Annotated in this window: 38 protein-coding genes (1 of these 38 running past the window's edge); 34 read left to right on the top strand and 4 right to left on the bottom strand. The window is 42.2% G+C overall.

Annotated elements, in window-relative coordinates; genetic code table 11:
* The first annotated feature begins 562 nt into the window (after window positions 1–562).
* The 4 genes from ACFFGT_RS02180 to ACFFGT_RS02165 all read left to right on the top strand — a co-directional run bounded on the left by ACFFGT_RS02180 (window position 563) and on the right by ACFFGT_RS02165 (window position 7,178).
* Window positions 563–1,147, top strand: a complete 585-nt coding sequence (locus ACFFGT_RS02180; protein WP_377020857.1) for an RNA polymerase sigma factor — start codon at window positions 563–565, stop codon at window positions 1,145–1,147.
* 64 nt (window positions 1,148–1,211) lie between these two features.
* On the top strand, window positions 1,212–2,315 hold the full coding sequence (locus tag ACFFGT_RS02175) for a FecR family protein (protein WP_377020856.1): 1,104 nt from the start codon (window positions 1,212–1,214) through the stop codon (window positions 2,313–2,315).
* A gap of 96 nt (window positions 2,316–2,411) precedes the next feature.
* Window positions 2,412–5,735: a TonB-dependent receptor gene (locus tag ACFFGT_RS02170; RefSeq protein ID WP_377020855.1), complete on the top strand. Its 3,324-nt coding sequence runs from the start codon at window positions 2,412–2,414 to the stop codon at window positions 5,733–5,735.
* A 552-nt stretch (window positions 5,736–6,287) separates the two neighbouring features.
* On the top strand, window positions 6,288–7,178 hold the full coding sequence (locus tag ACFFGT_RS02165; RefSeq protein ID WP_377020854.1) for an AraC family transcriptional regulator: 891 nt from the start codon (window positions 6,288–6,290) through the stop codon (window positions 7,176–7,178).
* Between the two features lie 46 nt (window positions 7,179–7,224).
* Here ACFFGT_RS02165 and ACFFGT_RS02160 read toward each other — a convergent pair whose 3' ends face one another.
* Window positions 7,225–8,088, bottom strand: a complete 864-nt coding sequence (locus ACFFGT_RS02160; RefSeq protein WP_377020853.1) for a helix-turn-helix domain-containing protein — start codon at window positions 8,086–8,088, stop codon at window positions 7,225–7,227.
* A gap of 55 nt (window positions 8,089–8,143) precedes the next feature.
* On the opposite strand from ACFFGT_RS02160, the gene ACFFGT_RS02155 reads away from it, so the two are divergent.
* From ACFFGT_RS02155 to ACFFGT_RS02115, 9 genes are all read left to right on the top strand, one after another.
* Window positions 8,144–9,127: a sugar phosphate isomerase/epimerase family protein gene (locus ACFFGT_RS02155; protein ID WP_377020852.1), complete on the top strand. Its 984-nt coding sequence runs from the start codon at window positions 8,144–8,146 to the stop codon at window positions 9,125–9,127.
* A gap of 375 nt (window positions 9,128–9,502) precedes the next feature.
* Entirely contained in the window at window positions 9,503–11,218 is a 1,716-nt protein-coding gene (locus tag ACFFGT_RS02150; RefSeq protein ID WP_377020851.1) for an IlvD/Edd family dehydratase, read from the top strand.
* Between the two features lie 49 nt (window positions 11,219–11,267).
* Window positions 11,268–12,029, top strand: a complete 762-nt coding sequence (locus ACFFGT_RS02145; RefSeq protein WP_377020850.1) for an SDR family NAD(P)-dependent oxidoreductase — start codon at window positions 11,268–11,270, stop codon at window positions 12,027–12,029.
* 47 nt (window positions 12,030–12,076) lie between these two features.
* On the top strand, window positions 12,077–12,850 hold the full coding sequence (locus ACFFGT_RS02140) for an SDR family NAD(P)-dependent oxidoreductase (RefSeq protein ID WP_377020849.1): 774 nt from the start codon (window positions 12,077–12,079) through the stop codon (window positions 12,848–12,850).
* Between the two features lie 9 nt (window positions 12,851–12,859).
* Complete coding sequence (locus ACFFGT_RS02135; RefSeq protein WP_377020848.1) at window positions 12,860–13,729, top strand: SMP-30/gluconolactonase/LRE family protein; 870 nt, start codon at window positions 12,860–12,862, stop codon at window positions 13,727–13,729.
* A gap of 6 nt (window positions 13,730–13,735) precedes the next feature.
* Entirely contained in the window at window positions 13,736–14,581 is an 846-nt protein-coding gene (locus ACFFGT_RS02130; protein ID WP_377020847.1) for a fumarylacetoacetate hydrolase family protein, read from the top strand.
* A gap of 139 nt (window positions 14,582–14,720) precedes the next feature.
* Window positions 14,721–16,844, top strand: coding sequence for an outer membrane protein assembly factor BamB family protein (locus ACFFGT_RS02125; protein WP_377020846.1), 2,124 nt, complete (start codon window positions 14,721–14,723; stop codon window positions 16,842–16,844).
* 79 nt (window positions 16,845–16,923) lie between these two features.
* On the top strand, window positions 16,924–17,769 hold the full coding sequence (locus ACFFGT_RS02120) for a sugar phosphate isomerase/epimerase family protein (protein ID WP_377020845.1): 846 nt from the start codon (window positions 16,924–16,926) through the stop codon (window positions 17,767–17,769).
* 93 nt (window positions 17,770–17,862) lie between these two features.
* Entirely contained in the window at window positions 17,863–20,700 is a 2,838-nt protein-coding gene (locus tag ACFFGT_RS02115; protein ID WP_377020844.1) for an FAD-binding and (Fe-S)-binding domain-containing protein, read from the top strand.
* 43 nt (window positions 20,701–20,743) lie between these two features.
* Here ACFFGT_RS02115 and ACFFGT_RS02110 read toward each other — a convergent pair whose 3' ends face one another.
* Window positions 20,744–21,640, bottom strand: coding sequence for an AraC family transcriptional regulator (locus ACFFGT_RS02110; protein ID WP_377020843.1), 897 nt, complete (start codon window positions 21,638–21,640; stop codon window positions 20,744–20,746).
* Between the two features lie 335 nt (window positions 21,641–21,975).
* On the opposite strand from ACFFGT_RS02110, the gene ACFFGT_RS02105 reads away from it, so the two are divergent.
* The 7 genes from ACFFGT_RS02105 (at window position 21,976) to ACFFGT_RS02075 (ending at window position 36,330) form a co-directional block, all read left to right on the top strand.
* Window positions 21,976–23,127: a Gfo/Idh/MocA family protein gene (locus ACFFGT_RS02105; RefSeq protein ID WP_377020842.1), complete on the top strand. Its 1,152-nt coding sequence runs from the start codon at window positions 21,976–21,978 to the stop codon at window positions 23,125–23,127.
* Between the two features lie 7 nt (window positions 23,128–23,134).
* Window positions 23,135–24,187: a sugar phosphate isomerase/epimerase family protein gene (locus ACFFGT_RS02100; protein WP_377020841.1), complete on the top strand. Its 1,053-nt coding sequence runs from the start codon at window positions 23,135–23,137 to the stop codon at window positions 24,185–24,187.
* A gap of 186 nt (window positions 24,188–24,373) precedes the next feature.
* Window positions 24,374–27,469, top strand: a complete 3,096-nt coding sequence (locus tag ACFFGT_RS02095; protein WP_377020840.1) for a SusC/RagA family TonB-linked outer membrane protein — start codon at window positions 24,374–24,376, stop codon at window positions 27,467–27,469.
* Window positions 27,470–27,474: 5 nt separating this feature from the next.
* The gene (locus ACFFGT_RS02090; RefSeq protein WP_377020839.1) at window positions 27,475–29,151 is read left to right on the top strand and encodes a RagB/SusD family nutrient uptake outer membrane protein; all 1,677 of its coding nucleotides are present in this window, start codon (window positions 27,475–27,477) and stop codon (window positions 29,149–29,151) included.
* Window positions 29,152–29,285: 134 nt separating this feature from the next.
* Window positions 29,286–32,618, top strand: coding sequence for a VCBS repeat-containing protein (locus ACFFGT_RS02085; protein ID WP_377020838.1), 3,333 nt, complete (start codon window positions 29,286–29,288; stop codon window positions 32,616–32,618).
* Window positions 32,615–33,946, top strand: a complete 1,332-nt coding sequence (locus ACFFGT_RS02080) for a vanadium-dependent haloperoxidase (protein WP_377020837.1) — start codon at window positions 32,615–32,617, stop codon at window positions 33,944–33,946. The genes ACFFGT_RS02085 and ACFFGT_RS02080 overlap by 4 nt, the downstream gene beginning before the upstream one ends.
* 29 nt (window positions 33,947–33,975) lie before the next feature.
* Complete coding sequence (locus tag ACFFGT_RS02075) at window positions 33,976–36,330, top strand: glycoside hydrolase family 95 protein (protein WP_377020836.1); 2,355 nt, start codon at window positions 33,976–33,978, stop codon at window positions 36,328–36,330.
* Between the two features lie 434 nt (window positions 36,331–36,764).
* Here the strand turns inward: ACFFGT_RS02075 and ACFFGT_RS02070 are convergent, their stop codons facing one another.
* Window positions 36,765–37,202 carry a winged helix-turn-helix transcriptional regulator gene (locus ACFFGT_RS02070; RefSeq protein WP_377020835.1) on the bottom strand — a complete coding sequence of 146 codons (438 nt, stop codon included), beginning with the start codon at window positions 37,200–37,202 and terminating at the stop codon, window positions 36,765–36,767.
* 88 nt (window positions 37,203–37,290) lie between these two features.
* On the opposite strand from ACFFGT_RS02070, the gene ACFFGT_RS02065 reads away from it, so the two are divergent.
* The 14 genes from ACFFGT_RS02065 to ACFFGT_RS02000 all read left to right on the top strand — a co-directional run bounded on the left by ACFFGT_RS02065 (window position 37,291) and on the right by ACFFGT_RS02000 (window position 52,406).
* Window positions 37,291–38,298, top strand: a complete 1,008-nt coding sequence (locus ACFFGT_RS02065; RefSeq protein WP_377020834.1) for a zinc-dependent alcohol dehydrogenase family protein — start codon at window positions 37,291–37,293, stop codon at window positions 38,296–38,298.
* Window positions 38,299–38,571: 273 nt separating this feature from the next.
* Window positions 38,572–39,771: an acyl-CoA dehydrogenase family protein gene (locus ACFFGT_RS02060; protein WP_377020833.1), complete on the top strand. Its 1,200-nt coding sequence runs from the start codon at window positions 38,572–38,574 to the stop codon at window positions 39,769–39,771.
* A gap of 84 nt (window positions 39,772–39,855) precedes the next feature.
* On the top strand, window positions 39,856–40,902 hold the full coding sequence (locus ACFFGT_RS02055) for an enoyl-CoA hydratase/isomerase family protein (RefSeq protein WP_377020832.1): 1,047 nt from the start codon (window positions 39,856–39,858) through the stop codon (window positions 40,900–40,902).
* 23 nt (window positions 40,903–40,925) lie between these two features.
* Complete coding sequence (locus tag ACFFGT_RS02050; RefSeq protein WP_377020831.1) at window positions 40,926–42,149, top strand: CaiB/BaiF CoA transferase family protein; 1,224 nt, start codon at window positions 40,926–40,928, stop codon at window positions 42,147–42,149.
* A 62-nt stretch (window positions 42,150–42,211) separates the two neighbouring features.
* On the top strand, window positions 42,212–43,006 hold the full coding sequence (locus ACFFGT_RS02045; RefSeq protein WP_377020830.1) for an enoyl-CoA hydratase-related protein: 795 nt from the start codon (window positions 42,212–42,214) through the stop codon (window positions 43,004–43,006).
* A 30-nt stretch (window positions 43,007–43,036) separates the two neighbouring features.
* Complete coding sequence (locus tag ACFFGT_RS02040) at window positions 43,037–44,002, top strand: 3-hydroxyacyl-CoA dehydrogenase NAD-binding domain-containing protein (RefSeq protein WP_377020829.1); 966 nt, start codon at window positions 43,037–43,039, stop codon at window positions 44,000–44,002.
* A gap of 50 nt (window positions 44,003–44,052) precedes the next feature.
* Entirely contained in the window at window positions 44,053–44,967 is a 915-nt protein-coding gene (locus ACFFGT_RS02035) for a YncE family protein (RefSeq protein WP_377020828.1), read from the top strand.
* A 426-nt stretch (window positions 44,968–45,393) separates the two neighbouring features.
* The gene (locus ACFFGT_RS02030; RefSeq protein ID WP_377020827.1) at window positions 45,394–45,852 is read left to right on the top strand and encodes a nuclear transport factor 2 family protein; all 459 of its coding nucleotides are present in this window, start codon (window positions 45,394–45,396) and stop codon (window positions 45,850–45,852) included.
* Window positions 45,853–45,864: 12 nt separating this feature from the next.
* A complete protein-coding gene (locus tag ACFFGT_RS02025; protein WP_377020826.1) occupies window positions 45,865–46,341 on the top strand; it encodes a hypothetical protein in 477 nt (158 codons plus the stop codon).
* Window positions 46,342–46,374: 33 nt separating this feature from the next.
* Window positions 46,375–47,643 (top strand): NAD(P)/FAD-dependent oxidoreductase, encoded by a 1,269-nt coding sequence (locus ACFFGT_RS02020; RefSeq protein WP_377020825.1) that lies wholly within the window; start codon window positions 46,375–46,377, stop codon window positions 47,641–47,643.
* Window positions 47,644–47,938: 295 nt separating this feature from the next.
* Entirely contained in the window at window positions 47,939–49,261 is a 1,323-nt protein-coding gene (locus tag ACFFGT_RS02015; RefSeq protein WP_377020824.1) for a TolC family protein, read from the top strand.
* Window positions 49,262–49,274: 13 nt separating this feature from the next.
* Window positions 49,275–50,339 carry an HlyD family secretion protein gene (locus ACFFGT_RS02010; RefSeq protein WP_377020823.1) on the top strand — a complete coding sequence of 355 codons (1,065 nt, stop codon included), beginning with the start codon at window positions 49,275–49,277 and terminating at the stop codon, window positions 50,337–50,339.
* Window positions 50,340–50,350: 11 nt separating this feature from the next.
* Window positions 50,351–51,883: an MFS transporter gene (locus tag ACFFGT_RS02005; protein ID WP_377020822.1), complete on the top strand. Its 1,533-nt coding sequence runs from the start codon at window positions 50,351–50,353 to the stop codon at window positions 51,881–51,883.
* 43 nt (window positions 51,884–51,926) lie between these two features.
* Window positions 51,927–52,406 carry a hypothetical protein gene (locus ACFFGT_RS02000; protein WP_377020821.1) on the top strand — a complete coding sequence of 160 codons (480 nt, stop codon included), beginning with the start codon at window positions 51,927–51,929 and terminating at the stop codon, window positions 52,404–52,406.
* Window positions 52,407–52,448: 42 nt separating this feature from the next.
* Here the strand turns inward: ACFFGT_RS02000 and ACFFGT_RS01995 are convergent, their stop codons facing one another.
* A protein-coding gene (locus ACFFGT_RS01995; protein ID WP_377020820.1) for a sigma 54-interacting transcriptional regulator crosses the window boundary here: on the bottom strand, window positions 52,449–57,671 show its 3' portion. The gene runs 630 nt beyond the window's last position; 5,223 of the gene's 5,853 nt are visible here — the last part of the coding sequence; its start codon lies off the right edge, out of view; the stop codon is at window positions 52,449–52,451.

The following is a 57,671-nucleotide window of genomic DNA, read 5'->3' as shown; positions in this document are numbered from 1 at the left end:
GCCGGATGTTAGATCCTGCGCCGGTTAGTATATACAAATTTTATCTCAACGGTCTATATTGCCTGTTAAAGGAAGATATTACTATTCAACAACCTTTATAAATAAATTAAAGAGCGTAGAGAAGTTGATAATAATTTCGTTGAAACAGGGGACCCGGCATAAGACCTGATTGTGAAGTATAGTCATGGGCGCTGTTTTCATTAGCAAATGACAAGTAATTGATGATGAAAATTGTGGTCAATATGGTAACTCTACACGAGTGTTTTCTGAACGATTTTTCCCGCTTTTTATCCCTTGGCAGCACATGGACATTTCAAGACAGTGGTTTGATCGCTTACAGGCCAACCTTGGTTAGTCGCAAAGATTAGTACACATGGTTGCTTAATTTTGATAATTTCTAAAACGGCAATTTATCCAAACGATAACTAAGGACTATCAATAATATCAGATTGATCTCTAATTTAAGTAAATTAGCAGATTATTTTGATATGCGATTTTAAACCTGATATTTAGTATTTATTTTAAGTTTGAATTGATCGTTTGTTGCACCATATAATGGATTATGACCCTTGTGAAAAAGATTTCTGACCGGGAGTTGATTGAGCTATTCAGACAAGGGGACCACGATGCCTATACGGAAATATATAGCCGCTATAGCGGCGTGCTATATTTGCATGCCTACAATAAATTACGCAACAGGGAAGAGGTTAAAGACATTATTCAGGAGTTATTTACAACACTATGGATAAATCGTGAAAGTATTTCACTGGAAATAAATCTTGCCGGATATCTATACCAGGCTATCCAAAACCGGGTCCTTAAATTATATGCTTATAAAAAAGTCCGGTCCGTTTACATAGATAAGATTCAGGAGGTTCATGAAGCAGGCAATCAAATTACAGATCATTTGATCAGAACCAAACAGCTGGCAGAAATGATTGAACAGGAAGTTAATACTTTGCCCGAAAAAATGAGAGAGGTTTTTTTATTGAGCAGAAAAAATTATATGAGTCATAAAATGATTTCTCAATATTTAGGTATTGCTGAAACAACTGTAAAGGCCCATATTCATCATGCTTTAAAAATTCTTAGGGGAAAGCTTACTCCAATGGTTCTTATGATGCTTTTAGCCAGGTATTTATTATAGAAATCAATAGTCCGTGGATCTATCAGGTTTGTGCTGTTAGTACGGCTTTTTTAATTCTGTCATTATGGAAGAAAAAGGAATTCGGGTTTTATTGATCAAATATGCTGAGGGAAAATGTACCGAAGAAGAAAAGGCATTAGTAGAATCCGCTTATTTATTTGAAAATGCCAGGCATACGGATGAACTGTCTAAAGAGGATATTTCCGGTGATTTGGCAGCAATATTCAATGAATTGCCACGGGAAAGCCAAAAGCGGCAGATGTGGCCCAAACTTGTGGCCGCCGCCTGCATAATCCTGGCTTTGAGTGCTATGTTCTATGTATTTAAAAAATCAGGTACTGAAATAAAGAAACCTGCTAATTATACAAATGCCATATTACCGGGTAAAAATACAGCAGCTTTAACCCTGGCGAGTGGGGAAATAATTCAGCTTTCAGGAGCAAAAAAAGGAATTGTTATTCAGGCAACTCAAATAGCCTATGAAGATGGTACCCCTGTCAGAGGTAATATAGGAAGTGGATATGAGACAATCAGCACCCCGAACGGGGGGCAATATCAAATAGTTTTATCAGATGGCAGCCGAATAATGATCAACGCAGCAACATCACTCAAATTTCTGCCAAACTTCCATGGTTTAGCTACCAGGACCGTTGAATTAAAAGGCGAGGCCTATTTTGAAGTTACCAGGGATAAATTGCATCCGTTTTTGGTAACAGGAGGAGATCAAACGGTTGAAGTGTTGGGCACGCATTTTAACATAACCAACTACTCAGATGGGCACGGGATCAAAACAACTTTACTTGAAGGCGCTGTTAAAGTGTCTTCTCTGAAAACCGGGGTAACAAGGCAATTAAATCCGGGGCAACAGGCATCTTTTTCCGGAAACGGGATTAATGTAAAAGATGTTGATGTTGATGACGCAGTAGCATGGAAAAACGGATATTTTATGTTCAACTATGAAACGTTGGAAGAAGTGATGATCAAAATATCCCGATGGTATGATATCGAGGTACGATACGAGGATCCTGCAATAAAAAGCATTGTCTTTTTTGGTACGATAAGCAAATTTGAGAGTATTTCAAAAGTATTAAATATGTTGGAAAGAACCAAAAAGGTGAAATTTCTGATTGATGGAAGAGTTATTAAAATTAAAAGCTACACTAATTAAAGGATATTGTAAAACCGGATTGCTAATATAAAGCGTATAAATTAATGTTGATTTTTGGGCGGTACAAGTCGCCTCTCTCGGAAATTAGTCCTGATTATGAAACTAACCGCATTTCTATTAGCTCTGCTCCTGATGCTTGTTGGTACTTATTCATTTGGACAGACCATATCTTTTAAGGGAAATGAGGTGACGCTTGATAAGTTATTTCGTCAAATCCGGAAACAAACAGGTTACGATTTGCTTATTTCGACTACTAAAATCAAAAATGCCCAAAAAGTTAATGTCGACTTTAAAAATACATCGTTGCGCGATGTTTTAGATGCAGCATTAAAAGGTACCGGTCTAACTTATTCTATAGAGGGAAAAACGATTGTTATAGCCGAAAAAGAAATCCATCCGCCTGATCTTACAAAGAAACAGGAGTTGGCTATTGATGTGCGTGGGGAACTTGTTGATTCAATGTATAAGGCACTTCCTGGCGCCAGCATAAAAATTAAAGGTAGTAGTAAAGCTACCGTTACCGATCAGAATGGTGAATTCTTTTTGCCTGGCGTTAACGGGAATGCCGTCCTGGTAATTTCCGATGTAGGATATAAAGTTCAGGAAGTTCCGTTAAACAAGAAATCCTTTTTGAAAATAAAGCTCCTGGCAGATGAAAGTTTGAGCTTACGCGAAATAGTTGTTGTTGGTTATGGAACTCAACGGAAAGAGACACTGACAGGATCGGTAGAATCGGTTAAAGGAATTGAGCTTGCCAAAACGCCGCAACCAAATCTTTCCAATTCTTTTGCAGGCAGGGTCCCTGGAATCATTGCCTCGAATTCATCCGGGGAACCCGGGTATGATGGATCTTCCATCTTAATACGAGGGAAGAGTACTATAGGCGACAACAGCCCCCTGGTAGTTATTGACGGAGTGGCGAACAGGTTGGGTGGGTTAGAAAGAATAGATCCGCAGGATATAGAAAGTGTGTCAGTCCTTAAAGATGCCTCAGCAGCAATTTATGGTGCACAGGCGGCAAATGGAGTTATTATAGTTACTACAAAAAAGGGCAGGATAAATAAGCCAGAATTGAAGTATTCATTTAGCCAGGGGGCCGTAATGCCTACTTTTTTGCCGAAAATGGCTGATGCAGCCACGTTTGCCAGCATTCAAAATGAAATTTTATATTATCAGAACCCTGCCTTAGGATTGAACCAGCGATATTCAACCGCAGAACTTGAAAAGTTCAGGAATGGTGCTGACCCATTAAATTACCCCAATGTAAACTGGCTCAAATCTGTATTGAAAGATTATTCAATACAGAATAAACATAACCTTTCCCTGAGGGGAGGGGCTGAATCTGCCGATTATTATGTGTCATTAGGCAAAACTTATCAGAACGCCATATACAAAAATGGAACAACGAGGTATGATCAGTTCAATGTTTTGGCTAATATTGGTGTTAAGGTGAATGAACGTCTGAAACTCGCGATTGGATTATCGGGAAGGAAAGAAGATCGGCTTACCCCACAAGGAATTGGTGCGAGGGACATATTTCAATCTTTATACCTGACCTATCCGATTACACCTGTTTATTACCCCAATGGTTTGGTCTCATCAGGTAATAGCGACGGCAGGAACCCGGCAGTTATGGTAAATGGTAATATCGTTGGAGATTACAATAGTTCAGCCTCCTATTATAATGGTACACTAACCGGAAGTTACCAGTTACCGGTTCAGGGATTGTCTTTGGATGGGTTCTTTGCTGTAGATCAGCAATTTAATAATGGAAAAGGTTTTTCAAAACCATATATTACTTATCAGTACAATAAGAACACAAATGCCTACAATGAGATTAAGGCAGGCCCGGACAAGCCGAATTTAAGCCAGGCAGAAGAAAATATCTCTTTAATTACCGCCAATGTTAAGCTGAATTATAAAATTCAGATCGGGGAGCATAATTTTGCTGCTTTTGTAGCTTATGAACAAAGTGAATTGAATGATGCTTTCTTTTCTGCTTCACGGTCAAATTTTCTTTCTACAGATCTTCCTGAGCTAAGCCAGGGGGGGGCGTTACCGACAGACTATGGAAATAGCGGGTCAAGTTTCCGAACGGCCCGGCAAAATATTTTTGGAAGGGCAAATTATAGCTATAAGAAAAAATATCTTGCAGAGCTGCAATTGCGTTATGATGGGTCGAGCATTTTTCCGGCTGGACACAGATTTGGCCTGTTTCCCGGTATCTCACTGGGCTGGCGGCTTTCTGAAGAACCGGCTATAAAGCACTTATCCTTTATTGATAACTTAAAACTGAGGTTTTCTTACGGTCAATTAGGAAATGATAAGGTTGCCGCCTATCAGTATTTAGATCAGTTTGTATTGCAAAATGACGTTTTTGCAACGGGAAACCCTGCAAGTAATGCCTCCGGCATCGGAATCAATAAACTGGCCAACCCCAATATTACATGGGAAGTTGTTAAAAAATATAACGTTGGTTTAGATGGGGCCCTGTTCAGGAATTTTGCATTTGTATTCAATTTTTTCCTGGAAAAAAGATCCAATATCCTTACTCAGCGTAATGCCAGTATCCCTGCTTTAAGCGGCATAAGCAGCGATCAGATACCCGACGAGAATATCGGAGCTGTTGAAAACAAAGGGTTTGAAGCTGAATTAAGTTATTCCGAAAAAATTGGTGAATTTTCAATAAGCATAGGCGGTAATATTACTTATGCAAAAAACAAAGTGCTTTTTTTAGATGAGGCGCCGAATACATTGTCTTATCAGCGCACTACGGGCTCGCCAATTGGAGCTTTGCTGCTCTATCAGGCTGCCGGTATTTTTAAAACGCAGGCAGAGATTGACAATTATCCGCACTTGCCCGGTACAATACCCGGCGACCTGAAATTCGCCGACTACAACAAAGACGGGAAAATTAACGCTTCTGACAGAGTGCGGAATGCTCTTTCTGATGTACCCCAGATCGTTTACGGTATAAATGCCGGACTTGGCTGGAAACAATTCGATTTTACTTTTATGTTTGCCGGCCAGGCACGGGCTACGCAATATCTCTTGCCCGATGCCGGTACAATTGGAAATTTTCCAAGTTCCTGGGCCGATAACAGGTGGAGGCCCGACAATACTAACGGGACCTACCCAAGGGTAACAGATAGGTCGAGTACGACCTATGCATCATACCAGAATACCTTTTGGTTGAGAAACACCTCATTTTTAAGGCTTAAAAATGCACAGGTCGGTTATAATCTCCCGCGAAGTATTGTTTCAAAGGTTAATTTGAGTGCCGTAAGGATTTATGCGAGCGGATTTAACCTGCTCACATTTACCCCGCTCAAGGACTACGACCCCGAAGGGACTGATGGTAACGGATACTTCTATCCGCAACAAAAAATCTATAGTCTTGGGATTAACGTAACTTTTTGATATTCATTTCTTAAAGGCTGTTTAAAAATGCAAAATATTCATTGCCGTTGGTTTTAACCAACGGTAAAAAAGCTGAAAAGTCTTGGCTTTAGCCCAATTATGCAAGCGGATTTGGGCTGAAGCCCTCTTATAGCTACTCATTATTCCGTTGGTTAAAACCAACGGCAATGAAGTTTTATCTACCTGTAAACGATACTCATCAAATTTAAACAGCTTCTTACAAATGATTCGTAATGTTTACAGGCATTGGATTCCTCAAACATGGGTAAGAGGATATCGTTTTCCTTGCCTTTAATAAGGTAGCCAGAGACACCACTTTTAATAGCCCTGATCGCCTCGCAGATCATTGTTTTTATTGAGCAATTTAATCGCTTATTCCTTTTAATAGCTGTGTTTGTCGGTAAAAGGAAAATCTCACCATAGTGATCAATTTTTTTATTTTTTTCTTACTCCCAACGGCTTCCTGAAAGGTCTTTACAGTGATTTGGCTGCATCAGTACCAATTATATTTTGCATCCAGCGCCCTTTTTTTGATTTAAACAGCCTAATGTGATGAGATTATTGAAAATGGAGTCGACTCCTTTGATAGACGATCTGATGAAGCTTGAGTTAAGGAGCCAGCCTTTTTTATCGTCTCCTTTTCATTCGCGGCCCTCTTTCCATGCACATCCCGAATTGGAGCTGGTGTTTGTTATTGAAGGGTTCGGAAAACGTATTATAGGTAACAGTGTTGAGCCTTTTGAGGCGGGCGATATGGTCTTTATCGGTTCAAAAGTACCGCATGTATGGTTAAGCGACCCGGTTTTTTACGAGAAGGATTCCTGTTTACAATCAAAAGTAATTGTTACCTATTTTAACCCCCGGGTTTTCATTCAAATATTTGATTCGGTTAAAGCGTTTGGCCCAATACGGGAGATGATTCGCCAGTCTTCAAAAGGTATCAGGATATTTGGCAAGACCAGAGACCTGATTGCAGATCAATTGAGCGAACTTTCAAATTCAGAAGGGTTTAAAAAAGTTGAGGGGGTTATTCATATGATGAACCTGATCTCTACCTCAGCGGAAAAAAGTTTTATTGCAAACGAGGAATTGGATCAATACGACGAATTTTATCCGGACCGGCTAAATAACGTGATTAAATTTATAAAGGATAACCTGCACCGGCAAATTTCCTTGCAACAGGTTGCAGATATTGCCTGCATGACCGAGCCAAGTTTTTGCCGGTTTTTTAAAAAGAAAGTTAAGAAAAACTTTTCCCAGTTTATAAGTGAGCTTAGGATCGCTCACGCGAAAGAGTTATTAATCCAAACAGATAAGCCTGTAAACGATATTGCTTACCTCTGCGGCTTCCGGACCAGCTCTCATTTTTGTTATGTATTTAAGGAACAATCTGGCCAAAGTCCGGTTCAATATAAGCTTTCAATGAATAGCTGTTCCCGGTAAATGAGGCAAAACTATCTCAGCGTTAGATCTTATCAATTTAATAGTTTCAGGAAAACTCTTTCCGGTAGGTATATGGAGTTTTGCCTGTAACAGCTTTGAATTGCCTGTTAAAATAAGATAGATTGGCGAACCCGCATTCGAAACAAACTTTGGAGATACTCATGTCTTCTTCCGCCAGCAGGTGCATGGCATGGGTAACGCGTACGTGGGTAACAAACTGCGAAAGGGTTTTATTGGTGCGGCGTTTAAAATACCTGCAAAAAGCCGACTCATTCATAAATGCAAGCGATGCCGCTTTTTGATTAGTGATCTGTTCTTTGAAATTTTCCAGAACATACCTGTAAACGTCGTCTAACTTGTGCTCTTTTTTTTGAGTGATCAACGAGTTTTCAAAAATGTCGGTGCTGATTGTGATTGTTTCATCATCTTTTAAAGTGGCTACGGCATCCAATATTCCAAGTAAATTAATCAAGCCCTTTAAGCCGAAGCTTTTTGGGGCATCAAGCATCATTTTTTTCAACTGATCATTGGGAGGTGTTACTTTAATTCCGAGGTGGGCGGTTTTAAGCAAGGCTTTTACGGGCAGAAATTCGGGTTGGAGGTAGAAGTTCCCGCCCAAAAAATCATCGCCAAACTGAATGACAATAGAATGGGCGAGCTCTCCTGATTTTAAGAAAGATTTATCATTTATAAAATAATGAGGAAAACCTATTCCAAAAAGATATAGGTCACCTTCCGTAAAATTCAGTATGCTGTCCCCTCCATAAAATTTTCCGTGTCCTTTAACAATGTAAGTAAATTCATACCCCTGATGAAAATGAAACGGCGCTGCAAATTGTGCCGCAATTTCTTCTTTAACGATATAACTTGAATTTTTTGGTTTGCTAAGCTCACGTAAGATCTTCTTCATTTGTTTTTTGTGACAACAATTGGTGTAAATGTAAATATTGTATCAGAAATAGCAAATGATGTGTTTTTTTAGATTTATGTCCCCTGTTATATTTGAACAATCAATTATTGCTGTAATTATATTAATAATGAGTAGATTATCTATATTTATTTTATCTTCGTTTATTTTTATTGGCCTTTCAGTTCAGGCAGAAAACAGGATTGTACCAGGATCCAATGTGTCTGAATCTAATACAAATCCTTCAAAACAAGCAAAAAAGGTACATCGTGAAAATGGACGCCCTAACTGGAAGTTAGGGATTGCTTTATACGCCTTTCATACTTTTTCCTTTCCGAAGCAATTGGAGCTTGCTGACAGTGCAGGTATTAAATATGTAGAAGGGTTTTCGTTTGCAGGAGCAGGTCCGGAGTTAAGGGATTCAATGATTATGCAGCTTTCACCGGCCGGAGCAGATAAGATAAAAAAATACCTTGTTGATAAAAAAATCAGGATGACTTCCATTTTTCTTACCGGAGGCAATAATGCAGCAGAATGGGAAAAGCAATTTCAAATGGCAAAGCGGTTAAACGTTGAATATGTTACCGCCGAACCGGATGTTAAAATGTGGAATATGGTGGATAGCCTTGCGGGTGTTTATAAATTAAAAGTGGCCATCCATAATCACTGGAAGGGAGTTAGTGCATATTGGAGTCCTGATTCCGTTTTGGCCGCCATAAAAAATCACCCTAATTTTGGAGCATGTCCGGATTTGGGACATTGGCCGAAAAGCGGTATCGACGTGGTAGAAGGTTTGAAAAAGTTACAAGGGCATATCATTGGGATACATCTGAAGGATATTGCCATGAAAAATCATCCTGAGCTTAAAGATGTTCCCATCGGTACGGGTATCATCGATTTCCCGGCCGTATTCAGAGAATTAAAACGTCAAAATTATAAAGGTTACCTGATGATTGAACGTGATGCTGAAGAAAAGCCGAGCAACCTGGTATCAGTTATTGGTGAAATAAGATATTATCATAAAGAGGTAAGCAAGTTATAATGAGATCGGACTCCGTATTTTGAAAGTTCATCCAGGCGTGTCCGAAATAATGTGGTAACTGCATGTAATTAATTTGCTTTGTGCCTGATGTGTAAATATTGTATCAGAAGTAGCAAATCAAGTGTTTTTTTGCATGCATACCTGTCACTAATTTTGAAAGCCAATCATTAAACAGGAGAAGTTCGGACAGAAGAATACTTTATTAAACTTTGTCGGGTATTAATATAAAGTTTGGTTACGGAACCTTTTTCTGCATGATGTGTATTAATAAAAAGTTATAATCCCGCGATATTTTCAAAGGCTATATTTCATCTCAAGATAAACCTGGAAAGCGTTATTGAAACCTATCAATAAAACGCATTCCGATTTTAAATTATGGAAAATAAAAAATTAAGAAGCAGTGACTGGTTTGGACGCCGGGGCAAGGACGGGTTTATATACAGGGCCTGGATGAAAAACCAGGGCATACCTGAATATGAATTTAATAACAAACCTATCATTGGAATTTGCAACACCTGGAGTGAGCTAACCCCATGTAATGCACATTTCAGGGACCTTGCGGAATCTGTTAAAAAAGGCGTTTTGGAAGCCGGCGGGTTTCCGGTTGAGTTTCCGGTAATGTCGTTGGGCGAAACGTTGATGAAACCAACGGCCATGCTTTTCCGGAACCTTGCAAGCATGGACGTGGAAGAAAGCATCAGGGCCAACCCTTTGGATGGTGTTGTATTGTTGTGCGGTTGTGATAAAACAACGCCTTCTCTGGTAATGGGTGCCTGCAGCGTAAATATTCCGACAATTGTGGTATCCGGTGGGGCTATGCTGACCGGGCGACACAAAGGCAATAGTATTGGTACAAGCGATATCTGGCGTTTTTTCTCAGATCTGCGGGGCGAGATTATCGAAGAAGATGAACTTTTAAGTATTGAAGCATCTATGTGCAGGAGCCAGGGCCACTGTGCTGTAATGGGTACTGCTTCATCTATGGCTTGTATGGTTGAATCCCTCGGTCTTTCATTACCCAACAATGCGGCGATCCCTGCCGCCGACTCCAGGCGGAAAGTGCTTGCGCAGCTTTCCGGTCTCAGGATTGTAGATATGGTAAAAGAAGACCTTAAGCCGTCTGATATACTTACAAGGCATGCATTTGAAAACGCAATCAGGGTGAATGCCGCTATTGGTGGTTCAACCAATTTCGTTATACATCTTTTAGCCATTGCAGGGCGCATTGGTGTTCCTTTGAAATTAAATGATTTTGACAGTTTGTCATCGGAGATCCCGCTTATCGCAAATTTACAGCCATCAGGAAAGTATTTCATGGAGGATCTTTATTACGCCGGAGGTCTGCAGGTGGTAATTAAACATCTCGATCATTTATTGCATAGAGAATGTATTACGGTTAATGGCAAAACTATTCAGCAAAACTATGCAAATGCAGTATGCTATAATTCAGATGTCATTACAACAACTGAAAATCCGTTTAATAATTTAACCGGGCTCGCTGTTCTTTCAGGTAACCTGTGCGAAAACGGCGCGGTGATCAAGCCTTCTGCCGCGAGTGCCCACTTAATGCAGCATACTGGTAAAGCCGTTGTATTTGAAAGTATTGAAGATTATCATGCCCGGATAGACAGCGATGATTTAGAAGTTGACGAATCGTCTGTTCTGGTTTTGAAAAATGTTGGCCCTAAAGGATATCCGGGAATGCCTGAAGTTGGCAACATGAGCCTGCCCAAGAAATTAATTCAAAAAGGGGTAAAAGATATGATACGCATATCTGACGGCAGGATGAGTGGTACAGGGTTCGGAACAGTTGTTCTTCATGTGTCGCCCGAAGCCGCAACGGGTAATAATTTTGCCGTTATCAGAACCGGAGATCTGATAACACTCGATGTTCCAAACCGATCAATTAATGCAGCGCTTTCTGATCAGGAATTTGCAGACCGGAAATCTCAGTTTATCCCGCCTGGGACATCCGTCGGGAGAGGTTATGTAAATCTATATGTCAATCATGTTCAACAAGCTGATTTAGGAGCGGATCTGGATTTTTTGAGGGGCAAATCGGGAAGTGAGATAATGCGCGACTCGCATTGATTATAGGCTGGATTTTAAACGTATTGAACAGAAAGAATTATATTTTAATATGTCATTCAAAAATAAAGTAGCGATTGTTACCGGGGCAGGTCAGGGAATTGGATTTGAAATATGTAAGGAGCTTGCATCGGAGGGCTCAAAAATAATCTTAAATGACCTTGATCCTGAGTTAACAAACTCAGCGGTGGCCGAAATTAATAAACTGAACGAAGGCAGTTGCACCGGGATGGCAGGCGACTCGGGTGATATAGCCTTTATCAGGAAAATGGTTGCCTTTGCCATTGAGAAATTCGGCAGGGTTGACATTGTTATAGCTAATGCAGGTATTACTTTGTTTGGAGATTTCTTTACCTATCCGCCGGAGTCATTTTTTAAGATTATGCAGGTCAATCTTGCCGGATCATTTTTTCTGGCACAGGCAGCGGCTGTTCAAATGAGGCTCCAGCAATCTGGAGGGTCTATCTTGTTTACGTCCTCAGTAACAGGTCATCAGGCGCATAAAAACCTGGCGGCTTACGGAATGAGCAAGGCCGCTTTGGAAATGCTGGCAAAAAACCTTGTAATTGAACTTTCTCAGTACCGGATCAATGTAAATACCATTGCTCCGGGCGCCACTTTAACAGAGCGTACATTGGAGGATCCGGATTACCAGAATACCTGGTCACGGATTACCCCCATGGGCAGGCCTGCGTCAGTATCGGATATTGCCGGTGCCGCTTTATTCCTGGTTTCTGATAAAGCGAAACACATTACAGGTCAAAACCTGATTATTGACGGCGGCTGGACTTCTGTAAGCGTTTCGCCTGAATAGTCAGGGACGAAATAGTTATATAATAATTAACAAATAGGAATTGAAAGATGCTTGATTTAACAAAAAAAATAGCCCTGATAACCGGCGGCGGAAGTGGAATCGGAAAGGCGGTAGCATTTCTGTTTGCCAAACAGGGTGCGGTAGTTTACATTCTGGATATGGACGAGGCCGGTGGAAATAAAACAGCCAAAGATATTCAGATTAATGGGGGCCATGCTGTTTTTTTTAAATGCGATGTAACCAGGCAATCGGAAGTCAGCAATGTCGTGAATCAAATTTACAGTCATTTCGGTTCAATCGACATCCTTGTTAATAATGCAGGGATCGCACATATTGGCAAAGCTCACATGACATGCGAAGAAAACTTCGATAAAGTTATGGCTGTAAATGTCAAAGGGGTTTATAACTGCCTTTATGCTGTACTGCCATTGATGAAAATCAAGGGAGGGGTTATTTGTAATCTTGCTTCAGTTGCTTCATCGGTAGGTTTAGCCGACAGGTTTGCTTATACTACTTCAAAAGCTGCTGTGGTGGGAATGACCTTGTCTGTTGCCAAGGACTATTTGCAGGATAAGATTCGCTGCAACTGCGTATCACCGGGAAGGGTGCACACACCGTTTGTAGATGGTTATTTAGCAAAAACATATCCCGGAAAGGAACAGGAAATGTTTGAGAAGCTGTCGAAAACACAGCCGATCGGCAGAATGGGGCAACCCGAAGAGATCGCAAACCTGATTCTTTACCTCTGCTCGGATGAAGCTGCTTTTATAACCGGAAGCGATTACCCGATTGACGGCGGTTTTATAAAATTGAACAGTTAAAAAATGCTGATGGTAAAGCTTGCATCAGAACAAAAGTGCCTGCTGGGGGAAGGCCCGGTTTGGGATGCCAGAAATCAGGTAATCTGTTGGATTGATATTTTGAAAGGAAAGGTTTACGAGCTTGATCCGGTAACCGGTTTCCTGAAAACGATTACAACCAATCGGGTTTTAGGGGCTATCTCTGTATGTGAAGATGGTCACTTTGTGGGTGCCTTCCAGGATGGATTTGGCTTTATAGACAGGGAAACCGGCCTTGTTAATATTGCGTCAGATCCTGAACGTCACTTACCCGGGAACAGGTTTAACGATGGGAAATGTGATCCATCAGGGCGGTTTTGGGCGGGGACGATGTCTTTAACAGAAGCACCATCTGCCGGTACTGTTTATATGGTGGGGCAGGGGCTGTCCATGTCACGAAAAATTGAAGGTACAACAATCTCAAACGGGATGGCATGGAGCCCTGATCAGCGTGTTTTCTATTTCATCGATTCGACGACTCGCAGGGTAGTAAGCTATAATTATGATCACTCCGGTGCGATCTCCGATAAGAGGACTGTGATTGAGTTTAGCCAGAGGGATGGTTTTCCTGACGGAATGACGATAGACAGAGAAGGCATGTTGTGGATAGCCCATTGGGACGGCTGGCAGGTTAGCCGCTGGGACCCCGAAACAGGGAAAAAGCTTCTTTCAGTTTCTTTGCCGGTATCGAAGGTTACCTCCTGCACTTTTGGCGGAGAAAACCTGCAGGATTTGTATATCACAACTGCACGTAAAGACCTTTCCGCAGAGGAATTAAACAAACAGCCGCTGGCGGGTTCATTATTTGTATGGAAAAACAGCGGATATAAAGGGATGCCCGCATTTGAATATAAAAAATAGTTATTTATGAAACTTATCCGTTTTGGTGAAATAGGCCGGGAAAGGCCGGGAGTGTTAATTGGTGAGGATCACAGGATAGATTTGTCATCAGCTTTTACAGATTGGAATCGTGAATTCTTTCAGGAATCCGGACTCGAATCTTTAAGGAGTTTAAATCTCGCCGGCTTTCCGCAAATTGCTGCGAATGAACGTTGGGCAGCTTGTGTTGCCAGGCCGGGAAAAGTGCTTTGCATCGGGTTAAATTATTCCGACCATGCTGCAGAATCCGGGATGCCTTTGCCAAATGAACCCATTGTTTTTCAAAAAGCTGCAAATACGGTTGTTGGGCCATATGATCATATTCTTATTCCAAGAAATAGTGTAAAAACAGATTGGGAAGTAGAACTGGGCATAGTTATCGGAAAGGATGCGCGATATCTCGAATCAATTGATGAGGCGAAGGAATATATCGCAGGTTATTGCATTGCACATGATGTTTCTGAACGGGAGTTTCAACTCGAGAGAGGAGGGCAGTGGACAAAGGGGAAATCATGTGATAATTTTAATCCCTTAGGCCCTTTTTTGCTTACTGAGGACGAAATTCAGAATGTACATGATCTGAAAATGTCGCTTAGTGTAAACGGTGTCGAAAAGCAAAATGGGAACAGCAGTTTTATGGTATTCAATTGTTATTACCTGGTTCATTATTTATCACAGTTTATGACATTGGAAGCAGGGGATTTAATCTGCACAGGTACGCCTCCCGGCGTTGGTTTAGGTATGAAGCCCCCTGAGTACCTCAAATCAGGTGATATTGTAGAGTTATCTATCGAAGGATTGGGCAGGCAAAGGCAGGTATGTAAAAATGCCTGAGAAATTATAAAGAGCAGTTAAAAATTTTCTTATAGGACATTTCAATACTAACAATGCCTCTCTGAACAAATGTGCAGGCGCAATATTCATTAAAATGGTTATTAAAAGAACTAAATTACTATTCACGGTGATTTCCTCCGTGATAATTCTGACCTCCGCCGGCTATATCGCACAAAAGAAGTACGGAGATTGGAAAATTTATGGCGGCAGCGGAGACAATATCAAGTATTCGGATCTTAAGCAGGTGGATACTACAAATGTTAACCAGTTAAAAGTAGCCTGGGTGTATCATTCCGAAAATCAGGATCAATCTAAATATGGACCGATGGAATGTAATCCGATCATCGTCAATAATACCTTATTTGGCGTTTCACCGCGGTTAAAGCTTTTTGCGGTTGATGCTGCGACCGGTAAAGAAAAATGGCATTTTGATCCTGCTGATACCAGTGATAATAAAACATGGGCCCGAAACAGTGTAAATATGAACAGGGGAGTAGCATATTGGTCGGATGGAGATGACAGGAGAATAATATATACCGTTGGCCCGATAGCATTTGCGGTTAACGCGGAAACAGGAAAACTGATTCCTGGCTTTGGGATTGATGGCGGCGTGGATCTTAGAAAAGGGCTTGGAAGAGATGAGAAAGGTGTGTCTATTTCACCTACTTCTCCTGTTGTTATCTATAAAGATTTGTTCATCACCAGCGGTTTGGTTAGCGAAACAACTCCCGGCCACATCCGGGGTTTTGATGTAAGGACGGGCAAGCAGAAATGGATCTTCCATACCATTCCTTATCCGGGAGAAGCAGGATACACCACCTGGGATGATAAAACAGCATACAAGCGCATGGGCTCAACTAATGCATGGTCGGGATTTAGCCTTGATAGTAAGCGGGGCCTTATATTTGCAGGCGTGGGCAGCCCTACTAATGACTTTTATGGAGGAGATCGCTGGGGAAAGGGCTTGTTTGGAAATTGTCTGCTGGCGCTGGACGCGGCTACAGGAAAACTGAAATGGCATTTTCAAACTGTGCATCATGATGTTTGGGATATGGATATATCCAGTGCCCCGGTTCTTGTCAGCATTCCGAGAAATGGAAAGAAAATAGACGCCGTTGTACAAACAACCAAAACCGGTTTCGTTTTTGTTTTTGATCGTGTAACCGGAAAACCTCTTTTCCCGATAATTGAGAAACCGGTACCAACAAATAATGCAGCCTTAGGAGAAAAACTGAACCCGACACAACCATTCCCTGTATTACCGAAGCCTTTTGTACGACAACTCATGACCGAAAAGGATTTGAACACGGTAGTTGGCGATTCATCCTACCAGGATATCAAAAAACGCTTTAAAACATACCGTTCACAGGGGATTTTTACGCCGCCAACGGAAAAGGGAACTATCATTTTACCGGGATATGACGGTGGGGGCGAATGGGGTGGCCCGGCTGTTGATCCGGAAACTAATATCCTTTATGTCAATGCAAATGAGATGGCCTGGGTATTAAACCTGGTAAAAGAGAAATCAGATAACAAAAAATCGATGTCCAATCTTCAGGCCGGAGTAGTGCTGTACCACAAAAATTGCATGGGATGTCATGGGCCTGAACGTTTGGGTTCCGGCGATTACCCTTCTCTCATTGGCGTAGAGAAGAAATATAAATTCGCCCAGTTCAGCGAGCTTTTATCTACCGGACGAAGGATGATGCCTGGATTTGCACAACTAAGTAAAGCCGAAAAAACGGCTATAGGTTCATTTGTTTTGAATTTGAAATCTGAACAGGAGAACCCATATACCGGAACAGCAATTAAAAACACTAATAAATCGCGGCCATCATATAGCTTTACTGGTTACAATAAGTTTCTTACTAAAGAAGGCTATCCTGCGCTAAGTCCGCCCTGGGGTACTATAAGCGCAATTGATCTCAATACCGGAAAATATCAATGGCAGGTGCCATTCGGAGAATTTGAAGAGTTGAAAAAGAAGGGAATACCAACAACCGGACGCGAAAATTACGGAGGGCCTGTGGTAACAGCGGGCGGATTGATCTTTATCGGGGCATCGGCGGATGGTAAATTCAGGGCGATAAATAAGAAAACAGGTAAAACTATATGGGAAACAGATCTCCCTGCTCCCGGAGTAGCGACGCCTGCTGTTTACGAGGTTGATGGTAAGCAATATATTGTAATTGCCTGCGGTGGTTCAAAATGGGGCGGCAAATCAAGTGATGCTTATGTTGCCTTTACGTTGCCCGGCAAATAAATTTCAATAAACAGGAATAACAAACAGCCTAACTACATTCCCTCGCAGTTGGGCTGTTGAAAGCTATTAAATTATCATTATGAAAAGAAATATCAAATTTATTCAATTGTTAATGCTGTTTAGCGTAGCTATTATGGCTTTCAGATATAAGCCGGTTGTAAATAGCCCGGTAAAGCAATTTTCGGCTGCAGGTTTTAAAATGGGGGTTGCATTGTATTCATTTAACCAGCATTCATTTAAAAAATCGCTGGAGATGGCGGATAGTTGTGGGGTAAAATATGTAGAAGGGTTTTCTTTTCACAAATTGGGAGAGGGCTTTGGAGATATAACAATGGACGGACTTGACAAAAGCAAGATCGCTTTAATGAAGTCGATGCTTCGCGACAGGCATCTGGTGATGGCATCCATGTATGCGGGAGGGGCTGATAATGTTGAAGGCTGGAAGAAATATTTTGAACTGGCCCATGAGCTCAACCTGCAATACCTGGTGTGCGAGCCCGGACGAAAACAATGGGACATGATAGATAGCTTAGCTGGTGTTTATCATATCAAGATCGCTATCCATGATCATGTGAAACCAAGCCCTTACTGGCATCCTGATTCGGTACTGGCCATTGCTAAAGGCCATCCTAATATTGGTGCTTGTGCCGATATCGGACATTGGACAAACAGCGGGCTTGATCCGGTTAAATGCCTTAAGATTTTAGAAGGCCATATTATAGGTTTGCATCTAAAAGACGTTGACAAGGCGCATAACGACGTGATTCCGGGTAACGGAATTATTGATTTTGCAGGGATAGTAAAGGAACTAAAACGCCAGCGTTTTAAAGGATATATAGAAGTGGAGTGCGAGCACAACATGGAAAACAATACGAAAGATGTAAAAGCTGCCGTAGATTATGTTAATAGGATAGCTTCAAAATAACCGGGCAAATAACAGATGATATTGAGTAGTTGCCCGAATTTCACTCCTGCTGTTTTAAGCGGTATTAACCTTTAGCTGTACGTAATCCTAAAAATGAAAAATAACGACTTTTTAACATCGTTAATTGAATTGCTTAGCAAAGACAGGGTAAAATCCAGGCTTATTGACCGGATTGCATATGCTTCAGATGCGGGATTTTATTACTTGCTGCCTGAAGTAGTGGTACAGCCGGTTGACGAGACAGAAATCCTGAAGCTTTTTATGTTTTCCCACGAACGGGGTATTCCAATGGTTTTCAGGGCGGGTGGTACAAGCCTCTCCGGGCAGTCTGTAACTGATGGTATTTTGGTGGATTTGAGCCATTGGACCGGTCATCATGTAGAAAATGCCGGGAGCTCAATCCGTGTTCAGCCGGCAATTACCGGGGCTATGGCAAACGCTCATCTCCAAAAGTTCCGCCGTAAAATCGGACCGGACCCGTCAAGCATCAGCGCCGCCATGATGGGAGGAATAATATCCAATAATGCCAGCGGTATGTGTTGTGGGGTTAAACATAATTCTTATCATACAACCAGGCATATTAGGTTTGTATTGAGTTCCGGAAGGGCGTTTTCGACCGAAAACCCTGAAGATTATGATCGTTTTGAGATCGAATGTCCGAATCTGGCACATGAATTATTTCAAATCAGGGAGCAAATAAATACAGACCATACATTGCATGACCTGATCAGAAATAAATATCAAACAAAAAACACGGTAGGATATTCCTTAAATGCTTTTATTGATTATAACCATCCACTGGATATTTTTGCTCACTTACTTGTTGGAGGTGAGGGGACCCTGGCTTTTATTTCGGAAGCAGTTTTGGAAACAGTACCTGACAAGCTTTACAAGTCAACCGCTTTATTGTACTTCGGTGATATTTATGCGGCATGCCAGTTAATCGTCCCGCTGACCCTGGCAGGTGCGGAAATGGTAGAATTAATGGATCGCGCATCGCTTCGTTCCGTTGAGAACATGGAAGGGATTGATCCATATATCAGGACACTGCCTGAAAATGCAGCAGCCTTGCTGGTTGAATTTCAGGATGATGATTTAGAACGCCTGAATGATTCTGTAACCAGATTTCTCGCGTCATCAACAATTCAATACTTTTTGAAAGAGCCGGTTTTTAGTACTGATTACAAGCAAAGGGAGTTTTTGTGGAAAGTCCGCAAAGGATTATTCCCGGCAGTTGGCGCAGTCAGGGCGCAAGGTACCACTGTTATTCTCGAGGATATTGTTTTTCCTGTGGCTTTACTTGGTAATGCGATACTTGATCTGCAGGACCTGTTTAAAAAGTATCAGTATGAAAATGGGATCATTTTTGGACATGCAAAGGATGGCAACATTCACTTTGTGATTAGCCAGTCATTTGAAGGTGAAGCTGAAATACAACGATATGATCGGTTTTTGCGCGAAGTTGTTATCCTTGTGGTTGATAAGTACAACGGTTCATTAAAAGCAGAACACGGTACCGGCCGCAATATGGCCCCTTTTGTCCAAACGGAGTGGGGAAAAGATGCATACGAAATTATGAAGCGCATCAAAGTTGCCGCCGATCCATTCAACCTCCTAAACCCGGGGGTGATCATAAATGAAGATGAAAGTGCACATACCAGGAACCTTAAGTTGCTTCCTGTAGTTGAAGAAGAAGTAGATAAATGTATTGAGTGCGGCTTTTGCGAGCATAAATGCCCGAGTAAGGCTTTAACACTAACGCCAAGACAGAGGATCGTGGTTAGACGGGCAATGGCCCAATTAAAAAACGCTAATAGAAAAAGCGAGTACCAGACCCTGGTCAAAGATTTTAAATATGATGGTATGGAAACCTGTGCTGTTGATGGGTTGTGCAGCGGAGCATGTCCGGTTGATATAAATACAGGAGAATTGGTGAAGCGCTTAAGGAGAGAAAGTCATTCTTCGACTGCTAATTTTATTGCAGTAGTTTTGGCGAAGAATTTTCGGGCAGTCGAATGGTCCGCAAGGTTAGCTTTAAAGCTGGGGCATTATTTTAACAAGGCCGGAGGACGGAAAACGATGTTGAAAATGACAACTGGCATACGTCGCATTTTTTCTGAATTCCCGTTGTGGACAGACCAAATTATGCCCCCGCCTGATCTTGATGTTTTGAAGAATCCGGTTGTGAAATACAGTTCTGATCTTAAAACGGTTGTATATTTTCCAACCTGTATCTCCAGGTTACTCGGATCGTCGCCTAAAGGCAGTAAAAATATAATGGAGACATTTTTAAGTGTTTCAAAAAAAGCAGGCATCCAGGTTGTAATCAGTGATAAAGTTTTTGGGAGCTGTTGCGGCCAGATCTTCTCATCAAAGGGGTATAAACCTGCCTTTAATTTTACGGCAAATCTAATTGTAGAACGCTTGTGGGATAGTTCAGATAACGGCAAAAACCTGATAGTGACGGATGTTAGTTCCTGTACTTTTACGTTGCATCAGCTTCGTTCTTCGCTGTCTCTGCCTAATCAACAAAAATACGATCAATTGAAAATCGTTGACAGCATTGACTATTTGCATGATTTAGTTTTACCCGCTTTATATCCATTTAAAAAAAAGGAAAAAATTGTATTACATAGTGTTTGTACCTTACAAAAGTTGAAAACCCAGGGGCAGTTTTTAAAAATCGCCGAAACATTTGCCGGGCAGGTTATTGTTCCGTTGCATACAGGTTGTTGTGGAATGGCAGGGGACCGGGGATTTTTGTTTCCCGAACTTACCGCATCAGCCACTTTTTCTGAAGCTAAAGAGGTAAAACAGCACGAATATGATGGATATTATTCTTCAGCCAGAACATGCGAAATGGCCATGTCACATGCTGTAAATAAAAACTATGAATCCATTCTGTATTTGGTCGACGAGTGTTCAATATGATCTGCTGCGAAGAAATCAAACCATCTCCTTTTGTTAATTGACATTAGTACGGTGATTTGTTAGGGTGCATAAATGCTTTGTATTTAAACGGACTTTCTCCAACATGTTCTTTGAATATCCGGCAGAAATGAGAATCGGAATTATAGCCGCAGAGATGGGCTATATCACTAATCGGTTGGTCGGTTTGGGTCAATAATTCTTTAGCCAGGGAAATTCTTAAATCATTCAAATATTGTGAATAGTTTTTTCTGGTCCTCTTTTTGAAAAATCGGCAGAAGCTTTGCTCTGTCATGCCGGCTATTTCGGCTACCTGGGTTAGCGTAATTTGTTTTTGAAGATTCCCTTTGATAAAATTAATGACTTCAATCAACTTATCAGGCCTCAAATTATCCCTGTTATCGGATTCATCATCATCAATAATGTATTTGTCTGATGAAACAGATATAAGGTTCATGATTCCAAGCAGCCCAACTACCTTCTCATAACCGGTTTTGCCTGATAGTTCGATCAGTTTATCGGCAATAATATCCCTTGTCCCGCCAAATATCCTGATACCCTTTGATGACTGCTGAATCATCTCACGGATGCTTTGAAATTCCTTCACTGAGTCAAATACATTGATCAAGGTTTTTGGATTAAAGTATACCACAATTACCCGGGATTGGAGTTGGGAATTTTCTTCGTAAAATGCGGCATCGCTTAACCATACGTGTGAAAGATTGGGCCCTACAAATACCATATCCCCGGATTCGAAAGGTTCCAGTTTATTACCGATGATTCTTTTTCCAAATCCTTCGATTATAAAGACCAGTTCCATTTCCGGATGTGAATGAAAAGTGGGCTGAGAATGAAAGGGAGACCATAAGAATGGCTGATCTCTTAAATCAACATATACGACATCATCTATAAATGGAGTTATTTCAGTTCGTAATAGTCTCATAACTAATTCAAAAATACACTCTTAGGTTGTTATAATTTGTATTAAAGATAACAGGTTTTCCTGTGCACACAAAATATAAACATTTTTTTCGCTTTTACCGGGAATAAACCAGGTAAGGGTAAAATATATCAAAAATGGGTTAATAGGCCGCAATTCACTTATTCAAACGGCAGATACATTTGTTGATACAGTTTGAATAATATTTTGAAGTCCTGCACAAAAAATTAACACCTGTAACTGTGACAGTTAACAATTTAAACCGTGTTTCTTAAAGAAACAGATCAGTCAAAAATTTAAAGGTTGCTAACCACAACTTTTTAAACGAATGAGTTAAAATGAGATTAAGATTAGGAATGATTGGCGGGGGACAGGGAACGTTCATTGGTGCCGTGCACCGTATAGCTGCGCGTATTGATTGGGAATACGAATTGGTTTGCGGTGCTTTTAGCAGTGATGCTAAAAGCTCGCAGGCCAGCGGTTTGTTACTGGGGCTACCTGCCAATCGCGTTTATAACTCATATACCGAACTCATTGAACAGGAAAAACAATTACCTGAACACGAGCGTGTGCAGGTGATCAGTATTGTAACACCCAATCATCTGCACTTCGCTCCGGCAAAGATGGCGCTGGAGAACGGCTTTCATGTAATTTTAGATAAACCCATGACCTTTTCACTGGCCGAAGCCAAAGTGCTGGATAGGGTAGTGAGAACAACGGGTAAATTATTTTGTCTTACCCATACCTATACCGATTATCCTATGATAAAGGAGGCCCGGCAACTGATCAATGCCGGTAAATTAGGTACCATCCGCAAAGTATACGTAGATTATCCGCAGGGCTGGCTCAGCACTTTTCTGGAAGGTGATGGCAATAAGCAAGCTTCTTGGCGTACCGATCCGGGCAAAAGTGGCATTGCCGGTGCCATGGGTGATATAGGCACACATGCATTTAACCTGGCCGAATATGTGACAGGTTTAGAGGTTACCCAAATTTGTGCTGATATCAATATTGTGGTTCAGGACCGTAAACTGGATGACGACGGTGCCGCGTTGCTCAAATTCAACAATGGGGCAAGCGGCGTATTGACGGCCTCTCAAATAGCCGCCGGCGAGGAAAATAATCTTAAAATACGTGTTTATGGTGAAACGGGTGGTTTGGAATGGCAACAAAACGATGCTAATTCCCTAAGGATAATGTATATCGATAAGCCTGTTGAAGTTTGGCGTGCTGGTGCCGGTTACACCAGTTTATTTGCGCTGCAAAATACACGCACTCCCCCCGGTCACCCTGAAGGGTATTTAGAAGCCTTCGCCAACCTGTACCGCAACTTTGCATTAACAATAAAAGCCGGTTTGGAAGGTAAAGCAGCTTTGCCGGAAGCATTGGATTATCCAGGTATAAAAGAGGGGGTAAGGGGCATGGCGTTTATTGAAAATGTAATCGCCTCGGGAAAATCAGATAAAAAGTGGACAGAATTTTCTATTTAAAAACATAATGACAAGCATTAAAGGACCAGCCATATTTTTAGCCCAGTTTATGGGTGATACTGCACCATTTAACAGCCTCGAATCTATCTGTAAATGGGCCGCCGGGCTTGGCTACAAAGGTGTTCAGCTGCCAACTAATGATGCCCGTTTTATTGATCTGCAAAAGGCTGCAGAAAGTAAAACCTATGCCGATGAGATCAAAGGAATTGTTAATGCTGCCGGATTGGAGATAACCGAACTATCAACTCACCTGCAGGGTCAGCTGGTAGCTGTAAACCCGGTTTATGACTCACTTTTTGATGCTTTCGCACCAGAGGCATGCCGTAATAATCCGGCCGAAAGGCAAAAATGGGCTGTTCAGCAAGTGAAATATGCGGCAGCAGCATCGAAAAATTTAGGACTTGCCGCTTCTGTAACTTTTAGTGGCGCTTTGCTTTGGCCAATGATGTACCCATGGCCGCAACGGCCCGCTGGCATAGTAGGCACGGGCTTCGATGAGCTGGCTAAACGCTGGAAACCGATACTGGATGTTTACGAGGAAAACGGTATTGATCTTTGCTATGAGATCCACCCGGGAGAAGACCTCCATGATGGCATCACTTATGAAATCTTTCTCGAAAAAGTGAACAATCATAAACGTGCAAACCTGCTGTTTGATCCTTCGCACTTTGTATTGCAGTGCCTTGACTATTTAGAATATATCGACATCTATCATGAACGTATCAAAATGTTCCATGTAAAGGATGCTGAATTTAATCCAACAGGCAGGCAGGGTGTTTACGGCGGTTACCAAAATTGGGCCAACCGGGCCGGACGTTTCCGCTCACCGGGAGATGGGCAGGTTGATTTTAAACAGATCTTCAGCAAACTCACCCAATATGATTATAAGGGCTGGGCAGTATTAGAATGGGAATGCGCGCTTAAACATCCGGAAGATGGAGCAAGAGAAGGGGCCTCATTTATCAAAGATCATATCATCAGGGTTACCGAACGTGCTTTTGATGATTTTGCTTCATCAGGTAGTGATGAGCCTTTTAACAGGCAGCTGTTAGGTATCTGACAATAAACAATCGAGGTTTTACACCCTGTTATTGCGGGCTGTTTATATAATCTTCCCTAAACCTAATTAATTAACTGATTATTAGACCTAATTGAAACTGTATGAGTAAATAATTCTTCGACCACCAATAAATTTTTACCAATTATAAAACAGGCCCTGCCTGATTGCATACCACTTAAATTATATATGATGAAATTTTCAACTCTCTTGAAAATGGTGCGCTTACTTGTTCTGATCAACATGGTTGTGTTGCTTGGGAATAAAGTATATGCCCAAAATACAGCTGCAGGAAAAGAGGTTTCCGGCATGGTAACAGATGAAGAAGGGCTGCCAATGCCCGGGGTTTCCGTACTGATTAAAGGAACCGCTAACGGAACCGCAACAAGTACGAAAGGTTCTTTTAAAATTTCGGTTCCGGATAACAATGCGGTCCTGATATTTTCATTTTTAGGTTACGAATCAAAAACAGTTACAGTTGGGGGCGCCTCCACAGTAAATGTCCGGCTGTTTCCGGATAAAAAAACACGGGACTTAAACGAAGTTGTAGTTGTAGGTTATGGAACTCAGAAAAAGGAATCGCTGACCGGGGCTGTTGCCTCAGTAAAAGGTGCCGACCTGGTTAAAAGTCCGGAACCGAACCTTTCAAATTCCTTTGCCGGGAGGGTACCCGGGGTAATAGGGCTGAACAGTTCAGGCGAGCCCGGTTATGACGGTTCAAGCCTCTTAATCCGCGGTCGAAGTACTACGGGGGATAACAGTCCGCTGGTTGTAATTGATGGTGTTGCCAACCGTTTGGGCGGTTTGGAACGCCTCAATCCCAATGATATAGAAAGCGTTTCTGTTTTAAAGGATGCATCGGCCGCGATATACGGTGCGCAGGCAGCAAACGGAGTAATCCTGATCACTACCAAAAAAGGAAAACTGGGTACGCCGACTTTAACCTATTCATATAACCAGGGATGGAACCAACCGACGAACCTTCCGAGAATGGCTGATGCTAAAACCTTTGCTACCATTCAAAACGAACTTGCCTATTATAATAATCCGGCAGGCGGGTTAAACCAAACTTATTCGGCTGCTGATATCGCAAAGTTTGGGGACGGGACAGACCCGATCAGTTTTCCAAATACCAATTGGGAAAAAGAAGTGCTTAAATCAGTTGCCTTACAGGATAAGCAAGATCTTACAGTACGCGGCGGTACTGATATTGTAGATTATTATTTTTCATTAGGAAACCAGTACCAGGATGGCTTATACAAAAACGGTGCAACTAAGTACAGGCAAAACAATGTACTTGGTAACGTGGGCGTGAAGGTAAATGAAAGGATGAAATTAGGGCTTGAGATGGGTTACAGGCAGGAAAAAAGGATAACGCCTGCCGGAATTGGAGCAGGTACCATTTTTGGATTAACTTATAATCAATATCCAACCATCCCTGCCTTTTATCCCAACGGGCTGCCATCCCAGGCCGATGCCGGTGGGCAAAACCCTGCGGTTATGGTTAACGGCAATACGGTAGGAACATTGAACGGGGCCGTTAATGTGTTCAACGGAACATTAACCGGAAGCTATCAGCTGCCTGTTAAAGGGCTGTCTCTTGATGGATTTGTGGCTGTAGACCAATCTATCAGCAACAGCAAGCAATTCTCAAAACCGTGGGTAACCTATCAGTATAATAAAACCACTCATAATTATGATGTTGTTAAAGCAGGCCCTTCGGCACCGAATTTAAGCCAGGGAACGGAAACCATTAGTTTAGTTACCACAAATGTTAAACTAAATTACGCCAGACGTTTCGGCGCTCATAATGTTTCTGCATTTTTCGCAGTTGAACAAAGCCAGACAAATGAATCTACATTCAGTGCACAACGGTATAATTTCTTATCAACAGACCTTCCTGAATTGAGCCAGGGCGGGCCACTGCCTACAGACCTTGGAAACAGCGGGGGCAGTTACCGTACAGCCCGTCAAAATTATTTTGGCCGGATTAATTATGACTATAAAGATAAATACCTGGCCGAGTTTCAATTGAGGGATGATGGGTCGACTGTTTTTCCTCCCGGAAAACGATTTGGCCTCTTTCCTGGAGTTTCTTTAGGCTGGAGAATTTCTTCAGAATCATGGCTTAAAGATTCAAAGGTAGTTAACAGCTTGAAATTAAGGGCTTCATATGGCAGATTGGGTAACGATCGTGTATCCACTTACCAATATTTGGATAACTTTGCTTATCAGCAGTCATTGGCTACCGGAGTACCGCCTGTTAGCACAACCGGTATTAGTTATAATAAAATCGGGAATCCCAACATCACCTGGGAAGTTGCTAATAAATATAATATAGGTCTCGATGCCACTGTGTTGAATGATTTTTCGGTTGTTTTGAACTGGTTTAAAGAAAAGAGGTCTAATATCCTTGCGCAAAGGAGTGCGAGTATTCCCGGTGTTTCCGGTATAACCAGCGATCAGATACCGGATGAAAATATTGGAAGTATACAAAACCAGGGCTTTGAAGTGGAAATAAATTATACCAAAAAACTAAATGATTTTAGTTTTAATGTGGGTGGTAACTTTACCTATAACAAAAACAAAGTTTTGTTCCTGGATGAAGCACCGAATACCCTGCCGTACCAGAAGTATACAAGCCTGCCTTTAGGGTCAGACTTGTTTTACCAGGCTGAGGGTGTTTTTAAAACACAGGCAGAAATTGATGCATATCCGCATTTACCAGGCACTATCCCCGGCGATTTAAAATATCTGGATTATAATAAGGACGGACAAATAACGGCTTCAGACCGCGTAAGGTCGAATAAATCAAATGTTCCGGAAATTGTTTATGGTATTACCGCGGGTGCTGCCTACAAAAATTTTGACCTGAGTATTTTGTTTTCAGGACAGGCAAAAGTTGTTCAATATTTGCTGCCTGACGCCGGAACCATTGCTAATTTCCCAAGCTCATGGGCCGATAACAGATGGAGCCCTACCAATACCGGCGGCACTTATCCAAGGGCCGACGACAGGTCGGGTACATTTTACGGCAATTACAGAAGTACCTTCTGGTTAAGAAACACTTCTTTCCTGCGTCTTAAAAATGTTCAGTTAGGCTATAACCTACCCCGTAGTTTTGTATCAAAAATAAAGCTCAGCGGTGTCAGGATCTATGCCAGCGGTTTCAATCTCCTGACCTTCACTTCCCTGAAGGATTACGATCCGGAAGGCAACAATGAAACGGGATACTTTTATCCGCAACAAAAAATTTATAACCTGGGTGTTAACGTAACCTTTTAAATCAGATGAAAAATATATCTAAATACACAGCGCTGATGGCAGCAATGAGCATTTCGTTGTTAACTGCCTGTAAGAAGGATTATCTGAATACAACTCCAACCAATCTGATATCCAACGAATCGATATTTGCAGATTCTGCGTTAACAGAAGCATATGTTGTTGGCCGTTATATCGGGGTTACACTTACTTCAGAAAATACCGGGCCAAGTTTCCAACGGGGATTTGACTCTCCGTTCATGAGCTCGGCTACCGATGAATCAATACATACCCAGGATGCCGGTTCAAACCTTTTACAGCAGGGAATACAAACACCGGATAATGAAAGCTGGATGGGTAATTTCTGGATCAGGGGTTATCGCAGTATCCGTGAGGTTAATTATGCACTGGCGAATATTGATGCTGTACCTATGAGTACTTATACAAAAAACAGGTTAAAAGCCGAACTGCACTTTATCAGGGCTTATCGTTATCATGATCTCCTGAGAACTTACGGTGATGTACCGCTTGTTGGCGACAAGGTTTGGGGCCTGGACGATAGGAATTTTGATCCGCTTTATGTAAGGAGCCCGGTTCAGGATGTGATTAAATATGCGGTTAGCGAGCTGGATCTGGCAATACAGGGACTCAAAGGCATTAACCTTGCCGAAGGACGGGCCTCTATGCCGGCCGCCATGGCGCTAAAAGCGAGATTATTGCTTTATTCGGCAAGCCCTTTGTATACAGGAGGAGCTAATGACCCTACCAAGTGGACAGCTGCATCGGCAGCGGCCAAAGCAGTTATGGATCTGAATAGCTTTAGTTTATACAGCAATTACCGTAATGAGTTCCTGATAAATAAAACCAGTGAAGATATTTATGAGCGGGTATATTCGTCAACCGGCGGACACTCAGCTCTGGAGTTGACGAATGGCCCGAATGGTTATAACGGATGGGGCGGAAATACACCCTTGCAAAACTTTATAGATGCCTTTGAAACAAAAGATGGCAAGACCATAACCGACCCTTCTTCCGGCTACAACCCACAGGATCCGTATACCAACAGGGATCCCCGCTTAGCGGCAACGGTGTTATATAATGGTCACCCTTACCGCGGCCGTAATGTAGAAACTTTTGTTCCCGGAGGACTTGATAGTAAAGATGGCATCGGTGCCTGGAATACAACCCACTCTGGCTATTACCTGCTTAAGTATATGGATGAAAGCTTAAATGCTGGTGATCAAAACAATCTTTATAAAGATCAAACACAAACACAGCCTTTTAAATATATCCGCTATGCTGAAGTGTTATTAAATTTTGCCGAAGCACAAAACGAAGCCGTAGGGCCTGATAATTCGGTATACAGCGCTTTGAACCAGATTCGGGCACGGGTAGGAATGCCCCCGGTTACTCCTGGTTTGTCACAGTCGGCCATGAGAGATAAAATTAGAAATGAGCGGCAGGTGGAGTTGTGTTTTGAAGATCACCGTTTTTATGATGTACGCAGGTGGAAGATCGCAAATGTTACAGAAAATGTTCCGGCATACGGGATTTTGCCGACCAAAAATGCAAATGGTACAATCACCTATACCAAATTCATAGCTTTAACCAACCGTCATTTTGAGGATAAAAACTACTGGATGCCTATTCCGCAAAGCGAAATACTGGCTTCAGGAGGAAAATTAAAACAAAATCCCGGCTATTAAATGCGCATTAATCAATGGCTGATTGCAATTGGACCTGTTTGCTAAAAACAGGTCCAATTCATCATATACATGGCTTGCGTTACAAATACAATGTAATTGAAATTATATCCAGACTTTCTTAGCAGCGGTATTTAATGAAGAAGGTATTTATAGGTATTATATTAATAAGTGCTTGCTTGTTTTACACAGGCTGCAAAAGTAATAACCCAACTGTTCCTGATAAGCTTTTTACTTTACTCAGCCCGGAGCAAACCCATATACTGTTCAACAATCAGCTAACGGAAACCGCCGAAAACAATGTGCTCCTGTACCAGTATTTTTATAATGGAGGGGGCGTTGCAGTTGCCGATCTGAACGGTGACGGCTTGCAGGATATCTACTTTACTGGTAATATGACCAACGATCAATTGTATTTGAATAAGGGACAGATGCAGTTTGAAGACATTACGTCAACTGCTGGTGTTGCGGGGCGTTCAGGCGGCTGGAAAACCGGAGCTACTATGGTTGATATCAATGGCGATGGCAAATTGGATATCTATGTTTGTTATTCAGGGGCGAAACCCATAAACGAGCGAAAAAATCAGCTTTTTGTAAACCAGGGTAATGATGCCAGTGGAGTGCCGCATTTTATAGATGAAGCGGAAAAATATGGAATTGCTGACGGTTCTTTCAGTACACAGGCCTATTTTTTTGATTATGATCATGATGGCGATCTGGACATGCTCCTGCTTGATCATAACCCGCGGCAATTTACAAACCTCGATGATGCCACCGTGCCCATGATTGAAAAGGTGCCGGATCCGCTTAGTGGCACAAAGTTATTCAGGAATGATAAAGGCCATTTTACCGATATCACTTTACAGGCCGGTATACATAACTCCGGGTTATCATACGGGCTGGGGGCCGGAATTGCCGATATCAACGGCGATGGCTGGCCTGATATTTATGTTTCCAATGATTATGCCGTACCTGATCGTTTATATATCAACAACGGCAATGGAACTTTTACAGATAGGTTGACTTCTCAAATTGGTCATACATCTCTTTTTTCGATGGGAAATGATGTTGCCGATATTAATAATGACGGTTTGCCGGATATTTACACCCTCGACATGCTTCCCGAAAGCAATGCAAGGCAAAAGAACCTGTTCAATCCGGATAACTATGAGTTGTTTGATCAAAATCTGCGTGTAGGGTTCTACTACCAGTATATGCGCAATATGTTGCAAATAAATAATGGCAATGGTTTATTTTCCGAGACCGGTCAGTTGTCAGGGATCTCCAATACCGATTGGAGCTGGGCGCCGCTGTTTGCAGACTACGACAACGATGGTTGGAAAGACCTGTTTGTCACCAATGGATTGCTTCGCGATTTAACCAATAACGATTTTGTCAAATATCGTAACGACTTTTTAAGTTCCCTGGGCAAGGATGTAAGGAAAGAGCACATTGTAGAACTTCTTAAACATATGCCATCGACGGATGTGAAAAGTTACCTGTTTAAGAATAATGGCAATGGTGTTTTTAAGAATACGAGCTCAGAATGGGGGATATCCCGGGCGTCGAACAGTAACGGTGCTGCTTACGCCGACCTGGACAATGATGGCGACCTGGACCTCGTTGTTAATAATATTAACCAGGCAGCATTTGTATATGAAAACAAAGGCAACAGGCAAGGGAGCAGTCATTATCTGGATATTAAGCTAAAAGGGAAGGAACTGAATACGCAGGGAATAGGAGCAAAAGTTACCCTGTTTTATGGGGATAAAAAACAATACCTCGAACAGATGCCAACCCGCGGATATCAGTCCAGCGTAAGTCCTGTATTGCATTTTGGCCTCGGAAATACGAAAGCCATTGATAGTGTACTCGTTGTATGGGAATGCGGCGGGACGCAAATGCTTCGTAATATCAGGGCTGATCAGGTGCTTGTGGTAAACGAAAACAATGCAGGCAGAACATATAAGAAGCCGAAACCAATTCAGCCGCTTTTTACTCCGGTAAAATCTCCTGTCCCCTATATCCAGTCTTTGAGTACATTAAATGACTTCAAACGCCAGCCGTTGATGGTAAACCCGATGTCTTTTTCAACGCCATGTATGGCTAAAGCAGATGTGAATGCTGATGGACTGGAGGATGTGTTTATCGGGGGAGGATATGGTAAGCCCGGGCAATTATACTTACAGCGAAAAGATGGGACATTTGTGACGAAGAGTGAACCTGCTTTTGAAGCCGATGAAAAAAGCACAGAGGCCGGGGCAGTTTTTTTCGACGCGAATGGTGATGGCCGTCCCGATCTGTATGTTTGTTCGGGGGGATATGACGATATAAAACCAGGTGATGAGGTGTTGCAGGACAGGTTATATCTCAACAACGGCAAAGGCGGGTTTACACGTTCAATCGGTGCCCTTCCTGTTATGCGGAGCAGCAAAAGCTGTGTTAAAGCTGCTGATATTAACGGAGATGGCTTTCCTGACTTATTTGTAGGTGGCAGGGTGGTACCGGGACGATATCCGGAAACCCCGGAAAGCTATCTGCTGATCAATGATGGCAAAGGCCATTTTACCGATCAGACCAGGCGAATCGCCCCCCAGCTAAAATATATTGGAATGGTTACCGATGCCGGATGGACGGATATGAACGGCGACAAAAAACCGGATCTGGTGTTAGTCGGCGAATGGATGCCCATAACTATTATGATCAATAAAGGTAATCAATTAGTCAATCAAACCCGGTCATATCTCCCTCATGACTATATAGGCTGGTGGAATACCTTGCTGATAACCGATATCAATCATGATGGCCATCCTGATTTGCTGGCCGGTAACCAGGGGTTTAATACGCAGTATATAGGAACAGATCACGAACCGGCAGAAATGTATTTTAAAGATTTTGACGATAATGGTTCGGTTGACCCCATATTATGTTTTTATATACAGCATAAGAGTTATCCATACCTCACCCGCGATGAGCTATTGGATCAGATAAGCATGATGCGCACCCGCTTCCCGGATTATGAAAGCTTTGCCAATGCTACATTGCATGAACTGTTTACTCCTGAAGAAATGCAGGGTGCAAATCACCTGAAAGCAAATTATTTTAAAACTGCTTGTTTTTTAAGTGATAAGGGTAGTAAATTATATGAAAAGGATCTGCCGCAGCAGGTGCAGTATTCTCCCATATTTACCATTACCGAACTTGATTATAACCAGAACGGGAATGCCGATTTGCTGTTATGTGGTAATATCAACAAGGCAAGGCTCAGGTTTGGGAAATATGATGCAAATTACGGAATACTATTGCGGGGAGATAAACAGGGTAACTTTAATTATGTGCCGCAAGCTGAATCCGGCTTTGCTGTTAAAGGGGATGTAAGAAGCGTATTGAATCTTAATCACACATTACTGATAGGTATAAACCAGGCACCGGTACAAGCTTATAAGCCCCTGAAAATTATGAAGAAATGAGAAGGACCCGCCATATTCAAAACGGAGCTTTTACGCTTATATCATTATTGATGATCTTAAGCTGCAAGCAGGTGAGGCAACCGCAATTAGGCTGCGGGGATATTAGCAGGGTCACCGGCAGGATGTCGGCCATAATGATACATGATGTAACCAATCCGCCATTGGCAGCCCGGTTTTTTGCTTACACGTGCCTGGCCGGATACGAGATCGTTGCTCAAAATGACACAGCAGTCAAAAGTATGAGGGTTAAACTTAACGGATATCCTGAAATTCAGAAACCGGACGGCTTAGGGGGATATGATTACCGGTTGAGTGCAATCTTATGTATGATAGAGACCGCCGCTAAACTGCAGCCATCCGGCAAGTTGATGAAAGTTGAACAGGAAAACTTTATTGATTCCTGTAAAAATATTGGCTTCAGCAATTCAGTAATTGATAGCTCACTGCATTATGCACAGGTGATCAGTAAACAAATTTTAAAATATGTAAAAGCTGATAAGTATAACAGGATAAGCAACTACACAAGGTACTCACCTCTTAAAAGAGAAGGAAGCTGGGCGCCGACTCCTCCAGTTTATATGGCTGCCGTCGAACCGTATTTTAATACAATAAGGCCTTTTACCCTTGATTCGGCATCCCAGTTTCTCCCGGAACCGCCTGTGCCTTTTTCTACAGATAAGAACTCCTTGTTTTACAAATATACAATGCAGGTTTATAAAGCCGGCGGAACGGAACTTACCCCGGATCACAGGACTATCGCCGGTTTTTGGGATTGTAACCCTTTTGCCGTGGAGAACAACGGTCATATGCTGATAGGTATAAAAAAGATTTCGCCAGGTGCTCACTGGATGGGGATAACAGCTATTGCCTGCAGCAAGGCAGGGCTATCTTTTTCAAAAACGATGCAGGTTAATACTGCAGTAGCAATAGCATTAACCGATGCCTTTATTTGTTGCTGGGACGATAAATACCGAACTAACCGCATCAGGCCGGAAACTGCTATCCGGAAATATATCGACCCCAATTGGAGGCCTTTATTACAAACACCGCCTTTTCCGGAATACATCAGCGGGCACTCGGTGATATCATCTGCCGCGGCCGTAATATTAACGTATTACTTTGGTGATAACTTTCATTATACCGATAATGTGGAGATGAAGTTTGGATTAAAACCCCGGAAATATCAATCATTCTTACAGGCCTCTGCCGAAGCGACGATCTCCAGGTTTTGGGGAGGCATACATTTTAAAGACGCTATTGAAAAAGGGCAAATACAAGGTATTGCTGTAGGTAAACACGTTTTGTCCAGGATCAACGCTAAAAATTAACCAATCGCAAAACACGTATGATAAATTTAATGAACAAAAATATTTTTAGTTTTCTTTTTGCCTTGTGCATCATCATGTCCTCCGTTTGCCGGGGGCAGGACAGAAATTTACAATTATGGTATGATAAACCTGCAAACCAATGGGAGGAAACATTGCCCCTTGGAAACGGACGTTTAGGCATGATGCCTGATGGAGGTGTATTCAATGAAAATATCGTATTAAACGATATAACACTTTGGTCGGGATCGCCGCAGGATGCCAATAACTATGGTGCCTATAAAAGACTGCCGGAAGTACGAAGATTAATTTTAGCAGGGAAAAACGATGAAGCGCAGGTTATTATCAATAAAGATTTTATTTGCAGGGGAGCGGGTTCAGGGAATGGCGAAGGTGCAAATGCCCCCTTCGGAAGTTACCAGTTACTGGCTAATCTGCACCTGCAGTTTAAATACTTTGGGAAGGATAGCTCAAGCCTGAAAGTACAAAACTATAAGCGTAGCCTGTCTCTTGAAAACGCGGTAGCCACCTCCAGTTACCAGGTAAACGGGGTTACTTACAAGCGGGAGTATTTTACCAGTTTCGGTGATGATGTTGATGTTATCCGTATTGTGGCCGATAAACCGGGGCAACTGAACTTTCGCGTTTCTATCGACCGGCCCGAGCGTTATACTACAAAAGCATCCGGTAATCAGCTTGAAATTTCGGGCAGGTTAAAAGATGGCAAAGGAGGCGATGGTATGGCATACGCCGGACTGGTAAGCGTCAAGTTGAAAGACGGCCGGGTTATTACAGAAAATAACGAATTGGCGATTGAGAATGCAACGGAGGTTTTGCTGTTTGTTAGCGCGAAAACAAACTGGTGTAATCCCAATTATAAAGGGCAACTTGAGCAAATACTGGCCGCAGCCAAATCAAAAAGTTATGATCAGCAATTGCAGCAGCACATTACCAATTACAGGAAATTATTTAGCCGTGTAAGTATAACCCTTGGTACTGATGCAAAAACCGATGTACCTACCAACCAGCGGCTGTTAGATTTTCAGAACAATCCCCAGGGCGATCCACAGCTGGCCTCTTTGTTTTTTCAATTTGGCAGGTATTTATTGATCAGCAGTATCCGCGTTGGTTTGCTGCCACCTAATTTGCAGGGATTATGGGCTAACCAGGTACAAACACCGTGGAACAGTGATTATCATTTAGACCTGAATATCCAGATGTGCCATTGGCCGGTAGAAGTAGGTAACCTGCCCGAACTTAATCTGCCGCTAACTGAATATGTGCGCGGTTTAATAAAAAACGGAGAAAGATCAGCTAAGGCATATTACAATGCTGATGGCTGGATTGCACACGTTTGCGCTAATGTTTGGGGATTTACCGAGCCGGGGGAAAGTGCCAGCTGGGGGTTTACCAAAGTAGGGCCGGGATGGCTTTGCAATAACTTATGGCAGCATTACCAGTTTACTGAAGATGAGAAATACCTGAAAAGCATTTACCCTATATTAAAAGGGGCTGCACAGTTTTACAGCAGCGTTCTTGTTCGTGATCCTAAGTCTGGCTGGCTGGTAACTTCTCCATCGTCATCTCCCGAAAATTCTTTTTACCTGCCCAATGGAAAAATGGCCAGTATTTGCATGGGGCCTACGGTTGACAACCAAATTGTACGTGAGCTGTTTACAAATACCATTTATGCAGCGGGAAAGCTGAAAACAGACGAGGCATTCAAACAGCTTTTATCTGCAAAATTGAAACAATTGCCACCGCCGGCCCGGATTGCAAAAGACGGGCGAGTAATGGAATGGATGGAAGATTATAAGGAAACTGAGCCTACTCATCGTCATATATCCCATTTATACGGACTTTATCCTGCCTCACAGATTACACCGGAGGCAACACCTTCATGGGCAGAAGCATCCAAAAAAACGCTGGAAGCCCGCGGAGACGATGGTACCGGCTGGTCATTGGCTTATAAGATGCTTTTTTGGTCACGACTGCATGATGGCGACAGGGCCTTCCGGTTATTTACAACATTAATGCGAATGACCCTGAAAACGGGAATGAACTATGGTGCCGGAGGCGGGGTTTATCCGAACTTATTGGGTGCCGGTCCACCGTTTCAAATCGATGGCAATCTGGGCGGAACCGCGGCTATTGCTGAAATGTTAGTGCAGAGCCATGCCGGTTTTATTGATCTGTTGCCTGCTCTGCCAGAAGCCTGGAAAGCGCAGGGGCAAATTCATGGATTTAAAGCACGTGGTAACTATACGGTTGATATGGAATGGAATAACGGTAAAGTGACCAGTTATAAGATTTCATCCCGTTCGGGTCACAAGGTGAAGGTCAGGGTGAATGGGAAGATTGAATTAGTGAATGCTGCAAAAAATTAAACTCTTATGTTCCCTTTAAGGTCTCTTGTAGAGGATAAGTTATAAATCATTGCCGGCCCCAGCGGGGCCACGTGTTTATAGCTCTAAAAGAGCAGGCTTTTTGGCTCCGTAGGTGCCTCCTGCTGAAATTTCAGGCCGTGAATTTTGTGGGTTAACCTAAATCTGCGAGAGACCCTGAAGGTGAATGATAAAAGAGGCCTGTCAGTCTGAGCCTGTCGAAGACTCGCGCGTAGAGGCCTGCCCGCCATACTTCGACGCGCTCAGTATGACATCCTTTTTAGGTTGTGGTGGGTCATCTTCTCCGTTCTGTATAGCGGCTCTGCTTGCTGAAGAAGATTCTTCGCTATCGCTCAGAATGACAATTGTTTATATGTTCAATGTCATTTCTTCTTTCATAGTCTGCAAGATTTTCATTAGGCGCTTGCTTAAAAAGATTAAACCGTTTCGTTTAATTGGAGGCTTGGCGGGTTATCACTAAACTCGGCTATATCCTCATGTGATAATGCCGAAACTTCACCGGCAACCTGGAAACGATGCCGGGCTCCCCAGGTATGCAGTGCATCACAAATAGATATAAGTTCCCGGCCAATATCGGTTAATGTATATTCAACTCTTGGTGGTACTTCTGCAAATACCTGCCTGGTAATTAATCCATCGGCCTCCAGCTCCCGTAGCTGTAACGTCAGCATGCGCTCCGTTATATTTGTTATTTTTTTCTTCAGTTCGCCAAATCGCTGCGTCCCGGAGTTCAGCCGCATTAATATTAACAGCTTCCATCTGCCGCCCATCAGTTGCAAGGCATAGGTCAGATCGCAGTCAGTTAAAAACTTGCGGTTAAGGCTATTTGTTGAGTTCTCTTTGATTTTTGTCATTACTTACATTTTTGTATGTACCATACATTGGGTTTGTAGCATATCAAAGTTACTGTATACTATTTAAACTTGCAGAAAAAAAATAAAAATGTCAACTCAAACAAAACAAGTAAAAGGTATACGCTTCCACCAGGTAGGCGGGCCGGAAGTTTTAAAGTTAGAACAAGTAAGCATACCTGCTCCCGGTCCTCAGGAAGTTCGTCTGGAAGTAAAAGCAATCGGTCTTAACCGTGTTGATTCCATGTTTCGAAGTGGTAATTATTCATACCAGCCAATCTTTCCCTCTATGCTGGGGTACGAAGCTGCCGGTATCATAGAAGCTGTTGGAGAAGAAGTAAAAGATCTTGTTCCGGGGGAAGTAGTAAGTGTGTTGCCGGCATTCTCTAATCAACAATATGGCACCTACGGGGAACTTATCCTGCTGCCCGCTTACGCTATCCAGAAACACCCGTCTAATTTAAGCTTTGAACAAGCCGCTGCACTTTGGACAACCTATATTGCGGCCTATGGTATGCTGGTGGACAGCGCTGATTTACAACCCGGCCAGGTGGTACTGTTCAACGCTGCATCCAGCAATATGGGACTTGCCATTGTCCAAATGGTTAACCTGTTAGGTGGTGTTTCCATTGCCCTGACCAGCTCCGCATCCAAAAAACAAGCGATTTTAGACGCGGGTGCACAACACGTAATCGTAACTGGTGAACAGGATATAGCGAAGGAAGTTCTGACGATAACCGGAGGAAAGGGTGCTGACCTTATTCTTGACGCAGTAGGCGGGAAGCATTTCGACCATCTTGTAGCCTCAGCGGCCGAGCGTGCGCAAATAATCGTGTACGGTGCTTTGAGCTTTGAACCGGCAGTATGGCCGGCGATTCTGGTTTTATTTAAAATGCTTTCGATCAGGGGTTACAATATGGGTGATTTGCTTATGGATTATGCTAAACAGCAAGCAGCTATCGCGTTTGTGAAAGCCGGCGTTGAAAGTGGAAAGCTTCAACCGGTAGTAGGGCCTAAATTTCAGTTAAGCGATGTAGCCGACGCGCACCGCAGCCTGGAAGCCAATCAGCATACCGGGAAAATTGTACTTACCGTTTAATACTCCCCGATGCAGAATGCAATATTGAGCTTTCCGGCCACCTGCATTTTTTGTGGTGATGTTTTGCCAAACCATTCATTATTAATTTCCAGTCACTAAAAACAAAACCCCGGCAATGTTCCGGGGCTTGTTTTTTATGTATTTATCGGCAGGGATTTATCATTTGATTGTGAAAGTATATCATTTGAATACGAAAGATTTAAGCATAGATGTCCGGGTACTTTTGCTATGTAAAACAACATAATTGAATTTACAAACTTAAATTTCATTGTTATGAGCACTACCAATCTACCTGATGCTTTACCGGCACCAAACTCTGATTTTTACATGATCGCGGATTGTCTTTCGGACAAGGAGCTGGAGAAACTTGCCGAAGTAAGAGAGTTTGCAGAAAAGAAAGCAAATCCCTTAGTAAATGAATATTGGGCAAAAGATGCCTTTCCATTTGAACTTCTGCCGTCGTTCAAAGAATTGAATATTGCCGGCGCGGGATATACAGGCTATGGATGTGCAGGTGGAGGTACTCTTTTTGCCGGTTTTCTTGCTATGGAACTCGCCCGTGTTGACTGCTCGATAGCTACTTTCTTTGGTGTACATAGCGGCCTTGCCATGGGCTCGATTTTCCTTTGCGGATCAGAAGAGCAAAAAGAACACTGGCTGCCGCAGATGGCCCGCCTGGAAAAAATAGGTTCGTTTGGTTTGACCGAGCCACTGATTGGTTCAGGAGCATCGGGTGGCTTGCTCACCACAGCTAAAAGAGAAGGAGACCATTGGATACTGAACGGAGAAAAAAAATGGATCGGTAATGCCACCTGGGGCGACGTAACTATTATATGGGCAAGGGATCTCGAAGACAACCAGGTTAAGGGTTTTATTGTGGAGAATAATACTCCTGGTTTCCGGGCAGAAAAAATTGAAAATAAAATGGCCCTGAGAATTACCCAAAATGCACACATCATTATGGAAAACTGTGTAGTATCTGAAGCCAACAGATTGCAGGAAGACAGTTCGTTTCGGGATACCGCGAGGGTATTGCGGATGACCAGGTCTTTTGTTGCATGGGAAGCTGTTGGATGTATGATGGGGGCTTATGAAAATGCTTTACGTTATGCTCAAACCCGTATGCAGTTCGGAAAACCAATTGCGAAGTTCCAGCTTGTGCAGGATTTGCTGGTGAAAATGTTAGGGAATATTACAGCCTCCCAAACGATGTGCGTCAGGTTGTCGCAAATACAGGATGCCGGCAAATTAAAGGATGAACACGCCTCACTGGCAAAAGCTTTTTGTACTGTAAAAATGAGAGAATGTGTTGGTTGGGCCCGGGAGGTACTCGGAGCTAATGGTATACTCCTGGATTATAACATAGGTCGTTTTGTGGCTGATTCTGAAGCTATATATTCTTATGAAGGCACACGGGAAATGAATACACTCATTGTTGGCAAGGCTATCACCGGGTTTGGGGCATTTGTTTAGTTTTTTCCGCAGGCAGCAGCAGTGGCTTTATACTGCATTTAATGATCAGAGGCATCTTCTTTAAACTTAAGCAACCCGAAAATAATGAATGGAAAAGCATTAAACATTAATCTGTCCGATCTTGCTCAGAATGGAATTGCAATTGATCTGGAAAAGATCAGGAGTAACGGTAAAATATATCTTGAAAATAATGGTGCAACTATTCTTGACGCAGGCGATGGAATAGGAATTATAGAATTTCATACTAAGGCTAATGCATTGAACGATGAGATCAGTGAGATCATCATAAACGGTTGTGAAAAGGGAAGTAAGGAATTCAAAGGACTTGTCATCGGTAATACCGGAAAGCATTTTTCGGCAGGAGCGAACCTTGCCCTGATATTGGAAACTGCCAAATCCGGGAAATGGAATGTCCTTGAAAATACTATCCTTAACCTGCAGCATGCTACAATGGCACTTAAATTAAGTCCTGTTCCGGTAGTTGCTGCGCCTTTCAGCAGCGTGCTTGGAGGCGGTTGTGAAGTTTGCCTTCATTCCACTTTTGTTGTGGCATCCAGTGAAACGCATATGGGGTTGGTTGAAACGGGTGTAGGCCTGATCCCTGCGGGAGGAGGAACTAAAGAGCTAATTGTAAGAGCCTTTTATAAGGCTGCAAAAACCGGCATTCCGCCTGCGCAATTGCTAATGCAGGTGGCCGAAAATATTTTGAAAGCCAAAGTATCCCGCAACGGCGAGGAAGCTAAAAATATCTTTTTGAATGAGGATGACCTGGTTATATCTACTCCTGTTTCACCAACAGGAGCAGCAAAAAAGGTGGCTATGATTATTTCTGAAGATTATATCCCAAAGAAAATGAGAAATGACATCCCTGTTTTAGGCAGGAATGCATTTACTGCTTTCGATGAAAAGGTTAAATCGGCCATTGATTCAAAAGCAATGACAGTACATGACGGTGTGATAGCCGGTCATATAGCCAATATCATGTGTGGTGGCGGTCAGGCAGGAGGCTTTACTTCTGAGCAGTATTTTCTTGATCTGGAAAGGCAGGCATTTCTCTCATTATTAGGTACAGATCAAACACAGGAGCGGATATCCTACCTGCTTGGGAACAACAAACCCCTTCATAACTAAATACACTATCTAAAATTTAAATCATGACAAACAGTAAAGGAATTTTTAGTAACCTGAAGGTTATCGACTGTGCCAGTTTCATTGCCGGTCCGGCCGCTGCTACCATATTATCAGATTTTGGTGCGGATGTCATTAAGATCGAACCTCCGGGAATGGGCGATCCGCACCGGTTCCTATACATGGTTGAACCTAATCCGAAAAGCAAAAAAAACTATTTCTGGCAACTGACCAACCGAAATAAACGCAGCATATCTCTAAATCTGAAAGATGCGGAGGCGCAAAAAATTTTAAAAAAGCTCATTGCCGAGGCCGATGTATTTGTTGTAAACTTTCCGCCGCATGTTCGCAAACCTTTAGGAATAACTTATGAGCAAGTAAGCGAAATTAATCCCAAACTTATTTACGCCGACATAACCGGCTATGGCGAGAAGGGGCCGGAAGCCGATAAGCCAGGCTTTGATATTACAGCCTATTGGGCCCGTACCGGCTTAATGGACAGTGCAAGAAATGAAGGCAGTCCGCCGGCAATACCGGTTTCAGGTATTGGTGACCACGCTACCGCAAGTACATTATATGGAGCTATCGTAACAGGCCTTTACAGGAGAGAGAAAACAGGTACCGGTTGTAAAGTATCAACCTCCCTTATTGCTGAGGGGGCATGGGCTGCCGCCGGCTGGATACAGGCAGCACTGGACGGTGTAACTGTATCCGGAACATCGGGGGACAGGGAAAAACCACACAATGCACTTGCCAATACTTATCAAACTTCAGATGACCGCTGGTTAATACTGGCTTTTGTAGCAGAAGCAAAAGACTGGCCGGGTCTGGTAAATGCCCTGGCCCGCCCGGAATTACTTTCAGATACAAGATTTGCAGATCCAAAGGCACGGCATTCCAATGCGATCGAATTAATGCAGGTATTGCAGGAGGAATTTATTAAACACCCACTGTCTTATTGGAGAGAAGTGCTTGATCAGGTTCACGTTACTTTCGGTGTTGTTCAAACTATCAGTGAAATAGCCCGGGATCCGCAGTTAATTGCCAATGACGTTATTCGCCAGATCGAAAACGGTGATGCAGATACGAGTATGCAAACTGTTGACAGCCCATTGAAGGTATGGGGTGAAGAAAAAGTGGCTCCGCGCCTGGCACCGGGATTAGGGCAGCATACCACCGAAATATTAAAGCATCTCGGCTATAACGATGCAGAGATTGAGCAGCTTAAGTTAGCTGGCGCTATTGCTTAATGTACGTTGCCTATAGCGGTTTATAACATATAATAACATGGTTCGCAAATAAAAAAACAATTATGGCTACCAATACATCAGAGTCTTCCCCGGTTCTTTTTTCCGTCTCTAATGGGATTGGATTGATTGTCCTTAACAGACCGAAATCGCTGAACGCAATTAATAAAGCCCTTGCAGAAACGCTTCTTAAAAGTCTTGATGAATGTAAAGATCCCTCCATTAGATGTGTATGTATAACGGGGGCAGCAGATATTTTTTGTGCAGGCCAGGACCTCATGGAAGCTTCCGCCAGCAGTCCGCAAGAGTTGGGGCGAAAAATAGGGGACCTCTATAACCCGATCGTCAGGGGCATACAGGAACTCGAAAAACCGGTGTTAGCAGCGGTTAACGGTCCGGCTGCCGGGGCAGGGGCTAATATCGCGTTGTGCTGCGACATCGTTATCGCATCCGACAATGCTTATTTTCTACAGGCTTTCACCAATATAGGGCTTATCCCCGATAGCGGGGGCACCTATTACTTGCCCCGGTTAATTGGCTGGCAAAAGGCATCTGCCCTGATGCTGCTGGCTGATAAAGTGCAGGCTGCTGATGCCGAACGCATAGGCATGATCTATAAAGTTTTTCCTCAGGCAGAATTTCTGCAGGAAAGAGATAGGCTAACAGCGCGGCTGGCAAAAATGCCTACCAAAGCATTGGCATTGACCAAGCAAGCTCTGATCGCATCGAGGACCAACGACCTTACCCTGCAACTGGATAAAGAAGAAGAAAATCAAAAATTGGCATTAATGACCGCTGATTTTAAAGAAGGCACCCAGGCATTTTTTGAAAAAAGAAAACCAAATTTTATAGGTGCATAACCCCATCCAACTACTTAACATTTTACCATTATGAGTACAATATCAGAAACCAGCAAAAAAAGAGCGGCTTTTATCTCCGAACAGAAAACGATAGCGGTGATCGGTGCAGGCGCAATAGGCCTGTCCTGGACAGCTTTGTTCCTGGCCAACGGGTTGAATGTTATTATCAATGATCCGCGACCGGATATCCAGGAAGTTGCTTTACATGGACTTGATTTGATCAAACCTACTTTAAGTTCTCTTGGATATGATGTAGCGGATTTGACGGCACGTCTGTCGTTTGAAAGCGAACTCGGAAAAGCAATTGAAAATGCCGATTTCATCCAGGAAAACGGCCCCGAGAATGTAGCTTTTAAGCAGGACCTGTATACCCGGCTGGAGCAATTTGCCAAACCCGGAGCACTTATGTTTTCGTCCTCGTCAAGCATTCCTGCCACTGTTTTTGCCGAAAAAATGAAAAATGCCGAACGGGTGCTGATTGGCCATCCATTTAACCCGCCGCACCTGATCCCGTTGGTAGAAGTGGTTCCGGGCAAGCATACAAGCAAGGAAGCCATTGCTGAAGCAATAGAATTTTACAAGGCTTTAGGCAAACATCCGGTACTGATCCAAAAAGAAATAACAGGATTTGTTGCTAACCGCCTTCAATGTGCGCTTTTAAGAGAAAGTATACACCTTGTCAAATCAGGAGTTGTTACTATGGAAGATCTTGATGGGATCGTATCCAGTTCAATCGGCCTGAGATGGGCTGCAGCAGGGCCTTTTAAAACCTTCACTCTGGGAGGAGGAAAAGGCGGCTTTCCGCATTTTATTGAAGGTTTAGGCCCGATGGTTGGACATATCTGGGAAGTACTTGGAACACCAACATTAGATGAACCAACTAAGGAAATTTTGCTGGAACAAGCAGCAGAAAGCTATGGTAAAATTGCCATTGAGGATCTGGAAGCTGAACGTGACGGGCAACAGTTGGCCATTCTCAAAGCTTTAAATAAATAGGCCGGTAAATTGGCTGCAGTATGTAAAGCGCAGCGTTAATTTTTGAAAACATGGAGAATAAACCTTCATCAGATAAAGGCAGGTTACTTGTACTGGACGGGTATAACGGCAAAATTTTAATTTTCGATACCGAGGGTAATCCATTGGGTACTTTGGTAGATGATTGCGGGGGAACGCCGGATGGCGTTTGTGTTGATCCGGAAAACCAACATGTTTACTGGACGAATATGGGAGCGCACTGGGATCAGAAAGATGGTTATATCGAAAGAATAAATTATGATGGTTCGGACAGGCAATTAATTATAAAAAAAGGCGAAACTACAACGGCAAAACAAATGCAGCTTGACCTTAAAAACCGGTTGATATATTGGTGCGACAGGGAAGGTATGCGGGTTATGCGGTCAAACCTGGATGGTACGGGGATAACTACCCTGGTTATATCGGGCAATGGCCCTGAAGATCAGCTGGATGAGAAAAGGCATTGTGTAGGCATTGCTATAGATCCTGAGGAGGGTTATTTGTACTGGACTCAAAAAGGAGCACCAAAGAGCGGAACCGGGAGGATATTCCGGGCAGGGATTGACCTGCCTGCAGGAGAAGACCCGGCAAGCAGGAAAGATCTCGAACTCCTGTTAGAAGACCTGCCCGAGCCAATTGATCTGGAGATCAATCACCGCAACCATCAGTTATACTGGACAGATCGCGGTAGTCCACCGGGAGGAAACACGCTAAACCGTATCGACATGGACCAATGGGGACAGGTTGAGGTGCTCGTCGGGGGATTTGAGGAAGCCATCGGTCTTGCAATGGATATTGAAAACGACCGGATTTTTGTAACAGATTTGAGCGGCAGTATTTATAGAAGCCGCCTTGACGGTACTAACAATACAAAAATATATAACGGGCAAAATTTAAAGCAAGGATTTACCGGTATTGTTTATGTGAGAGATGGCCTTGGCTGGTAACCTATATAGGATACCTGGCTAAGACCTGTCAGGAGCGTGGCCAGGTATTGAACTGAATTGTTTGATATAAGTTTCAATTGTTGTTATTTATATGCCCTGATATTTCAAAACTAACTTTCCAGGCTGGGGAACTGGCTTGTACAGGCTTAATCTGTTATTCTTTGACAACTTTTATAAAGTACCATTTAAAGGACATGGAAAAGAATGATCCAAATGATGGAAAGAAATAAATTTTTTGCACCGCGCATTTGTGATGTTCACGGATTTATAAATTCAGTTTAAGGTACATTTCTAAATGCATCAAGTTAACATTATGTGCTTTCCAAAGATTTTCGTTTGTATTTGAAAGATAAGCGAAATAAGGCTCACCGTAATTTGCGTAACCTTCACGGGAATAATGTTTTACAATATAATGTTGCATTACCAATGGAATTGACCGAAAATCTTAAAAAAGTGACCGCACTTGATCGCGCCTGGAATGAGCGCAGATGGGATGACTATAGCAGTTTTTATTCAGATGAAGTCGTGGTATTTATAAACGGCATGATTAATCCGCAGAACAAAAAGGATTTCCTGACAGAGGCCCGCTTAGTTTGCGAGTTGTTTCCGGATAATCAGGTGCTGATTGATCCGTATATCAATTTATTTGCTTCCCGTGATGAAAGCCTTACCTGTTCTGTTGCCTGGATAATGGGGGCAAAAGCCGATGCATTTGAGTTTGGGGGGTATTTGTTTAAGCCCAAATATTGCAACTATGCAATTACGGTAGTTGCCGTACGGGGCTGGCGCAATGGAAAGGTAATCATGCAAAGGCTGTCGTTTGATGTTTTACAATTGCTTTCCCAGGTTTCAATGGGGCCTTATAGTACAGGAGAAAAAAATTAATCTCATTTATGGATGCTGTTTAAAATAAAAAAATTCAGGAAAAGATTGATTAGCCTCGCAATTGCCGAAGTGTGGACTTCTCTGTATAAAGTTAATGAGGGTTATCCCCCCTTTCATGATGGCGAAGACAAAAGAAAAATGATCGCCGGCTTTCTTCAGCTTACAGCAAAGGAAGAAAAGAAATTCTGGGCTATATATGACAAGCTTCAAAGCAAAAATGCAATGCTTACCGCCAAAAAAATAGAAGAAGTTGGGGCGCTTCGAATTAAAAGTAATCAACCGGAAGAGCGATCTGCTTTATTTACCGGCCTCATTTTCAATTGGGTTAGCAGCGTGGCGGATCTCTACGAACGTCAGACCAATAAAATGAAAAGAGCGGTTGGAAAGAAAAAAAGTGTTGCTTTTTTAAATATAGAAATGGATTTCCATACAAAAAAGATAGAAAGTTTGATGGCCGGTCCCAGGGCATTCTCCAGCGATCTGGATTGAAAATAAAATTATATGTCATTTAAATAAATAACTATGAAACATGTTATAGTCATTGGAGGAGGTTTTGGGGGAGTAAACCTGATTAAGGAACTTGCCAAAGACAAAAATTTTGAAATTACGCTTGTCGACCGAAATAATTATAATTTTTTTCCACCCTTACTTTACCAGGTTTCAACTGGTTTTTTGGAATCGGCAAATATTAGTTATCCCTTCCGGAAACTACTGCGAAAATATAAGAATGTGCATTTTAGGATGGGTGAGTTGGAAAAGATCGTACCTGATGCAAAAGTAGTGGTAATTAATTCCCGGCCTGTACAATACGACTACCTGGTTATAGCCACAGGAACTTCAACCAATTACTTTGGTATGGAGAATGTTAAGCGTCACGCTCTTCCGATGAAAACGCTCAGTGATGCGCTTGCTTTACGTAATCATATTCTTGAAAGGCTGGAAGCAGCCTCTGCAGAATCAGACCCGCAGATCCGTCAGAAGGAGATGAATGTTGTTGTGGCAGGTAGTGGCCCAACCGGGGTGGAAATCTCCGGTATGCTTTCAGATATGAAAAGAGATATCCTGGGGAAAGATCACCCGGAATTATTGGCCTCGGGAACAGAACCGCACATTTACCTGGTTGACGGGCAGGATGAAGTACTTAAACCAATGAGCGATAAGACACATGCATATGCTTTTAAAACGTTAACGGAAATGGGGGTTGACGTTCGGCTGGGCATGCAGGTTAAAGATTATGATGGTGATACTGTTGTTTTTACTGATGGCCAGCAAATCGATACCAAATCATTGGTTTGGGCCGCGGGCGTAACCGGAACAAGGTTTGAAGGAATCCTTCCGGAAAGTTATGGACGTGGCAACAGGATAATTGTAGATGAATATAACGAAGTGTTAAACATGAAAAATGTATACGCAATTGGAGATATCAGCCTGCAAACCCATGAAAGTGTTTATCCTGGAGGGCATCCTCAAATGGCCCAAATTGCTATTCAGCAGGGAAAAAACCTGGCCGGTAATTTAATAGCCGCACTTAAAAACCAAAAGCTGAAACCCTTTAAATATCATGATAAAGGCAGTATGGCAATTATTGGCAGAAACAGGGCTGTGGTAGACCTGCCGAACAAAGCTCATTTTAACAGCGCACTGGCTTTTTATATGTGGCTGATGGTCCATCTGATGTCTCTTGTAACAGCAAGCAATCGCCTCACTACTTTTTATAATTGGCTGATTGCCTATTTCAGCAGGGACCAATCCCTCCGAATGATTATCAAACCATCAGATACCCCCCTGTAGTTTTCAAAGTAAATAATCGGGGGGCAAATCTTAATCGATACGTCTTATTTCAGTTCAGGCCCCGGATCCGGTTTGATACAGACATGATATTCTTTGTTTTCAAAAGAGCTCTGATTTATAAATAAAGGATGTTTGCCTGTAAGGATGAGCTGTGGCTGAATCTGAGTAAAAAGGTTCTCCGGAATCTAAGATCAGTTGGTATAATCCCGGTATTTCGCCTGTAATGTCAGCTTCCTAAGCTGCTTTGCTGAATACATCAGGTGATATTTTGATACTAAAAAAACAAAATACTTATATGAAACAAGCCTGCTTAACCATTATTCTGATAGCATCATTTTTTACATGTAATGTTGCTTCGGCCCAGGATACGCTTAGCCGCAAGGTATTGACAATGGAGGCGGTATTTAAACTGGCGGTTGAAAATAGCCCGCAACTTAAAGTGTCAGCAAAAAACATTGATCTTGCAAAGCAACAAAAGGAGATCATCAAGCTTTACGAGCTTCCCGACCTGTCTACCGGCCTGGACTACGGCTATCTCAGTAATGCCGACGTTTGGACGCCTACTTTTTCAAAACATGAGAAGGGTGCAATACCTCACCAGTTTACTCAACTCAGTGTATCGGCCACACAGCTTATTTTTAAAGGAAACGAGGTTAGGAACAACCTGCTTAAAGCATCTTTTGAGGAACAGGTAGCTTTTCTTAGCCAGGAGAATAATGAAGAGGATATCAAGTTCCTGGTTGCAGCCAAATATCTTGATATTTACAGGCTGATCAATCAGCGGGTTGTCCTTGTCAATAATCTTCAACTGGCAAAAACGCGTTTGGCCAATATCCTGACCATGAAAAAACAGGGCATGGTTACAGAAAATGACGTCCTGCGCACAAAACTGAGCATATCTGACCTTGAGCTGTCTATCAGAAAGGTAGATAACAATGTTACGATTGTTAATAAGCAACTTAACCTGGTTACGGGCCTGCCAGATGATCACAGGTTAATCCCGGATAGCACGCTTCTTCAACAGCAGCAGCAGAACAAAGCTCTTGATGAATTCAGGGATATTGCCTTTAAAGAAAACCACGAACTCAGGATTGCCGGGCAGGAAGTTAAAATTGCAGAAACTAATATTAAAATTTACGGCAGCGACAGGTATCCGCAGATCACCCTTTATTCTGGCAGCGTATTACAGCGCCCTTTTTTGTCTACCCTTCCTTCTCTGGATATTTTTTATAATGTTTGGCAGGCAGGTGTATCGGTTAAATACAACATTTCGTCTATTTATCAATCTCCAAGGAAGATCCGGGCAGGAAAAATACAACTGGAGCAATCACGGTCAAGGGAAACGCTTGTTAAAGACCAGTTAGGCGTAAATGTTGACGCCGGATTTATTAAATACAACGAAGCGGTTGAAAACCTGAATACCTACCGTGATGACCTGCGGTCGGCACAGGAAAATTACCGTATCGTCGAAAAAAAGTATTACAACCAGTTATCCCTGCTAACTGACATTCTTGACGCATCGAGCACCAAAATATCCGCAGAGCTAAAAGTTACAGACGCGCAAATCGACGTGATTTATTACTATTTCCAACTATTAAAAACTATAGGAACCATTTAAACTATAATCGGCCATGAGTGATACTAACCAGGAAACAACTAATCCCAAAAAAAGATTTTCGCTTTTGATCATCAACACTGCATTGGTTATTGTAGTGCTGCTTGCTGTTATATGGGGAATTTCCACCTATTTTGATTTAGGTGATGGCGCATATACCAATGATGCGCAGGTTGAAGAATACATTAACCCCGTAAACGCTAAAATTCCGGGATATCTCCGGGAGGTTAGGTTTAAAGAACATCAGTTTCTTAAAAAAGGAGACACCCTCGCTACTATTGATGACAGGGAATACAAGATCGCTCTTGAACAGGCCGAAGCGGCGTACCACTCTGCGTTAGCCGCCAAAATGGTAACATCATCTGCCAGAAATACTACTGAAAGTAATCTGAGCATCACTGATGCTAATATCCAGGCTTCTCAGGCAAGGTTGTGGAATGCCAGGCAAAATAAAGACCGGTATGAAAATTTGCTTAAAGACGGCGCTGCGACACAGCAGCAATATGATCAGGTTAAAACCGAATACGATGCACTTTTTGCCCAAACAAAAGCCTTAAAAAAACAGCGGAACACCACTACGCTTTCAACCGATGAAGTATCCAAAAGAATAACCGTGAACAACGCTGAAATTGAAAGGGCAAAAGCTGCAGTTGATCTGGCTAAGTTAAACCTTTCTTATACAGTCATCTTAGCCCCTTATGATGGCGTAACAGGGAGGAGGAATATTCAGGAAGGGCAACTTGTTCAGGCCGGTCAAAACCTCCTGACATTCGTTAGGAATGATTATAAATGGGTTGTAGCTAATTACCGCGAAACTCAGTTGGAAAAGTTAAAAATCGGGCAGGTAATGAAGCTCAATATAGATGGAATACCGGATAAACATATTCTGGGTAAAGTGACCTCTATTTCTGAGGCTACAGGATCCCGGTATTCGGCCATACCTGTAGATAACTCTACGGGGAACTTTGTTAAAGTTCAGCAACGGGTGCCTGTGATCATTGACTTTATTAAAAATGAAGGCACAGATTCACTTGTGAAGCAATTGCGTGCAGGAATGAACGTAGAAGTTAGTAAAAATTAAGCTATTGTGCTATGGAGATATATGACTTATTTTATAAATGGATACCCATATATTTAAGGGTACCTGTTTTAATTTTGCTGTTTTTTGTCATTCTCTGTGCTAATGGAGTTTTCTTAGGCAATTTAACTGACATGGCGAGCAGCCTGGGCATGTATCCTGAACATTATACTGCAGCGGTAAACGCAATGTATATAGGGATGGCGCTGGGCCTGATGACGGAAGTTAGGTTGAAGCTGCGTTATTCCAGCAAAACACTTTTGCTGGCGGGCTTGAGCACAATGCTTTTGATGAAAATCATATGCGCTACTACCAGTAACCCCTGGATAACGATCATAGCAGTGTTTATTCTTGGTTTTGCAAAAATATCTGCACTGATTGAAGTATACATTGTTCAACTGATGTTGTGGAGCAAACAATTAGATACATCCCGTTTTTACCCTTTTGTGTATTTTGTAGCATTAGGCGGTCTGTACCTAACATCCTGGGGCACTGCCAGCCTGGCCTATTATTATAATTGGCGATATGCTTATATCCTTGCTGTGATGATTTTACTGGTCGCAATTTTATTAACAGTCCTGTTAGTTGAAAACCATCCATTAAAAAAAACAATGGCCATTAGCGGGATGGATTGGGGGAGCCTCTTCCTGTTAGGAGTGTCAATGTTATTGCTGAATTACGTAGTTGTATATGGCAGGGTTGAGGATTGGTTTTATTCAGACTCGATAAAGCTTGCTGCATTTGGGTTTATCTTTTCGTTTTTGGTTTTTCTGAAAAGAACGCTAAGCATTTCTGCACCCTTTTTTAAATTGGAACTTTTCCGCAAGCCAACCTTCCGGATAGGATTATTGCTGTTTTTCATCCTTGGCGTGTTCTCACCGGGAACCTTTCAATCCGCCTTTTCGGCCGGTATTTTACAGTATGATACGCCGACCAATATGCAGCTGAATCTTTTCCTGATCCCCGGTGTAACAGCTGCCAGCATAATTTGCTTTATATGGTATTACAGGAAGCTTGATCCCGAACCTATGATAATCATAGGGTTTGCCGGTTTTGTAGTTTACCATATCATGATGTATCAAAGTTTTTCCAATGAATTTGCCTTAACTGATTTTTGGGCGCCGTCGATTGTGAAAGGATTTGCCACGTGTGCCATCTATATCGCTGTGGGGTTATATACAACTAAAAATTTTGACCTTGGAGTTGTCATGATGGCCGGAGGAGTGATGATTCTCGTTCGGTCTTTTCTTGGCAGCGGTATTTTTTCGGGAGTGTATAATTATATTCTGTATGCGGAACGGGTAAGGCATCTTGATAAACTGGCGGTAATGACCGATAGGGGTGGCTTTTTTCCTAACCAACTAACTGGCAGCGGCCTGTATAAAGCCCTTGCCGAACAATCTACACTTGCAGCGTCAAAAGAAGTGACAGGTTATATCATCATTTTTGGCTTCGTCCTGGTTGCAGTCCTGACCCTATACTATATCAGAATAAAAATTATCGGAACCGCCCCTGCTGTAACCCCGGAGCCGCCACTTGTTAAATGAACTTCAAATTGTAACCATAATTCAAACTCCATACTATACCAAAATGAAAAGAACAATTTTAACTTTAGGGCTGGCAACAATTTTTATCGGCAAGCTATTTGCACAAACTGATAAGGAAGATGTAAACATTGCACTGGCTTTACTCAACAAAAATAAAAAGGAGGTTATCTCTCAGTCCATTCCCCTTAATACCAATCAGGAAAAGCCTTTTTGGGAATGCTATGATCAATACGAAAACGAGTATAATGCATTATTGAAAAAGCGTATTGAATTGATTGGCAAGTTCACAGAAAATTACGGTGCGCTTAACGATACGCTGGCCACATCTGTAGCTGAAGGAATGATCAAGAATACAGGCGAACTAAATGATCTTCATCATAAATACTTTAAAAAATTTCAAAAAATAACAGGGGGTGTCAAGGCTGCTACATTATATCAGATTGAGCTGTATATACAAACAGCGATACAATTTGATGTGCAACGGCAGTTACCGATTATAGACGGACTAAGCAATATGAAATAATAGGCGAGCTGGCAAAATTTCAATTTTTGCCCGCATAGTTCATTATTTTTCAGGAAAATAATGAGCCTTTCGTATCCCCAGTTTTCTCATTTTTGAGGTTAATGTAGAATATGGTACGCCCAGTATCTCCGCGGCCCCGTTATAGCCCGAAACTTTTCCTTTAGTCATTTTTAATGCTTTTAAAATATGTTCCCGTTCATTCTCTTCAATGGTGAGTAAACTATAATTTTCATTTTCTGTATGAGGGATTTCCTGTTCAAACACAGGAAGAGGCACCTTTTTTATAGTATCTGAATTAGCCAGCAAAACGCTCCGTTCAATGATATGCTCCAGTTCTCTTACATTACCCGGCCAGCTGTACTCCATGAGTTCCTTCATCGCTTTTTGTGATATGTTGGTAGTGTTTTTTCCTGATGTTTTACTGTAGCGATTGATGAAGAACGAAGTTAGCAGCGGGATGTCCTCTTTTCGGCTTCTTAAAGGAGGAAGCATTAAAGGAAACACATTTAACCTGTAGTACAGGTCATCTCTAAAACGCCCTTCATCAACCTCCTTTTTCAAATCTCTGTTAGTAGCAGCAATGATCCGCACGTCAATTTTGATGGTGGATTTACCGCCAACACGCTCAATTTCCCTTTCCTGAAGTACCCTAAGCAGTTTTACCTGGAGTTCAGGAGGCATTTCACCTACCTCGTCGAGGAAAAGCGTACTTTTATTAGCCAATTCAAATTTCCCCAGTTTCCGTTCAATTGCCCCCGTAAAGCTGCCCCTTTCATGGCCGAAAAGCTCACTTTCAACCAGGTTTGCCGGCAAAGCTGCGCAATTTACCTTAATCATAAGTTTGTCTTTCCTGGCAGATGAATTGTGAATTGCCCTGGCAATGAGTTCTTTCCCTGTTCCCGTTTCCCCAAGCAGCAAAACCGTACTATTGGAATTGGCAACTTGCGAAACCATTTGAAATATTTTCTGCATTCCTCCCCCTGAACCGATAATTTCACTATGATTATAGCTGGTTCCGATCTCATCCTGCAGATATAAATTTTCCTGCTCAAGTTGTTGTTTGTATTTATTGATCTCTGACAAATGCTGGACAATTTTCTGATTGGCCTTTATGTTTGCAATGGCCGAAGATATTTGTGCTGACAGTCCTTTTAATAAATGGGTATTGACCTGGTTCGGACGGGTCCATAAAATTCCTATCGGTTCGTTTGCCGCCACTAACCGGATCCCCAATACTTCTTCAAAACCTAACAGTTTAAGGATGGGTATACCGTCCGGACGTACCATCCGGTTAATGATCATTTCATTTACATTCAACACAACGGGCTCTTCTGAATTGAGGACCATAGCAGTAGCACCAAAATCGGGAAGACTTTGCGCCGGGGCCGCAACTGCAGCCTGAAACAAATGGTCTTTCATGACATGTTCAGGTACGTTGTACATGAAATAGCTTACCGTATTGTCATCATTTTTGATTAAAATGATAAAATCATTTACTTTAAAAACATTTTTAAAATATTGATCAACGAATACTGCAAGTTCCTTCTTGTTTTTTACCAGTGCAATATCCTTGCTGAACGATAACAACCAGGATTTTTCCTGCTCTCTTTGAGCAATGTCTTCATGTGCCCTGATATTTGAGGCGGCAATTGAAATTTGGCTGGATACCCCCTTGATAATTTTTAATGCATTGGCGCTGAAGCTGTTTTTTTGTTCGGCATAAAACGTTAACACACCAACGTTTCCTGTTTCGTCCTTTAAAGGCATAGTAACAGCCTCCTTTAACCCGATTTTGTAAAGTAGCTTTGCATATGAATGTGTATCGGGAAGCTGCGCGTTTAGCTGCGCAACGTCAAAAATAGTCGGCTCTTCAGAATTTAGGATTTGATTATAAATACCATCTAAAACAGGATAAGTTTTATTGGCAACTTGTTCGTATTCGGGATGGTCTGTTAAAATCGGTTGCGGATCTGTCAGGTACCATGAAAAAGTTTTGCCTTCTTTATCCACGGAAGCAATACTGCAATTGCTGAAGTTGATGAGCCTTCGTAAACTTGTGTTAATGAAAGTTAGTAGTTTCTCCTTGTCGCGGATATTACCTAATTCGTAGCTAATGGAAAGCAGGGTAGCTTTTTCCTGCTCCCTGATGTGAATTTCTTCATTGGCAACAATATTTGAAATGACTACCCCAACCTGGCTTGCTACCCCCTTGAGTATGTTGATATTTCGTTCGGTGAAGGTGCCTTCCCGGTCTGCTGCAATGAAGAGCAGTCCCCAATGCTCTTTTTCGCCCTGCAAAGGAATTAATACAGCTTCTTTATAACCTAATTCGTGATGAATAGCCGCAATTGGGGGAGGCGAAGCGGTATCAAGTAAGTCTTTATAATTTATAAAATAGGGTTCATCACTTTCCAGCGCCAGGTTGAATACACCATCATCGATAGATTGTGGTGATAAGATATATTCCATATAAGCGGGATGTATACTGGCGGGCCCGTTAACATCCTTAAAATAAACTTCTATTTGTGTTCGGTCTTCACAAATTCGAAGTACAGCGCTTCTTGTAAAACCTATGAATTTATGAAGGCGGTTATTGATGAAGCCCCATAAACTTTCCCTATCCCGAACTACTCCAATCTCATGACTGATAGCAAGCAATAACTCTTTTTCGCGCTCGCGGGCAATAGCTTTTTCATTGGCCATAATGTTAGCTACAGCTGTGGACACCTGGTCGGTAATCCCCTTGACAATCTCTGTTTGGCCTTTGTGAAAACTGCCCTTGATGTTAGAAAAGAAACAAATTGCTCCAAAAAACGCATTATCGCTCAGTATCCGAATTGCAAGTACCTCTTTTAAGCCGCAATCATATGCCGGGACCAGATAAGGCGGCAGATAGCCTCCCTGGGCGGCAGCTACTAAATCAAAAATATATGGTTCGTCATGCCAGATATAGTTATCCAAAAAACCATCCGTTAGCGGAAACTTTGATGCGTTAATAGCCGCATAATCTTTATGTACCCTTGATAAAGAATTTGGGTCGGTGAGGAAGAATGAAAAAGTCAGCGAATCCTCATTAGTTACACCTATAGTTGAATAATTAAAATAAAATAGCTTCTTAAACTGATTATTGATCATCGAAATAAGGTCGTTTTTGTCCCTGATCCTTGATACATCATGGCTTAAGGACAATAATACTTCCTTCTCAAGCTCTCTTTTACGTATCGCTTCATTGGCCAGAATATTTGATACAGCAATTGCCATTTGATTCGAAACACCTTCAATAATCCCAAGAGCGTTCTTTTCAAAATCAACGGCCCGGTTTGAAAGAAAAATGGCTATTCCAAAAGGTTTAACATCATTTAGCAAGGGCATGGTAACAAGCCATTTCATATCAGAATCATAATAGAATTTCAACCAGTCGGGAGGTGTTTCATTTTGCCTGCTGAAATATTGGGAAAGGTTTATAACGTTGGCATGTTCGGTTTTGAATGCATCTTTCAAAATATCGTCATCAACATTAAACCGATACCCGGGGATATCTTTTTTCAGTAAATATGATTTGGATTTGAAATCCGGATCGGCCAGGAAAACATTCATCGTACTTCTGTCTTCTGAGAGCAGCAGGATAATGTTTGTGGTAAAATGAACCAACTTTTTAAGGTAATTATTCAATACTTCCAGAAGGTCCTTTTTGTCTTTTATTTTCGCCATGAAATTGCCGGCAGCAAGCAGGTAATCTCTTTCCTGTTCCCGTTTGAAGATCTGTTCCCTTGATATGATATCTGAGACAGCAATAGAGAGCTGATGGGTAACCCCCTTTAATATTTTTAACTCATTTCTTAAAAATGTACCTTTATGATTACTGAATAGCATCAGCAGGCCAATATTTTTTTTATTGTTTCTGAGCGGCAATACACATAGTTCCCGGATCCCGGCCTCATAGTTTAAACGGATATAATCGGGGATAGCAGGATTGTTTATGATTTTGTCCAGGTCGATAACCACAGGATAGTATGATTTCAACGCAACTTTAACAATGATTTCATCGGCATTTTGCCAGTTGGAGATAGCGTTATCAAGGTTATCTTCAAACTGTATAGCGGAATTGGGCTCAATTAAGAATGAGTTAAACTTTTTCCCATTTTCGTTTAGAAGTATAAGGGAAGTGTGGTCAATATCAATCAGCCGTTTTAATTTGACGTTGATAAGCGTCAGCAAATCATTTTTATCCCTGATGGTGATCATCTCCTGCCCGAGATCAAGGAGCACGTCTTTTTCTTTTTCCCGTTCTTCAATCCTGAACCTGGCTATATAGTTGGATACAGCAAATGATAACAAGTAGGTCATTCTTAATAGCAAATCCTTTGCCTCTGCCTTGATCGGATTGTTTTCCCGGAAAAATATGAGGAGAACGGCCGGTGTGTCGGTTCCATCTTTAAGCGTTACCCCCCAGATCCATTTAATGCCCCGTGAAGCTTCCTGTTGAATATAACCCGGTCCGGTTCCTGCCTTTAACAGTTTTTCAACTTCAAATTCCAAAAAATCTTCCGATTCAACCAACTGGTTGAAAAAACCGTCATTAACGGGAAAATGACCATGCTGATGATATCGCGGCCGGTTATCCGCCTGTGAATCTTCAAAAAGGGGAAAATGCGTAAAGGTTTCACTGTTAATAACCCTTATTTTGCAATACTTACAGGCAAAGGTATTTCTGAACTGATTTTTTACAATTTTAACCAGCCCTTTGGAATCGCGTGCTGAAGCTACCTTGTTGCTGAAATCTAACAGTAACTTATTGGTTAATTCTTGCTTTTGAAGTTCTTCATAGGTAAGTATATTTACTATAGCTGTCGATAATAACTCACCAAGCTCTTTCAGTATCCTGAGATTTGGTTTATTAACAGATCTTTTGCTGTTAAAATAAAAACAGAGAAAAGCTCTTATACCCCTGCTTTCCCTTAGCTGAAATAGTACCATTTCCTTAGTACCAACGTCATAATTGATTTTGATGTAATCAGGAGCATCGGGTATCTTTATCAATTCATCCAGGTCAAGTATTGTAGGATCTTCTGCAATTAGTAAACAATCATACAGTAACCGATCAATTTTATGAATAGTGCCATTTTCGAAATTGAAATCTGAATGATGCCGGCTTCTGGAATTTCTATCCATCATAAATGATGTAAAATAAGTCAGATCGTCGCTGATAGTACCCACATAACTATGCGTAAAATTAAACCTGGGTTTGAAACGGCTGTCGATAAT

It is taken from the genome of Mucilaginibacter angelicae (assembly GCF_042434235.1).
GTDB lineage: Bacteria > Bacteroidota > Bacteroidia > Sphingobacteriales > Sphingobacteriaceae > Mucilaginibacter > Mucilaginibacter angelicae.
This window is presented reverse-complemented; position numbering and strand designations above follow the sequence as displayed.

Coding starts and splice junctions, on each gene's coding strand:
- ACFFGT_RS02180 (WP_377020857.1), top strand. CDS start 563: ATGACCCTTGTGAAAAAGATTTCTGACCGGGAGTTGATTGAGCTATTC.
- ACFFGT_RS02175 (WP_377020856.1), top strand. CDS start 1,212: ATGGAAGAAAAAGGAATTCGGGTTTTATTGATCAAATATGCTGAGGGA.
- ACFFGT_RS02170 (WP_377020855.1), top strand. CDS start 2,412: ATGAAACTAACCGCATTTCTATTAGCTCTGCTCCTGATGCTTGTTGGT.
- ACFFGT_RS02165 (WP_377020854.1), top strand. CDS start 6,288: ATGAGATTATTGAAAATGGAGTCGACTCCTTTGATAGACGATCTGATG.
- ACFFGT_RS02160 (WP_377020853.1), bottom strand. CDS start 8,088: ATGAAGAAGATCTTACGTGAGCTTAGCAAACCAAAAAATTCAAGTTAT.
- ACFFGT_RS02155 (WP_377020852.1), top strand. CDS start 8,144: ATGATGTGTTTTTTTAGATTTATGTCCCCTGTTATATTTGAACAATCA.
- ACFFGT_RS02150 (WP_377020851.1), top strand. CDS start 9,503: ATGGAAAATAAAAAATTAAGAAGCAGTGACTGGTTTGGACGCCGGGGC.
- ACFFGT_RS02145 (WP_377020850.1), top strand. CDS start 11,268: ATGTCATTCAAAAATAAAGTAGCGATTGTTACCGGGGCAGGTCAGGGA.
- ACFFGT_RS02140 (WP_377020849.1), top strand. CDS start 12,077: ATGCTTGATTTAACAAAAAAAATAGCCCTGATAACCGGCGGCGGAAGT.
- ACFFGT_RS02135 (WP_377020848.1), top strand. CDS start 12,860: ATGGTAAAGCTTGCATCAGAACAAAAGTGCCTGCTGGGGGAAGGCCCG.
- ACFFGT_RS02130 (WP_377020847.1), top strand. CDS start 13,736: ATGAAACTTATCCGTTTTGGTGAAATAGGCCGGGAAAGGCCGGGAGTG.
- ACFFGT_RS02120 (WP_377020845.1), top strand. CDS start 16,924: ATGAAAAGAAATATCAAATTTATTCAATTGTTAATGCTGTTTAGCGTA.
- ACFFGT_RS02115 (WP_377020844.1), top strand. CDS start 17,863: ATGAAAAATAACGACTTTTTAACATCGTTAATTGAATTGCTTAGCAAA.
- ACFFGT_RS02110 (WP_377020843.1), bottom strand. CDS start 21,640: ATGAGACTATTACGAACTGAAATAACTCCATTTATAGATGATGTCGTA.
- ACFFGT_RS02105 (WP_377020842.1), top strand. CDS start 21,976: ATGAGATTAAGATTAGGAATGATTGGCGGGGGACAGGGAACGTTCATT.
- ACFFGT_RS02100 (WP_377020841.1), top strand. CDS start 23,135: ATGACAAGCATTAAAGGACCAGCCATATTTTTAGCCCAGTTTATGGGT.
- ACFFGT_RS02095 (WP_377020840.1), top strand. CDS start 24,374: ATGATGAAATTTTCAACTCTCTTGAAAATGGTGCGCTTACTTGTTCTG.
- ACFFGT_RS02090 (WP_377020839.1), top strand. CDS start 27,475: ATGAAAAATATATCTAAATACACAGCGCTGATGGCAGCAATGAGCATT.
- ACFFGT_RS02085 (WP_377020838.1), top strand. CDS start 29,286: ATGAAGAAGGTATTTATAGGTATTATATTAATAAGTGCTTGCTTGTTT.
- ACFFGT_RS02080 (WP_377020837.1), top strand. CDS start 32,615: ATGAGAAGGACCCGCCATATTCAAAACGGAGCTTTTACGCTTATATCA.
- ACFFGT_RS02075 (WP_377020836.1), top strand. CDS start 33,976: ATGAACAAAAATATTTTTAGTTTTCTTTTTGCCTTGTGCATCATCATG.
- ACFFGT_RS02070 (WP_377020835.1), bottom strand. CDS start 37,202: ATGACAAAAATCAAAGAGAACTCAACAAATAGCCTTAACCGCAAGTTT.
- ACFFGT_RS02065 (WP_377020834.1), top strand. CDS start 37,291: ATGTCAACTCAAACAAAACAAGTAAAAGGTATACGCTTCCACCAGGTA.
- ACFFGT_RS02060 (WP_377020833.1), top strand. CDS start 38,572: ATGAGCACTACCAATCTACCTGATGCTTTACCGGCACCAAACTCTGAT.
- ACFFGT_RS02055 (WP_377020832.1), top strand. CDS start 39,856: ATGAATGGAAAAGCATTAAACATTAATCTGTCCGATCTTGCTCAGAAT.
- ACFFGT_RS02050 (WP_377020831.1), top strand. CDS start 40,926: ATGACAAACAGTAAAGGAATTTTTAGTAACCTGAAGGTTATCGACTGT.
- ACFFGT_RS02045 (WP_377020830.1), top strand. CDS start 42,212: ATGGCTACCAATACATCAGAGTCTTCCCCGGTTCTTTTTTCCGTCTCT.
- ACFFGT_RS02040 (WP_377020829.1), top strand. CDS start 43,037: ATGAGTACAATATCAGAAACCAGCAAAAAAAGAGCGGCTTTTATCTCC.
- ACFFGT_RS02035 (WP_377020828.1), top strand. CDS start 44,053: ATGGAGAATAAACCTTCATCAGATAAAGGCAGGTTACTTGTACTGGAC.
- ACFFGT_RS02030 (WP_377020827.1), top strand. CDS start 45,394: ATGGAATTGACCGAAAATCTTAAAAAAGTGACCGCACTTGATCGCGCC.
- ACFFGT_RS02025 (WP_377020826.1), top strand. CDS start 45,865: ATGCTGTTTAAAATAAAAAAATTCAGGAAAAGATTGATTAGCCTCGCA.
- ACFFGT_RS02020 (WP_377020825.1), top strand. CDS start 46,375: ATGAAACATGTTATAGTCATTGGAGGAGGTTTTGGGGGAGTAAACCTG.
- ACFFGT_RS02015 (WP_377020824.1), top strand. CDS start 47,939: ATGAAACAAGCCTGCTTAACCATTATTCTGATAGCATCATTTTTTACA.
- ACFFGT_RS02010 (WP_377020823.1), top strand. CDS start 49,275: ATGAGTGATACTAACCAGGAAACAACTAATCCCAAAAAAAGATTTTCG.
- ACFFGT_RS02005 (WP_377020822.1), top strand. CDS start 50,351: ATGGAGATATATGACTTATTTTATAAATGGATACCCATATATTTAAGG.
- ACFFGT_RS02000 (WP_377020821.1), top strand. CDS start 51,927: ATGAAAAGAACAATTTTAACTTTAGGGCTGGCAACAATTTTTATCGGC.